Here is a 55864-nt window from a genome sequence, read left to right on the forward strand (position 1 = left end):
CAGGTTCAGCGGTTTGCCGAGCATTCCGGGGAACGCCCCGCCGAGGGACACCGGCAGGCTTTGGTCCGCCAGTTCGATGGACTCGATGTAGCCTTCGTCGATCAGGATATCTAGCGATTGCCCGGCCGCTGGCGCGCTGCTCAGGTAAGGCCGACTGGCGATGTAGCCCTTCTCCACGTACAGCGCGGTGATGGTCGCCAGCAAATGGTTGATCTGGCCGACGCCCATGCACGGCGCCAGCAGCGGTTTGATCCGGGCGTTGAGTTTGTCTTTATCGATCAGCGTCACACCGCCGATGCGCGTGCCGCTCAGGGGCCAGCAGCGTTCGTCGGGTTTGATCGATTCAGGAATGGCCGGGGTGGCAGGCGTCGGGCCGAACGCGCCGCGCTCCAGTTGGCGCTTGCGCTGTTCGAGTTGCAGCTGTTGCAGATCGCGCTGTTGCAGTTGTTGCTGGCGCAGCACTTCCTGGCCAGGGGCTGGAGTTTCGGCGGCGAGAACGCTGGGCGCACACACACTCAACAACAAGGCCGACAACAGCGGGCGAGGCAGGAAACGACTACGAGAAACAACGCAAAGCGAATACGGCACTCAACATCCTTGCAATCAACTGGCTTAATGCCACCCCATCAATACCGGTGATAGTCAGAGCCTTCCTACACAATTGCAAGACGCTTCCTACGCTGCTTACATTTCTTAAACAAATGCCCTTTTAGCGCGGATCGCCAGCGATAACGCCAGCAAGTTGCAGATCATCAGGGTTTCCCCGAGGGCCTGAGACCAGGCTGCCAACATCAATCCCGCACCGATCAGCAGGTCATAAAACCGCCCTGGCATCGTGCCGTCGTTGCCCGCTTGATTGATCGTGGCAGTCGCGGCGTGGGTTCGAACAGGCTCCAAACCCTGAGGCTCTTGCGCAATTAATCGGACATCCGAGGCAACTGACGACCGGCGATAAAAATCAATTGCCACAAAATATTACTCGCGTCATATTACGGTCGTAATAGCCATTCCGCTTCCTCAGGTATTACGCCATGACCAGCATGCCCACCGTAGAACCCGATCTCGCCGTTCCGGTCAGCGCCCCCAAACCTCCCCTGCTCAAACGCCTGCTGTTGCCGACTGCGGCTCTGGCCGCGCTGGTGTTCGCCGGGCTGTACGCCGTGCATTGGTGGGGCACCGGGCGGTTTCTTGAAGAGACCGACGATGCCTACATCGGCGGCGACGTGACGGTGATCGGGCCGAAAGTCGCCGGTTACATCGAGGAAGTGCTGGTCAGCGATAACCAGAAGGTGAAGGCCGGCGACGTGCTGATTCGCCTCGACGCCCGCGACTACCGCGCCAATCTGGCCAAGGCCGAAGGCGCCGTTGCCGCCGAGGAAGCGCTGCTGGCCAACCTCGACGCCACCGAACAACTGCAGCAAGCGGTGATCGGTCAGGCCCGCGCCGGCATTGATGCCGCCAGCGCCGAAACCGCGCGTTCGCGGGACGACAACGCGCGCTACAAACGTCTGGTGACCACCAACGCAGTCTCGGTGGAAAGCGCGCAACGGGCCGACGCCACCTTCAAGACCGCGCAAGCCTTGAGCGCCAAAGCCCAGGCCGAATTGCTGGCCGCGCAACGCCAACTCACCGTGATCGAAACCCAGAAACAACAGGCCCGCGCCGCCCTCCAGCAAGCCCGGGCCGAGCGTGATCTGGCGCAACTCAACCTCGGCTATACCGAACTGCGCGCCCCGGTCGACGGCGTGATCGGCAACCGCCGCGCGCGGGTCGGCGCCTACGCGCAGGCCGGTTCGCAGCAACTGTCGGTGGTGCCGGCCAGTGGTCTGTGGGTCGATGCCAACTTCAAGGAAGACCAACTGGCGCGGATGAAACCCGGCCAGCGCGTGAGCATCCGCGCCGATGTTTTATCTGGCCAGGAATTCCACGGTCGCCTCGACAGCCTCGCCCCGGCCACCGGTTCGCAATTCAGCGTGCTACCGCCGGAAAACGCCACCGGCAACTTCACCAAAATCGTCCAGCGCGTGCCGGTGCGGATCCTGCTCGACCCGGCCGACGGCGTGCTCGGCCACCTGCGTCCGGGACTGTCGGTGACCGCTGAAGTCGACACCCGCGCCCAACCTGAAACCACCGCCGTGGCCAGCGCGCCATGAGCACCGCCCTCACCGCCTCCGCGCAGCCATTCAATGCCGCCGAAATGGCGACGGCGACCAAAGTGTTCGCCTTCGCAACGATGTGCATCGGCATGTTCATCGCGTTGCTGGACATCCAGATTGTCTCGGCCTCGCTGCGCGATATCGGCGGCGGGTTGTCCGCCGGCACCGATGAAACGGCGTGGGTGCAGACCAGTTACCTGATCGCCGAAATCATCGTGATTCCGTTATCCGGTTGGCTTTCGCGGGTGTTCTCCACACGCTGGCTGTTCTGCGCTTCAGCGGTCGGCTTCACCCTCGCCAGCCTGCTCTGCGGCATCGCCTGGAACATCCAGAGCATGATTGCCTTTCGCGCGCTGCAAGGGTTTCTCGGCGGGTCGATGATTCCGCTGGTGTTCACCACGGCGTTCTTTTTCTTCACCGGCAAACAACGGGTCATCGCCGCCGCGACCATCGGCGCCGTGGCGTCGCTGGCGCCGACATTGGGCCCGGTGATCGGCGGCTGGATCACCGATATTTCGTCCTGGCACTGGCTGTTCTACATCAACCTGGTGCCGGGGATTTTCGTCGCCGTGGCGGTGCCGATGCTGGTCAAGATCGACCAGCCGGAACTGTCGCTGCTCAAGGGCGCGGACTATTTGAGCATGGTGTTTCTGGCGCTGTTTCTCGGCTGCCTGGAATACACGATGGAAGAAGGCCCGCGCTGGAACTGGTTCAGCGACCAGACGATCCTGACCACCGCGTGGATCAGTGGCCTCGCAGGGCTGGCCTTCATCGGCCGCACGTTGCATGTAGCCAATCCGATCGTCGACCTGCGCGCGCTCAAGGATCGCAATTTCGCCCTCGGCTGCTTCTTTTCCTTCGTCACCGGGATCGGCCTGTTCGCGACAATTTACCTGACGCCGCTGTTTCTCGGGCGAGTGCGCGGCTACGGGGCGCTGGACATTGGTCTGGCGGTTTTCTCCACCGGGGTGTTCCAGATCATGGCGATTCCGCTGTACGCCTTTCTCGCCAATCGCATCGATCTGCGCTGGATCATGATGGCGGGCCTGGCGTTGTTCGCGTTGTCGATGTGGGAATTCAGTCCGATCACCCACGATTGGGGCGCCGGAGAATTGATGCTGCCGCAAGCCTTGCGCGGGATTGCCCAGCAACTGGCGGTGCCACCGGCGGTGACATTGACTCTAGGGGGCTTGGCACCGGCGCGGCTGAAACATGCGTCAGGCCTGTTCAACCTGATGCGCAATCTGGGCGGTGCAATCGGGATTGCCGCGTGCGCGACCATTCTCAACGACCGCACCAACCTGCACTTCACCCGGTTGGCGGAGCATCTGAACAGCAGCAACGAAGCGGTGAATCAGTGGCTGGCCCAGGTCGGCGGCAACTTTGCCGCGCTGGGTCAGAGCGGCGATGTCGGCCTCACCGCCAGCCTGCGTCAGCTATGGCTGCTGACCTACCGTGAAGCGCAGACGCAAACCTACGGCGACACGTTCCTGATGATCATGGTGTGCTTCGGCATCGCCACGGCGATGGTGCCCTTGATGCGCAAGGTGCAACCACCGGCCGCGCCGAGTGCCGATGCACATTGATCGATCAGGCTTGCGGGGTTTTACGAAAGCCCACGGCCAGACGGTTCCAGCTGTTGATGGTGCTGATTGCGACGCTCAGGTCGACCATTTCTTTGGGCGAGAACTGGGCGGCGACCGCTTCGTAGTCTTCGTCCGGGGCGTGGGTCAGGCTCAGTTGGGTCAGGGTTTCGGTCCACAGCAGCGCGGCGCGTTCACGTTCGGTGAAGAACGGCGCTTCACGCCACGCGGTCACGGCGAACAACCGGCGCGGGGTTTCGCCGCCCTTGATCGCGTCGGCGGTGTGCATGTCGATGCAGAACGCGCAGCCGTTGATTTGCGAAGCGCGCAGCTTGACCAGTTCGATCAGGGTCTTTTCCAGCGGCAGTTTCGAGACGGCGGTTTCCAGGGCAATCATGGCTTTCAGGGCATCTGGGGACGCGGTGTAGAAATCGATACGAGGTTTCATGGCGACTCTCCGGGGCAAGTGAATGTGTGGCTACGTTAGTCCCGGGGCAGGGCCAGGCAAATAGCCAATCTCCCGGAAGACGGGTAGGCCACTCCTTTGGCGTCAGAAAAGAAAGTGTGGAAAGGCAATTGCCAGCGCTCGTTCCGCGCCACTAGAATGCGATCAATTCTTAATTGCACAGTTTTCGCACTCACGACCGCACCCTTGGCAACGGACGCCCGAAACGAGTATCTGCCCTTCATGTCGTCCCTTGATCAGCCGTTGAATCAGCAAGTCCAGACGCTCTACAGCGAACACCACGGGTGGCTGCAGGGCTGGCTGCAGCGCAAGTTGGGCAATCGCTGCGATGCGGCCGACCTGGCGCACGACACGTTCCTGCGCCTGCTCACCCGGCAGGTGATCAAGCCGTTGGGCAGCGAACCCCGGGCGCTACTGACGCACATTGCCAAAGGGCTGGTGATCGACCGCTGGCGGCGCCAGGACCTGGAGCGCGCGTACCTGGAAACCATTGCGCACCTGCCCGCCGCCGAAGTGCCGTCGCCGGAAACCCGCTACCTGATTCTCGAAACCCTGTGGCGCATCGAAGCGCTGCTGCGCGAACTGCCGGAACAGACCCGCGAGACCTTCCTGCTGTCGCAGATCGAAGGCCTGACCTACGCGCAGATCGCCACGCGCCTGAGCGTTTCGCTGATCACCGTCAAACGCCACATGCGTGCCGCGTTCATTGCCTGCCTGAGTGTCGCCTGATGAACTCGTCGATGATCAATCCGCAGATTCTCGGCGAAGCCGCCGACTGGCTGGTGCAACTGCATTCCGGCACCGCGACCCCGTCCGACCATCAGGCCATCGCCCAATGGCGCACCCGCAGCGCCGAGCACGCCATCGCCTGGCAACGGGCCGAAGCCCTGCTGGGGGATTTGCGCAGCGTGCCGGCCAATGTCGCGATCCAGACCTTGAAACGCGCGTCCCGCAAAGAAGGCCTGAGCCGTCGCCAGACCCTCACCCGCCTCGGCTTGCTGTTGATGGCCGGGCCGTTGGGCATCGCCTCGCAACATGTGCCGTGGCAGCAATGGACCGCCGACCAGCGCACCGCCGTCGGCGAGCAAAAGAACCTGCAATTGCCGGACGGCACTCAACTGGTGCTCAACACCGACAGCGCCGTGGACATCGCCTTCAGCCCGGTGGAGCGTCGCGTCCTGCTGCTCAACGGCGAAGTGCTGATCAACACCGCCGCAGACGCCAGCGCCCGTCCGTTCATTGTCGAAACCCCGCAGGGCGTGGCACGCGCGCTGGGCACACATTTCTGCGTGCGCACCGAAGGTTCGCGCAGCCAGGTGTCGGTGCTTGAGGGACAGGTCCAGATCACCCCGCAACTGCTCAAGCAGAGTGCGATTCTTCAGGCCGGCGAACGCCAGCGCTTCAAGCTCAACAGCTTCGACAGCGCCGAAACCTTCGACACCGCGTCCCTGGCCTGGGACAAAGGCATGCTGCTGGCCAGCAACATGCGTCTGGACGAATTGCTCGGCGAACTGAGCCGCTATCGCCGGGGCGTGCTGCGCTGTCATCCGGACGTGGCGGCGATACGCGTGTCCGGGGCGTTTTCCCTGCGCGACACCGACGCCAGCCTGCGTTTGCTCAGCGATACGTTGCCGCTGAACATCAACAGCCTGACCCGTTATTGGCTGTCGGTGGAACCCCGTGTCTGAGCCCTCGGAAAATATTTTCAATATTCGCTGATACCTTTTCGCGACTCGTCCGGTGAGTGGATAGACCTTTCAATTCCACGCCCCCGACAGGAACACCGAATGACCGCAATGCCATCGCCCCGCCCCGCCACGTTTGCGCTCAAGGCCCTGAACCTGAGCCTGGCCCTGGCCTTCAGCGCGCTGCTGCCGACCGCCGCCCACGCCGCCGACAGCGTCAGTGAAAGCGCCAGCCGCAGCGTCAACATCGGCCCCGGCCTGCTCAGCCATGTGCTGGCGCAATTTGCGGTCAGCGTCGGCGTGCCGCTGTCGTTCGATCCGGCGCAACTGGGCAATCGTCAGAGCCCGGGCCTGCAAGGCAGTTACACCGCGCAGAGCGGTTTTGCCCGGTTGCTGGAAGGCAGCGGTTTCGAGCTGATCAGCACCGGCCACAACGGTTACACCGTGGCCCCGAAAGTCGCGGCGGACGGCGCGCTGGAACTGGGCGCCACCAACGTCAGCGCCCTGCACGACGACAGCGGTGACACCTACGGCGGCGAACAGGTCGCCCGCCGCGCGCAGATCGGCATGCTCGGCAATCAGGAGGTCAACGACCTGCCCTTCAGCGTCACCAGCTACACCGCCAAGACCATGGCCGATCAGCAGGCCCAGACCGTCGGCGATGTGTTGCTCAACGACTCTTCGGTGCGCCAGTCCAACGGCTTCGGCAACTTCTCGCAGATGTTCATGATCCGCGGCCTGCCGCTGGCCTCCGATGACATTTCCTATAACGGCCTCTATGGCGTGCTGCCCCGGCAGATCATCGCTGTCGAAGCGCTGGACCGGGTGGAACTGTTCAAGGGCCCGAACGCGTTCGTCAACGGTGTGACCCCGAGCGGCAGTGGCATCGGTGGCGGGATCAACCTGCAACCCAAACGCGCGATGGACACCCCGACCCGCAGCGTCACCCTCGACTACAGCGCCGACGGCCGGGTCGGCGGGCATCTGGATCTGGGCCAGCGCTTTGGCGAGGACAACCGCTTCGGCGCGCGGGTCAACCTGATGCAGCGCGAAGGCGACACCGCGGTCGATGACGAAGACCAGCGCTCGTCGCTGTTCAGCGTCGGCCTGGACTATCGCGGCGATCGCCTGCGGGTCTCGACCGATTTCGGCTATCAGAAGCAGGTGATCAACCAAGGGCGCTCGGTGATCTATGTCGATTCGAGCCTGACCAAAGCCCCCAAAGTGCCGCACGCCAACGCCAGCTACGCCCAGAGCTGGAGCTATTCGCAACTCGAAGACACCTTCGGCATGGCCCGCGCCGAGTACGACCTGAACGATAACTGGACCGCCTACGTGTCCGGCGGCGCCAAGCACACCCGCGAGAACGGCGTGTACTCGTCGCTGACCGTCACCGACCTCAACGGCAACGCCCGTGGCGGCATGCTCTATTCGCCCCACGACGAGGACAACCAGAGCGCCATGGCCGGGCTCAACGGCCGCTTCGACACCGGCCCTGTCACGCACCAGTTGAACCTCGGCTGGGCGGGCATCTGGGGCGAGCAGCGCTCGGCGTTCGAAACCGTCGGCGCCGCCGGGCGCTACAGCACCAACCTGTACAACGTCACCGACAAGCCGCGCCCGGCGCCAACCTCGTTTGCCAGCGACATCAACGACCCGCGCGTCACCGGCAAGAACACCCTGCGCAGCGAGGCGATTTCCGACACCCTCGGTTTCGTCGATGACCGCATCCTGCTGACCCTCGGCGTACGTCGCCAGGCACTGAAAGTCGACGGCTGGAGCACCGCCACCGGCGCCCGTACTTCAAGTTATGAAGAGTCGATCACCACCCCGGTCTACGGTCTGGTGATCAAGCCGTGGGAACACGTGTCGTTCTACGCCAACCGCATCGAAGGCCTGGCCAAGGGCCCGACGCCGCCGACCACGGCGATCAACCGCGACGAAACCTTCGCCCCGGTGCGCAGCAAGCAGATCGAAGCCGGCGTGCGCCTGGACATGGGCAGTTACGGCGCCAACCTCGGCGTCTATCGCATCGAGCAACCGTCGAGCTACACCCAGGACGGAATCTTCCGGGTCGACGGCCAGCAGACCAACAAAGGCGTGGAACTCAACGTCTACGGCGAACCGCTCGACGGCCTGCGCCTGCTCAGCGGCGCAACGTTGATGAAGACTGAACTGGAAGGCAGCAGCAACGGCGTGAATGATGGCAACCGCGCCGTCGGGGTGCCGCGCTTCCAGTTCAACCTCGGCGCCGACTGGGACATTCCGGGCCTCGAAGGCGCGGCCCTCAGCGCGCGCATGTTGCGCACCGGCGGCCAGTACCTGAACGCGGCCAACACCCAGAGCATTCCGGCGTGGAACCGCTTCGACCTCGGCTCGCGTTATGCCTTCAAACTGGATGAGAAGCAGATCACCCTGCGGGCCAATCTGGAGAACGTCGCCAACGAAGCCTATTGGGCCTCGGCCAACGGCGGTTACCTGACCCAGGGCACGCCGCGCACGCTGAAGGTTTCGGCGACTGTGGACTTCTAAAAAACCGCTCGTCACTCGGCCGGCACCAAGCCTTGTGCGCGTCAGACCAATATCAGGTAGATCCCCTTTCCGGAGACAGACCATGATGACGCGCAAACTCACCTCGCTGTTGCTGATCGGCCTGCTGGCCAGCGGTTCGGCCGCCACCTTCGCGGCCAACGACGGCGCAGATGCCACGGGCACCAAATCCGGCTCCACCAGTGGTTCACAAATGCCGCCCGACAACACGCCGGGCTCGCCGTCCGGCGGCAGCGGCGCGGGTGGCGGCACCGGCACCAACGGCGGCGCCAGCGGTTCGGGTGCGGGAGCGGGTGGTGGCACCGGTTCGGCCGGCGGCGGTACGGGCGGTGCCGGCGGTGGCACTGGCGGCTGAACGAACAAGAGCAGGTCATGGTGAAGACCATGGCCTGTGTCTGAACCCGATCCGCTTTTTTGTCAGCGATCCGAGCGCAGCAATTCGCCGAAGCCGACGTCCATCGACAACACGGCCGCGCGATTGCGGCCGGCGTTCTTGGCCTGATACAGCGCCGCATCCGCGCGCTGGATGAACAGCTCGGGGCTGTCGTTGCCCAGCGGAATAAACGAATAGCAGCCCAGGCTCACCGTGAGATAACCGGTGGGCGAGCCACTGTGGGTGATGTGTTTGTCCATGACGCTGCGGCGGATCTGCCCGGCAATCGCCAGCGCGCCGTTGATGTCGGTGTCCGGCAGCAATACCGCGAACTCCTCACCACCGTAACGCACCGCCAGATCGGATTTGCGCTGGCAGCAGTTTTTCACCACCTGCGCGACCTGCGTCAGGCAATGGTCGCCGGCCACATGGCCGTAGGCATCGTTGTAGCGTTTGAAGAAGTCGATATCGAGCATGATCAGGCTGACCGGGCTCGACTGCCGCGCTCCCCGGGCAAACTCCACTTCCAACGAGCGCTCGAACAGGCGCCGGTTGGCCAGTCCGGTCAGGCTGTCGTGGGTGGCGATCTGCTCCAGCGCCCGCTGGGCCTTGCGCAGGTTTTTCTCGATCCGCTCGCCATCGCGCACCTGATGAATGAACACCCAGCCGAACAGCCCCACGCCAAGCATCACCAGCGCCACGATCACGCTGGACTGGAACGCCCGGTCATGCCAGCCCTGAAGAATCGTGTCCCGCGATGAAGAGGCGGACACCACCAGCGGATAACTTTCCAACTGCCGGTAACCGTAAAGACGCGTCACCCCGTCGACCACCGAATCGATCATCGCGGTGCCGGCGGAGGCATTGGGAAGCAGCTTCTGATAGATCTCGCCCTTGGCCAGCGAGGTGCCGATCAGGGCCTCGTCGAACGGCCGACGGGCGAGCAAGGTGCCGTCGGTCAGGCCGAGGAACATGGTGCCGTTGTCGTCCAGACTGAAGCTTTTGAAGAACTTGTCGAAGTACGACATCTTGATCCCGGCCAGCAACACGCCCTGGAAATTGCCGGCGCGGTCGTTGACCCGTTTCGAGATCGGGATGATCCACTCGCCATTTTCGCGGCTGCGGATCGCCGGGCCGATGTGCGCCACACCCGACACGTTCTGCTGGTGAAACTTGAAGTACTCGCGATCGGCCACACCATTGCCGCGCGGCAGATCCGGGAACGAGGTAATCACCCATTGCCCTTCGCGGTCGAACAGGAACATGCCGTGCAACTGCTCCAGTTGCTGCACTCGCCGCGCGAAGGTTCGCTGCAATCGTGGCTTCTGCGCCGCACCGTAGCCATCTTCCTGAACCCAGTCGACCAGGCTGGTCATCACCAGATCCGCCGCCAGAAAGGTGTCCTCGGCCTGCTGCGCCATCGCCCGGGTCAGGTTGGCCGAGGACACTTGCGCACTCGCCAGATCCTGACGCCGCGACTGTTCGATCTGCAAATACAGCAGACCGGACAGGCACAGACACACGGCAACGATGAACAACACCGCCGCCTTGCGCAGGGGCAAACGCTTGAGGGTGCCGCCGGGGGCCTGATGCGGATCGTGAATGGGGATAGGCAAAAGCGTGTCCTGGGCAGGTACGACAGGGGCAAAGGCCCGAAACCCTTGTTTTTTTGTGAGCGTAGCCCACCGGATTGTGTGGGGCAACCAAGTGCCACCGCGACAATCCCGACCCTGTTGCTATCGGCGCGCAGGCCAAATGGATGACCTGCGACACAAATTATTTTTGCCTGCCCGTTTTTGCCCGCATCAGCCCTGATTGGCCAACCGCCGCATCGCACTGCGCAGATGCGCCCGCGCACTTTCCGGATCGCCCTCGCGCATCTGCTCGTACGCCCGTTGCGCAACCGCGTGCGGCACCGGTTTCAACACCCGTTGCGTGGCCATCGCCAGCAGTTGCACCTGGGCGGCACGGTCCAGGTAATACAGGTCGTCCCAGGCCTCGGCGATGGTCGGCGCCGCGACAATCACCCCGTGATTCTTCAGGAACAGAACGTCGGCCTCGCCCATGACCCCGGCAATCCGGTCGCCTTCGCGCTCGTCAAGCGCCAGCCCGTTGTAATGCTCGTCCACCGCCGTGCGTCCGTAGAACTTCAGCGCGGTCTGGCTCAGCCACAACAGCGGCGGCCCCTCCAGCAGGCACAACGCCGTCGCGTTCGGCATGTGTGTATGGAACGCGACCTTCACCCGTGGCAGCCGCTGGTGCAGGCGTGCATGAATATAGAAAGCAGTGGCCTCCGGCTGGCCCTCACCGTCCACCACGTTGCCGTCGAAGTCGCAGACCAGCAGGTTGTGCGCCGTCACTTCGGAAAACGCATAGCCGTAGGGATTGACCAGAAACAGGTCAGCGTGCCCCGGCAACATCGCCGAAAAGTGATTGCAGATCCCCTCCTCCAGGCCGTGCAGCGCCGCCAGTTGAAAGCACGCCGCCAGCTCGTGACGGGCGGTGATGATGGCTTCGCTGTCGAGGTTCAACGAGGCGCAACGCGTGGGTCGGGCGCTGCCGGTCAGGGTGTGGGCCATGGCGAAACTCCTCTATTACCAGCCAAGGGACGAGAACAGCGGCAGCACTTCGTCTAGCGAGTTGAGGATCGCGTCGGGCCGATAGTCCGGCAGCAACTGACGACCGGTCCCGCGGTCGATCCATACGCAGCGAAAATGCATATCACGGGCCGCCGTGTGGTCGAGCATCGGGCTGGCGCAGATGTGCACCACCTGATCGCGGCTGACGCCCAATTGCTCATGAGCGTAGTCGAACAGCCGCGGCGCCGGTTTGTAGGCGCCGGCCTGTTGCGCGGTGATCACCCGGTCGATATGGCCACCGAGTTGAGCGACGTTGCCGGCGATGATGTCGTCATCGGTGTTGGAGACGATGCATAGCTTGAAACCCTTGGCCTTGAGCTGCGCGAGGGTCTCGACGACTTCGGGAAACGGCGGCATCTGCGGGATCGCGGTAGCCAGGCGCTGACTGTCTTCGCTGGCACTCGCCAGGCCCAGTTCTTCCAGGGCCAGTTGCAGGCCGAGGGTGCTCAGCTCACGAAACGAGCGGTGCGGCGGCGTCTGTTCCAGGCGATGTTCGTGGCGGTCGTAAACCTCGATCAGGCGCCCGGCGTCGATCCGGTGTTCGCCTTTCTTGCTGAGGATCCGCTCGGCCACGGCGCGCAGGCCTTCGTCCCATTGAATCAAAGTGCCGTAACAATCGAAGGTCAGCCATTGCGGGCGCGGTGTGTTGATCAACGTCATGGGGGCATTCCTCTGCAAGTGAGGACTTCAGCTTATGAACTGGGGGTGATAGTGTGAAATTAAATAAACAGCCGACCGTCAGTTGCCAAACAAATAACGAGAGCGCCGCCATGCTGGATCTGGAACTGCTGAAAACCTTCGTCTGCGTGGTCGATGAAGGCAGCTTCACCCGCGCCGCCGAGCGCGTCCACCGCACCCAGTCCACGGTCAGCCAACAGGTGCGCAAACTCGAAGACCTGGTCGGCCACGCCCTGCTGTTGCGCGACCGCACAGGGCTGAACGTCAGCGTCACCGAGCACGGCGAACTGCTGATCCACTACGCCCGCCGCCTGCTGGCCTTGTCCGCCGAGGCCAGCGAAGCCCTGGCCAGCGATCTGGATCTGGAAATCCTGCGCATCGGCATGCCGGAAGACTTCGACGCCCGACGCATGGCGCTGATCCTCGCCGGCTTCACCCGCAGCCACCCGCAAGCGCGGCTGGAAACCGTCAGCGGCATGAGCCTCGACCTGCGCCAACGCCTCGACAGCGGCGAAATCGACATCGCCCTGATCAAACGCGAACCCGACAGTGGCCCTGCCTGGGCGACCTGGCCGGAGCGACTGGTGTGGGTCAAAGGCGTGGAATTCGATTCATCCACTGGCGTGTTGCCGCTGGCGCTGTTTCCCCAAGGCTGCCTGTACCGACAACGGGCAATCCGCTTGCTCGACGTGGCGCAACGCCCATGGCGCGTGGCCTTCGGCAGCCACAGCCTGACCGGCATTCAAGCGGCGGTGGCCTCAGGGCTCGGGGTTTCGGTGCTGCCGGCTTCGGCGGTGTTACCGGAGCATCGAGTGTGCACGGACTTGCCGCCATTGCCGCCGACGGAGCTGGCGCTGGTCAGCCGCGAGGGGGTGTTGAGTGGATTGCAGCGGGGGTTGGTGGAGTTTTTGCGGGGGGAATTGGGGGTGGATGCGGGGGGATTTGCTTGAGGTTGATCGCAAAAAACAGGCGCCCTTTCAGGCGCCTGTTTTTTATACTCAGTTAGCGCGACGGCGGTACTCGAATATCCCCCGCCCGGCACTGGGTTTTCACGCCCTTGCCGCAGGCGCCGAATTGCAGGTCCTTGCCCATGCACACGCGCACTTCCGAGAGTTCCGGGCCGTTGCAGATGACGGCGATGCCGTCTGACGGGATGCCCGGATTGCTCCTGCGGAACAGGTCGGCAATTTCCTGCGCTTCGAAGTAATAAGAGCTACTGAATGGTTGCAGCTCTTCCGGGATTTTCACCGCGGCCACCGCCTTGTCCGCTTCGTCCAGATAGCCCATCGCGCCGAGGCCGCTGCAGGTGCCGTGCTTGCTCCATTCGTGATCGAGCAATTTTTTGGTCGGGAACAGCGTCAGGCCTTTGGCCGTTTCGGCGGCCGACAGGTTGGTCAGCGGCGGGCAGGACTCCGGCCAGCCGCCCTTGGCGTATTGCGGCCACAGGCCATGCAGGACAAAACCGTAGCCCTTGCCGGTGCATTGCGGATCGTCCTTGTGCGTCAGGCAAAAGGTCGGAGACCAGGACAACGTCAGCAGGTAGTAGTCGAATACCCCCGCCACCGATTCCGCCTTGCTGGCGGACGACTGGCGTGCCGAACTCAGGCCGATGCTACCGACCGTCAGCGCAATCAGCGCCATAATTGTAAAAAGCTTTTTCATGTTCCCGTTCCTTGGGACGCGTGCGTCCGTGGTTTCTGTGGTCCGACCATCACTTGGCCAGACGCTGATTGAGTCATGCCCGTGTTGCAAGCGCATGACGCAGGGCAAAACCTGCATTACTTTGAAAGGACTACGATGATGTTGAAATCACCACAGGGAACCGACATGAGTAAAGCAGACGAACTCGCCGCGAAACTCAAACAAACCCGGCACACCCATGCTGACGAAATCACCTGCGCCGAACTGGAGATCGATTGCTGGCCGGCTCAGGTCTACGCCTTGTATCACCGCATCGAGGGCTGGTTGCAACCGGTCACCGAGGTAGGACTGAAGATTCGGCGAAATCCTACCCATGTTTGCGAAAGTTCGCCCGATGGCGAGACCCACGACTACGCCATCGACCAGTTGATCATCGAAGCCAACCACCACAGCCTGACGTTCGACCCCATCGCCCGTTTCACCGAAGACGGCTCGGGACGTGTGCAAATCGTGCTGCCGGGGCGCGAAGCATCGCTGTTGCGCACGGTCGACGAACACGGCGAAAGTCATTGGTGGTTACAGACTCTCGAGACCGGACAACAGCTGGATGCGATTGCGTTGACGGAAAACAACCTGCTGCTGGTGGTCCAGGAAGGACTCGGTTTGTAGGATCCGTTACTGCCGCCGCGCCGAGCAATCGTCGACGATCATCCGGGAAACCGCTTCGATCATCTGCGGGTCCGCATGACTGACCGTGAACAGGCGAAACTCGGCGTCCGGCAACGTCGGCAAACCCAACTCTGTACCGAGCGCCGCCAGCCCCGGTGGATGGCGATTCGCGGGATGCGGCGTCATTTCAAACGAGGAATCCAGCCGATCAATTTACGCGGTGAAAGTACTGGACAGGTAAACACCCGTCATTTCTGACAGTAGACGGGAAAGTGCGTCAATCCTAAGTTGGTTCCAATGGCAGTGCTCCGGGATGAACTGCTGCCCCCTCTGGACGGATAAAAGGACTGAAACATGAGCACTCCACTTACCCCCGAAGACGCGTTGGACATCGTAAAAGAAGCAGTAGTAGAAGCACGACTACAGGGCTTTCAAGTCGCCGCTGTAGTTGTAGATCCGGATGGCGAGCCAATGGCTGCTTGGACGGACAAGGGGACTAGAACCGGCTCCCATACCATTGCGTACAAGAAGGCCTGCACCGCGACGCTGGAAGGCGTAAATACCCAGGATCTGGTTGCAGATCTTTCCACCCAAGGGGTGGCCGCATTCAATGCCTTTTATATGAAACACCTCACCAACGAAAGCAGGATTCTCGCGTTGAGTGGAGCGGACGCGATTGTAAAAGGCAGCATCAATTATGGCGGATTTGGTCTTAGCGGCGCTGGCAACCCGGTAGCTTCAAATCAGATAGTCAGAACCGTCCTGGTTAAACTAGGTTATCAGTAGACATCGTGAAAAACGCAGCATGAAGCCAGCGACACACGTTCACCTGACGCGCCACACTCAACCTGACACAACTGTAATCAGCACCTCAGCCAACTGAAAGCTCGCGCTGGTTAGCCTCCCCGTCATTGGTCAAACGGGGACTTCCAGCGCATGCCTTCCACCACCTCAAGACGCACTTTCGTCAAAGGCCTCGCCGCCAGCGGTCTGCTCGGCGGCCTCGGCCTGTGGCGCACGCCGGTCTGGGCCTTGAACAGTCCCGGCCAGGTGAACGAGTTAAGCGGCACCGACTTCGAGCTGTTCATCGGCGAAACCCCGGTCAACTTCACCGGCCGGCCGCGCACGGCCCTGACCATCAACGGCAGCCTGCCCGGCCCGCTGCTGCGCTGGCGCGAAGGCGATACCGTGACGCTGCGGGTGCGCAACCGGCTCAAGGACAGCACGTCGATCCACTGGCACGGCATTCTGCTGCCGGCCAACATGGACGGCGTGCCGGGCCTGAGTTTCAAGGGCATCGAGCCGGGTGGCGTGTACGTCTATCAGTTCAAGGTTCGCCAGCACGGCACCTATTGGTATCACAGCCATTCCGGCTTGCAGGAACAGGCCGGCGTCTACGGGCCGCTGGTGATCGACGCCCGGGAACCGGAGCCGTTCCAGTACGACCGCGAGTACGTGGTGATGCTCAGCGACTGGTCCGACGAAGACCCGGCCAGCCTGATGAAGACCCTGAAAAAACAGTCCGACTACTACAACTTCCACAAACGCACCGTCGGCGATTTCATCCACGACGTCGGCGAAAAAGGCTGGGGCGCCACCGTCGACGACCGCACGATGTGGGCGCAGATGAAGATGAATCCCACCGACATCGCCGACGTCAGCGGCGCCACGTACACTTTCCTGATGAACGGCCACTCCCCGGATAACAACTGGACCGGCCTGTTCCGCCCCGGCGAAAAACTGCGGCTGCGGCTGATCAACGGTTCGGCCATGACCTACTTCGACGTGCGCATCCCCGGCTTGAAAATGACCGTGGTCGCCGCCGACGGCCTGCACGTCAAACCGGTCAGCGTCGACGAGTTGCGCATCGCCGTGGCGGAAACCTACGACGTGATCGTCGAGCCCGCCGCCGACGCCTACACCCTGTTCGCCCAGGCCATGGACCGCACCGGTTACGCCCGTGGCACCCTCGCCGCCCGCGCCGGGTTGTCAGCCCCGGTGCCGGCGCTGGACCCGCGACCGCTGGTGACCATGGACGACATGGGCATGGGCGGTATGGATCACAGTTCCATGGACATGAGCGCCATGGATCACAGTTCCATGGACATGAGCGCCATGGATCACTCGAGCATGAACATGGGCCCGATGCAGTCGCACCCCGACAGCGAAAAAGACAATCCGCTGGTGGACATGCAAGCCATGACCACCGCCGCGAAGCTCGACGACCCCGGCCTCGGTCTGCGCAACAACGGTCGCCGCGTGCTGACCTACGCCGACCTGCGCAGCCCCTTCGAAGACCCGGACGGCCGCGACCCGAGCCGCACCATCGAGCTGCACCTCACCGGCCACATGGAGAAATTCGCCTGGTCGTTCAACGGCATCAAGTTCTCCGACGCCGAGCCGCTGCTGTTGAAGTACGGCGAGCGGATCCGCCTTGTGCTGGTCAACGACACGATGATGACCCACCCCATCCACCTGCACGGCATGTGGAGCGATCTGGAAGACGAAAACGGTAATTTCCAGGTACGCAAACACACCATCGACATGCCGCCCGGCACCCGCCGCAGCTACCGCGTGACCGCCGATGCGCTGGGTCGTTGGGCCTATCACTGTCACCTGCTTTATCACATGGAAATGGGCATGTTCCGCGAAGTGCGGGTGGAAGAATGAGGACGCCGACCATGACTCGATTTGCCGCGTTTTCGTTGTCACTTCTGTCGATGGCTCCGGCATTCGCCGCCAGCGACATGCAGGGCATGGACCACAGCCAGATGGCCGATCTGCAAAGCATGGATGACGGCATGATGCAGCCCGCCGCGCCGACCGAAAGTCGCACGCCTATTCCGGCGCTGACCGACGCCGACCGCACCGTCGTGTTCACCAGCCACGCCGGGCATCAGGTCCACGACAGCGCCATCAACACTTACTTCCTCGCCGACAAACTCGAATGGCAGGACGCCGACGACGCCAGCACCCTGGCCTGGGATTTGTCCGGCTGGATCGGCGGCGACATCGATCGGCTGTGGCTGCGCTCCGAGGGCGAACGCAGCAACGGCAAGACCGAAGATGCGGAAATCCAGGCGCTGTGGGGTCACGCGATTTCGCCGTGGTGGGACGTGGTCAGCGGCGTGCGCCAAGACTTCAAACCCGGCGCTCCGCAAACCTGGGCCGCGTTCGGCCTGCAGGGCATGGCGCTGTACAACTTCGAAGCCGAAGCCACGGCGTTCATCGGCGAAAACGGCCAGAGCGCGGTGCGGCTGGAGGGCGACTACGACATCCTGCTGACCAATCGCCTGATCCTGCAGCCGACCGCCGAACTCAACGTCTACGGCAAAAACGACCCGCAACGCGGGATCGGCTCGGGCCTCGCGAACACCGAAGCAGGGCTGCGTCTGCGCTATGAAATCCGCCGCGAATTTGCGCCCTACATCGGCGTGACCTGGAACCGCACCTACGGCCACACCGCCGATTACGCACGGGAAGAAGGCGAGGACCGCAGCGAAGCGCGACTCGTCCTCGGCGTGCGGCTGTGGTTCTGAATCCCACCAAAAAACAACCCAGAGGTCTTGCATGCGCACATTGAAAATCTCCCTCGTCCTCGCCAGCGGTTTGCTCCTGAGCACCCTGGCCCAGGCCCATCCGAAACTGCTGTCGTCGATCCCGGCCGAAGGTGCCGACGGCGCTGCGCCCGGCAAGATCGAACTGCGTTTTTCGGAGGATCTGTTGACCCAGTTCTCCGGCGCCAAACTGGTCATGACCGAAATGCCCGGCATGGCCCACTCGCCCATGCCGATGAAAGCCAAAGTCAGCGCCGGCAGCGACCCGAAAACCATGCTCGTCACCCCGCTCTCGCCTCTGCCGGCCGGCACCTACAAGGTCGAATGGCGCGCGGTGTCGTCGGACACGCACCCGATCACCGGCAACGTCACGTTCAAAGTGAAGTGAGCGATGGCTGAACTGATCAACATCCTCCTGCGTCTGGCGTTGTATGTAGATTTGCTGCTGTTGTTCGGGCTCGCGTTGTTTGGCCTGTACAGCGTTGACGCGGTGCTGCGGTTTCGGCCGATGCTGCGCGGGATGGCGTTGATCGGGGCACTGCTCTCAGTAGCGGGACTGGTGCTGATGACCCGCGCCATGAGTGGCGAAACGGAATTCGCGGCACTGTGGCCGCATCTGCAAATGATGGTGCTGGAAACCGACGTCGGGCTGGCGTGGGCGCTGCGTATGATTGCGCTGATCGTCGTGATGATCTCGCCGCGTTTGTGGCCGGCATCGATGGCCGGCGCCGTCGCCCTCGCCTCCCTGGCCTGGAGCGGACACGGCGCGATGGATAACGCCTGGCATCTGCTCAGCGACATCCTGCACCTGCTCGCGGCGGGTGCGTGGCTGGGCGCCATGCTCACGTTGATTTTGATGTCGCGGCTCGACGCACTGTGCAGCGAGGCGCGCATTCGTTCGCTGGCGGATTCCGTCAAACGCTTCGAAGGCGTCGGCACGGCGATTGTGCTCATCCTCTCGGTCACCGGCGTGGCGAATTACCTATTCATCGTCGGCCCGACACTGGGCGAAATCCTGCTCGGCACCTACGGGATTCTGCTGGCGATCAAGGTTGCGTTGTTCGGGGGCATGCTGGTGCTGGCCGCGTTGAACCGCTTCCACCTCGGGCCGCTGCTCGAACACTCGTTGCGCGCCGGCCAGCATCAAGTGGCGGCAAACGCCTTGCGCCGCAGCGTGGCATTGGAGCTGGTGATTGCGCTGTTGATCGTGGGACTGGTGGCGTGGCTGGGCACGTTGAGCCCGGAGCCGGGATGACACCCGGCAAACGCATTCACTACACTGGCCCGCACTCCCACTGCACAAGCCCGATCTCCATGACAATTCGAAAAAGCACGATGATCTTCTGCGGCCTGCTGGCCATGGCCGGCGGCGCCCAGGCACAAGAACTGGCTTCGCACCTCGACACCATCCAGCAACAAGGCCAGTTGCGCGTCTGCACCACCGGCGACTACAAACCCTACACCTTCAAACGCCCGGACGGCGGATTCGAAGGCATCGACATCGCCATGGCGCAATCCCTGGCCGACAGCCTCGGCGTCAAGGTCGAATGGGTACAGACCACCTGGAAAACCCTGATGCCGGACATGCAGGCCAGCAAATGCGACATCGGCGTCGGCGGCATCTCGGTGACCCTCGAACGCCAGAAAAAATCCTTCTTCAGCAACACCCTCGACGTCGACGGCAAGATCCCGCTGGTGCGCTGCGCCGACCAGTCCAAATACCAGACCATCGAGCAGATCAACCAACCGAACGTGCGCCTGGTCGAACCCGCCGGCGGCACCAACGAAGCCTTCGTCCACGCCTTCCTGCCCAAGGCGCAACTGGCGTTGCACGACAACGTGACGATCTTCGAACAGCTGCTCGACAACAAGGCCGACGTGATGATCACCGACGCCTCCGAAGCCCTCTACCAACAGAAACTCAAACCCGGCCTGTGCGCCGTCAACCCGAGCCAGTTCATGCAATACGGCGAAAAAGCCTACCTGCTGCCGCACGACGACATCAGCTGGAAACTCTACGTCGACCAGTGGCTGCACCTGAGCAAAGTCACCGGCAAATACCAGAAAGTCCTGAGCGAATGGATCGCCGTACCCGCGGCCCAGTAAACCTCAGTCGTCATGCATCAGGCCGGAGCTGTACTGGTTGAAACTGTTACCGATATTGCTCCCGCCGAACTTCAACGTATTCACGTTCCGCGCCTCCGGCGACTGACAGTCGCTGGAGAAACAACTGGTGGTCGTCAGGCCACCGGAGCCGGAGCAGGCGCTTAAAACCGAGACGGTTGCGACGATCAACAGCGCTTTGAGTGGATTGTTCATGGTGTGTGGCGCTCGGGTGGGATCGGGATCTTGTAGAGGGATCGTAGGCCGGCGCGGGTGGTGGGACGATGAAACTTGCGGGGGTTTCAGCGTGGGTTCAGGTTGAACCCACGCCTGACGATCAACCCTCCGCGACAGAGGGGTGCCCGAATCTACTTCGGCTCGACGTTATCCAGCGCCTGATTCACCGCCAAAGACCCCAACATCACCAACTGCGCAATGCCGATGGCGGTTTTGCGGTGGGCGGGTTCCAGGGTGGCGGCGAAGTTGTTGAGCATTTCGGAGGCTGAACCGAGGGATTCGCTGGCGTTGGCGAGTAGGGATTCGGTGTCGTAGGCCGGGTTGGCGAAGTACATCGGGTCATGTTGGGTGTGGCTGCCCATGATCCGTTGCTGTGGGGTGAGGTAATGATCGAGGGCGCGCTCGGCGGCTTCGTTCAGGGTTCGTGAATCGGGGAATTTGTAGGGGGAAACCGGATCGGTTTCTGGTGGGTTGGGTGTTGGTTTGAACATGGATGAAACTCCTAACACTTTTAGTGAAGGCTTCACCCTTTCGCTACCAAACGAAGGGTGGCGGCCATGAACAGGTTGGTAGACCGGGTGTTAGGAGCCGGCGCGCCCGAAGACGCCCTGTACATGACCACCATAGACCCCGACCGAGCACGACCGGAGACGATGACGCTGTACATCTAACACACGGGCTACCAAACCCGATCACTGGTTTTCAGTGACCCGAGAACGATAAAAGCCACGGGGTAGACGCACAAGCCGGCGGATTCTGTCTTAGGTGTAGGGGGTGGCGCAAGGTTGTGTAGGGCCGAAGTAGTGTCAGAGAGCTTCGTTTAAACACACTCAGATTTTGCTGTTTAGATAGACGACCAACACCGGGCACGTCGCCGTCAGTCACCCACCAAAGCAACTCTGATACAGTCGGTGCCAGCTAATCCGTTGACAGGGAGTCAAACATGGCAAAGCCCGCTGCACGCATCACCGATCCCACCAGTTGCCCCATCCCCGGACACGGTCCCAAAGCCATTGCCTCTGGATCCCCCGACGTGTTCTTCGACGGACTTGCCGCCGCCCGAAAAGACGACACCTGCACCTGCGGCAGCGCACTGGCCTCCGCGGTGTCCAGCACCGTATTCATTAACGGCAAGAATGCCGCGCTGGTTGGCACAGTCGGTTCAGATGGAGACGTTGTGATCGGAGGATCGGGAACGGTGATTATTGGTGATTCACATACGCCTGCGCCGTTTACGCCACCTACCCCGTTGATCATTCATCCTGGATGGATCAGCTTCACCATTCCTGGCTCTGAGTCCTACTTGGGCATGAACTGCATTGCTCACTTCGAAGATGGTTCGACCCAATCCGGAAATTTTGATATCACCAACACTGTGAAATTTCTCAACATCCGTGGAAAAGTCTGCCAAAAGCTAGAGTTCGGCTCTCAAGAAGAACCACCAACTGGCTCAATTTTCGACACGCTATTCAATGCATCATTGAAATAAGGATTGTTTCATGACTGAGCCATTGCTCGTAACGGGAAGCTACGTTGTCCAGAAAGCACACGAGCTTGAAAATTCGCCATTGGACATGGCGATTGCGGGTATGGAGGGAGCCGCCACTAGATTTTCTTTAGATGCCATATCAGATGCAAAAGTACGCAGCAACTACATGAGCAACATCAAGCGCATGTCAGTGGAAACAAAAGCCGAAGTCGCCGCAGGAAGGCTGAGTGCCCAAGAAGGAGCAGCATTTTGCCAGGAAATGCGAAATAGAATCTTGGTCGAGCATCGAAAGTTCACCTCGGCACAAGGTGTGGCTTTCGCTGAGCGGAAGAAAAGACTTCCTCCGACATTGCAAGATACGCTGGACAAATACGCATTAAAAACGGCAAACGTCGAATACAACAAATTGACTCCAGAACAAAAGAGCAAAGTCTATTACGAGATTCTGGACTCAGCGGGCCGTGATAACGCACCAGTAAGCAAGGGAACTCAAAAATTAAGAATAATGGGAAAGGTCGGCCTATTGGTCACTGCGACTTTCGCCGTATATGAAATCATGAACGCAGACAACAAAGTAAAGGAAACGGCCCGACAAGGCATTATCATCGGCGGAGGTGCTGCTGGCGGGGGATTGGCAGGCTTGGGCGTCTCCGCATTTTGCGGTCCTGGCGCCCTTGCTTGCGCTGTGGCAATCGTTCTCGCGGGAAGTATTGTGGGAGGAATTGCTGGCAGCGCAGTAGCCGACACCTTTGATGAAGAACTGGAGGAATTTTCCAAATGGGAAGTTCTATGACAAAACAACAAAGAGCGGATGTGCGCTGGGCGTTGTCGGATGCCTTTGTTGATAACGAAGTCGACTATGCTGCGATTGCGCTAAGGACAAGAGAATTCGATCGAGATGAAGTGAAGCGCATACTCTTTGATGAGGTGGCACCTGTTTGCCACTCAAACCTTGAAAGTACACTTCCAACCATATGGCTTTGTTTCAACAGGCAGGAATTGGAAGATGACATTGAAAAAATGCTGGGAGCAAAAAAGAACAGCTGGTTCAAAAGAAAAGCCAACACCTTATTAGTGACATGGCTGAAGAACAGATACAAATACATCTGGACAGAAATAGAAAAGCAGTATCAAAACATAAGCTAATAACAAAGCGTCGCGACTGGAGCGGTTGCATCACCCTTTTTTTCTTGAGCTATACTCGTAAGCGAACACACAACCAAGTAAAAACATAATTATCTTAAGGACTGATACATGAAGGGAAAAACCATCGCAACTTTTCTTGCATGCTTGCTACTCGCCGGTTGTTCTGACCCAAAGCAAACCAAACTGCCCGCCGATATCAGTAAATGGTCAGAGGACAAAGGGCTAATGGAAGCTGTCGGCAAACTCGATGAAAACGATAGAAAACTGTTTGGTGGCTATGCTGCCCGGCAAGTGGTGGCCAGCACATTTGGCGGTAGCAAAGTTGTAGCAGACTCAACACTGGGTGATGCTCTGAAAACACAACAGGCCTGGATCGAAGCCAAAGCTGCCGAAGCGGAAAAACAAAAAGCCTTGGCCGAGCAAGTAAAACAGCAACAGCTTGTGGCACTGAAAGAAATGAACGGAACGCTTACAGCGTCCCTTCTCAAACTTAAACTGAATCCCGCCGACTATAAAAACAAGCAATACAGTGAATATTTTTCAATTGAAATTGCTCTACACAACAATACAACTGAGGCCCTATCTGGCGTAAAGGGAACAATCGTACTCAGCGACATGTTCGGCGACCCTATAAAAAGAATTGGCCTCACCAACGACATCCAAATCGACCCAGGTCAAACGTACATCTATAGCGGGACAATGGATTACAACCAATTTCAGGCTGCCGATAAGAAGCTGGCTGTTTCCGATACTGAGAAAATGAAATTTGAATGGGTACCTGACACTTATATTTTCACCAGTGGAAAAAAGCAAACCATACCAAACTGACACTAACAGAAAAAAGGGGCAGATTAACAGCAACTTAAAAACTCATAACAAGATTAATCACCCCCGTTATTGCTCCTTGTTCAAGCCGACCAATATAACTTAACAAACACAGGCTAGAAATATAAATGTTAAACACCGGAATATTCATATTCTCCTTTTTTGCCTATGGTTTAATAACCTATCTTTTCAAGCTAGCTATTTATAGATATTCAGAATTTAAAAAACCACCTCTCCCTGCCTGGAAAGAGGGACAAGAATTAGCACTAATCTTTAGTCCTGACTTGTGGTGGGCCTTCAGATTCAAAAATTGCATATACGACCCTGAGCCTGAAAAAATAAAAACACATTGCAAGAAATTCGTACAACGCAACAATGCATTCAACTTTTACTTTAGCTTTTCCTTCGGCTTACTAACACTAATTATTGGCAGCTCTTTTCCCATATCGTATTTCGGACAGCTACTAATATGTCTTTCGATTATCCGATTCATCTCTAGAAGCTACGAAATTACTTATGCCTTTACAAAAGATGCATTTCAAGATCCAGAAATAGCATCAGCTACAAACCTTAGCAGTAAAGAACGAATCAAGCTTGCGATGAAAAGCTATATCGAAATCTATTTTTACTCAGCACCGGCATATTTAATACTTACCAAAGGCTTCGACCCATGGGCCGCCATTAGCCTTTCACTCAACGTAGGGACTCTAACAAACGTAGGTCTTGCATTCTCTGACGTATGCAAAGGATTCGGAACAAACATTATATTTCTTCAAGTATTCACGACATTAAGTCTTGTAATTTTCAGCCTTGCGATGTATCTGGCTCGCACTGAAAAAAATCAAAATTAAATCCCTTTTAGCTTTATAAAAATCATAAAAGCAGGACCCAAAAAATGGAAAAAACAGTTAGACCAATCCGCGACGATTACGTGGCATGATGCGGAAAAAAGACCGCGAAGCGAGCAATTTAAAAGGCCAAAACATGGTGACTGATTTATTTCCACATAGCCTTTAAAAGAAACAAACTCGCCCCTTCTCCCTCTTTCTGAAAAGTTTTAATATAGAGTTATACATTGGGATGTTTTTTGGATGAAGAATAATGAGAACGACCAAGCACTTTGACTACATTGTTAATCGAATCGAATCAGCCAAAAAAAATGCGGACAGTTTAGCATCTGGAATCGGGCATCATGGAATAGCAGGAGAAATACGCGAAATTGCAGCGAAAGAGTGTATAGAACCATTTCTCACACAAAGCTATCAATGTGGAACGGGAAAAGTTATCGATTCACTTCAAAGTCTGAGCGATCAGCTTGACTTAATTGTCTACCATAGAAAAGTTGCCCCACCCATTTTGGTGGGTAGAGATCTTGGACTGTATCCGGTGGAATGTGTTCGTTATGTCTTTGAGATAAAGTCGACACTTAATGCGCGCGAGATAAAAGATGCAAATAAAAAATTTAGATCCGTAAGTAAACTTCTATCATTCCCTAAAACGGGGCAGGATAGCTCAGTCAAGGGTGGTCCTCTTCCGACAACGGTTCTACTGGCTTTTAGCACTGACATTACTAGCTCAGAGATAGAACGCTATAAAAAACATACCGCCGATGAACACCCACCCTGTACAGTCCTTTGCGTTTTAGGTAAAGGTTACTGGTTTTATGACGCAGCGACGAAAAGTTGGTACGGCCTCGAATCAAACAATAACTACCCTCCCTTCTTTGAATTCAGCATGTTTATTACGGGACTTATGAATACTCTATCAGGCGAGGAGACATCCATTAGGCCATTCAATCCCGGATCTTATATAAACGTGGACGACATCATCTTATCAGCACTAAAACCCTCTCAATAAAAGCCCGAGGCATATTTCTTGCTGCTTTAAATATGGGTCGACCTTGAAAAACGGCATACCAAAAAAAAAAAAACGGATTTATTCCAGGCATGGATGCATCACATCGAAAATAAATCCGTTTCCTTTTTCCTCTTCGCTCATAAAACACTTACCCCCACACCAGGAACACACTTAATCTTTTCGATCAGCAGAATCTTGCACACACTTCTCAACGTAGAACTCATACCACCGAGTAGCACGAAATATTGCAAACACCGCACTGAATATTTGGACCATGGAATACATATATATAAAATAACCAACAAACCAGGCGATTCTATTCAAGACAAAAACCATGCTGTAATATATATCAGGCATACCATCTACTTGAAAAAAAGCCGACTTCACTGTTAAAGCGACTATTACAGCAACCGCTTGAGTTAGAATAAAATGAACAAAAGCAGAAACCAATGCCATGAAAGGAGAAACATCAGACTTCCCTTTTCCAGCAAGCATTTTGCTGAAGCCCGAATCCATCCCTAAAAAAACTGCGAGACCAGCCAGAGTAAAACCTAAAATAGTGGGAACACTGGCTATTACTACATCCCACCACCCCGAATGGTACCAAGCCCCGAAATTTATAACTGTTAGCGCTAACGCTACATATAAATAAGTAGAGCTGAAAAGTGCTGTGCAGCCACCATAAGCTGCCCAGTACTTCCCCCAAATAGACTTAACACCTATATAATCCGCCCTCAGCCTCTTCAACATGATTACCTAGTAATCTCGCGATGAATTTCAACCACCTTATCATAGAAAGCGTCAAACTCTGAAGTAAGATTTGGATTGTACTTCGCTGTTTCGTGCAAAGGCATATCTTTCGTCGACAGATATTTTTTCAACCCGTCATCACTTTTGCCTTCAACATATACAAATCCATTATCATTCGCCACGCTTGCCAGCGCCTTAACATATGGATCTGGGCGTAACCCCTCACTACTCGCCTCCATGAACTCAATTTTCTCTGTTCGAGCATTCACTCTGTTAAGCCTCTCAAGAATTTCTGCCTCTACGTCTTCTAGATCATCTGGATTTGGCCGATCGATCTCCATCTTCAAAATTGAGATGCGCTTCAGAGAAAAGAGTTCTTCAAGGCCATTAGGGTCGGGCTGAACCGTCACTTTTAACGAGCCAAATTTAGCAAATGCATCGCGAGAAAAAACGGTCTCAAAAAAACGTTTTACAAGACCTGGCGATAAACTTTGACCAGTCTTCGAACTTACAAAATAAAATCGATGGCCTTTAGGAAAAAACACGTACTGGAATTTTTTAAAATGCGGCTTCAGGTTATCCGGTATATTAATTTCCGCCACTTCATCCTCAGTAGCCTCGTCCATATTTTCTGTATTGAACCATGCATCAGTCGCATCCAGCTTCAGAAATTTATAAATATCACCACGCACACCCTTTATTGGATTTTTTGGATCGAGATATCTACAAGATCCTAGCAATACGGCATTATCGCCGTGAACCTGGGCTTCATACTTAAATCGTGCCATTTTCTGCAACATTGTTATATACATCTGCGGAGAATGCGGCTGCAAAACCAAATTAAGCGCGCCAATATGTATAGCAGAACTTCTAACCCTAGCCATAAATTACCTTTATTTGATACTAAAAAGTTGGGGAAGATTTATTTACCTCCTTCCAGAGAAAATTAATCCGCCCTCCCTCATCACCTCAGCTTGCTACTAAGCAACCAACCAACTTACTAAAACGACTCAACCGGCTTCTTCGCCTCAGCCAAAATCTTATTCGCCTCTAACCGCGGAAACGTAAACCGAATAATCATCCCCGAATCCGCACCTTGCCCCGCCATCACCAACTCAGCTGACCGAGTATTCTCCGGCGCAGCAGCCAACGCACTAACAGCATTGGTTTGCCCTTTAGCGTTCAACCCTTCAAGAAACGTATAAGTCAGATTCCCCGACGCCAGACCAACCTGCTCAAAATTGGATATCTTCGTCGTCAGCTCTTCAGTGCTTCTCGACTTTCTCGCGGTATCAAACATATCCAGGATGGATTTCTCATCGCTCATGGAGACCAGCGTGAATGATTTGGAAAGCCCCGCGATGGCTTTGACATACAGGTTCTGATCAAACGGGCTGATGAGTGAAACCATCATCAGCTTGTCACCGGAAAATATCAGCGCGACGGTGAATTTCTCTTCCAGGAAATCCACATCGTCGATGCACCTCGCGGTTCCGCCGACGTCTTCGGAGCAATCGTAATAACCGGCCGCTTCGGTGAATTTTGCGAGTGGAGTTTGGTAGACGTAGTTTTTGAACAGCTTTTCTTCGGCGAAAGCCCCTTGGGCGGAGGCAAGCAGGGCGCCGGCGACGAGAACAGATGACGCGAGTTTTTTCAGCATGGGATCCCTTCCTCACTCTTATTGATAGCCCGATGCTATCAGTCCATTTCATGGCTGTCTTGCTTAATCCCACACTTGATGAGGTTGTATTTCCGCCGGATATCACTGAGCCCGCCCGGTCATTCCTGATAAACTCCCCCACCTCCCAGCCACACCGATTCCGTACCCCCAATGCCCCCAATCACCGCCACACCCGCACCACTCTCCCGCCGTTTCTCCGTCGCGCCGATGATGGATTGGACTGACCGCCATTGCCGGTACTTCCTACGCATCCTGTCGAAAAACGCCCTGCTCTACACCGAAATGGTCACCACCGGCGCTCTGCTGAACGGCGATCACGAACGTTTCCTCCGTCATAACGAAGCCGAGCACCCGCTGGCGTTGCAGTTGGGCGGTAGTGTCCCGCTGGACCTGGCCGCTTGCGCGCGTATGGCGCAGGAGCACGGTTACGACGAGGTGAATCTGAACGTTGGCTGCCCGAGTGATCGGGTGCAGAACAATATGATCGGGGCGTGCCTAATGGGGCATCCGCAGTTGGTGGCGGATTGTGTGAAGGCGATGCGTGATGCGGTGTCGATTCCGGTGACGGTGAAGCATCGGATCGGGATCAATGGGCGGGACAGTTATGAGGAGCTGTGCGATTTCGTTGGCACGGTGCGGGATGCCGGGTGCACCAGTTTTACGGTGCATGCGCGGATTGCGATTCTGGAGGGGTTGTCGCCGAAGGAGAACCGTGACATTCCGCCGTTGCGTTATGACGTGGCGGCGCGGTTGAAGGCGGATTTTCCGGAGCTGGAGCTCATTCTGAACGGCGGGATCAAGACGATGGAGGCCTGCCATGAACATTTGCAGACCTTTGACGGCGTGATGCTGGGGCGCGAGGCGTATCACAATCCTTATCTGCTGGCCGAGGTGGATCAGCAGTTGTTCGGCGGTACCGCGCCGGTGATCAGTCGGGCCGAGGCGCTGGCGCAGTTACGGCCTTATATAGCCGAGCATTTGCTGGCCGGCGGCGCGATGCATCACATCACCCGGCATGTGCTGGGCCTGGGCACCGGTTTCCCGGGGGCGCGCAAGTTTCGTCAGTTGTTGTCGGTGGATATCCACAAGGCCAAGGATCCGCTGGCGTTGCTGGATCAGGCGGCGGAGTTGCTGGCCGGGCGTTGAGACCCGGCCTGCGCGGCTGAGGGTCAGGCGGCTGCGGCCGCCGTCCAGTTCACCCAGCCAAATTGCCAGGTGGCGAGGATCAGCAAGCCGAAGGCGATGCGGTACCAGGCGAAGGTGGCGTAGCTGTGGTTCGCAATGAACTTCAGCAGGCCGCGCACGGCGATCATCGCGAAGATGAACGCTACGACGAAGCCCAGGGCGAAGACCGGCAGGTCGCCACTCTGGAACAGTTCGCGGTACTTGTAGCCGGAATACACTGCAGCGCCGACCATGGTCGGCATCGCCAGGAAGAACGAGAACTCCGTGGCGGCCTTGCGTGACAGGCCGAACAGCAAGCCGCCGATGATGGTGGAACCGGAGCGCGACGTGCCCGGAATCATCGCCAGGCACTGTACGCAACCGATCTTCAGCGCGTCAGCCCACTTCATGTCGTCCACATGGTCGACACTCACTACATGATCCCGCTGCTCGGCCCACAACATCACGATGCCGCCCACCACCAATGCAACCGCTACGGTGATAGGGTTGAACAGGTATTCATGAATCGTGTCGGCGAATAACACGCCGAGAATGACAGCCGGGAAAAAGGCGATCAGCAGATTGCGGGTAAAACGCTGGGCATTGCTTTGGGTCGGCAGGCCTTTGACGATCTCGAAGATCTTCGGGCGAAACTCCCAGACCACGGCCAGAATGGCGCCCAGTTGAATAATGATATTGAACGCCATCGCGCGTTCGCCGCCGAACTCCAGCAAGTCGGCAACAATAATCTGGTGGCCCGTACTGGAAATGGGCAGGAACTCGGTCAGGCCTTCTACCGCCCCAAGAATCAGCACCTTGAACAAGGTCAGTAAATCCATTAATCCTCCGTCGGCACGCTCTTTGAGGGCGCGCCGTTAAGTGCATTCAGGCATTGAGTATCTGAAGTAAAACAATTGGCAGATGCACACCCATTGCCCGACTCGGGGACGGAGAATATGTCTTATCAAAAGCCACACTCAAGGCATGTTAATAAACGTCCGTGTGTGAACTTGTCAGTGTTATAGCTAAAAATCACATCGCCCCTTAAAATGTGATCCACCTCACACTCCCTGTACTGGCGTGCAAATGTGTAGTGGCCAAGGGACATAAAAACAGGTCGCCACAATTACAAAATAGTGGCACCATTGCACATTGCCATCATCTAACGAGCCCTCTTTCGTTAGTTCAGAGCCCCGAGAAAAGCAACTAAAAGCTTGAAAAGCTTAATTATTGTTAGAAAACTCGGGAGCCACGTCTAAAATCCGCGCAAATGTTACCAATTGTCAGTCACAGATGAGAACCGGTGCTTTAACATCCCGATGTCAGCACCTTTTCGAGTCAATGCATGATGCTCACAGGTAACTTAGCGACTAGAAGCCCGCGCCGCACAAGCGACGAACCAGGTGTTCTCACTCTGGGTCGTACCCGTGGCGTGGCTGAACACTTTAGCGCGCTAATCGCGAAGCATGTGCAGACTGATCTGGCCATTGAGGTCGACTCTTACGCTAGTTCATATCAGCAAAATGAATATCACGGCTTGTATCGGGCCATATTCATTGTCATCGACAGCCCTCAGGCGCTTGAAGACAACCTGGCACGGGTGGAAAGCCTGCGCAGTGACAACTTGAAGCCGATCATTTGTGCGGTCATCACCGGGCGCGGTGCGTTCAACAAGATCAAGTATTTCCTGGCCGGTGCCGACTTCTGTATCAAACTCAATACCTTGTCCGATGAAAGCGGCGAGCTGCTGGGCGAGTTCTTCAACAGTGAAGAATGGCAGCGTGATATCAGCCTGGTGCTGGACCCCACCCGCATCTGCCTCTCGGACACCAGCAAGAAACTCGATATCTCCTTTGCCGAAATGAAGATCCTGCAAGCCTTCGCACAGACCGGCAATCACATTCTCAGCCATGATGAAATCGCCAGCATCATGGGGCTAAACACCCATTTCTACGATCCTCGGGCGCTGGAAAAATCCATCAGCCGCTTGCGTGGGAAAATCAAGGACGTGTACGGTACGAACGCCATACAGAGCATTCGCGGGTATGGCTATCGTCTGATGAGGGGGTTGATCTCGACCGCCTGATTCAGGGAATCACTCTTTTGCAGCTTACGAGGGAACGTCTGATGCAACGCACTAAAAATCCGATGTCTCACTGTTTTAACTGCGTCACATATCTAATAAAAAGCTGTCAATTGCATGAGCGCTGCAACACTTAAACATAACAATAAACCATTACTCTAAAAGCAGACCGAGTGGAACTTATCGAGGGCCATCATTGGGCCCAGACCCTGCCTGTCGATTATTTCCGAGGAAAACATTGCTCGCCTGCCCATTATTTTTTCGCCAAATTTGGTGTGTACTTTAGGAGAGAGACATGGAAACCAGCACAACCCTCCCAAGAAAATACTTTGTTGTCGTGACTAATAGCTCGGCGTCGCAACGTGAACTTGAGAACATCCTCTCCAGCGAGCGTTTCAATTCGTTTGGCACGTCCCAGGCACAAATGTTTATTGAAGGTGTTGCTTCGCCCTCTTCCACTCCGATGCTGATGGAGTTCACTTACCCACGCGGCACAAGGAAGCATGTCGCACGCAGCATCGAACATGATACCCAGCGCATATTGGCCACTCTTGAATCGGAATGGCTGGCAGCACAATCGGCGCATTCGTTCCACAGTTCCACGGCCATGTCCGAAGACCCCACTGACACTTCCCGAACGATCGAGTCCGACGCGCCCTGCACTGAAGCCTGGCATCTGGACAATGATCAGGGTGCATTGACGAAAGAGGGTGTCGAAATCAGTCTCACCGGGCTCGAAACCGCACTGGTCCGCAAAATGCTCCACCATGAAGAGCGTGTTGTCAGTCGGGACGATCTGATCCTCAGCATCGGCCGCGAACCGGAGCAATACCGGGGACTGGAAATGTGCCTGAGCCGTCTTCAAGACAAATTCAAGAACGCCAGCAACGGTGAACGATTGTTTCGCGCCGTACGCAATCGCGGTTATTGCCTGATCCAGGAAGTTGTTGCCTAAACAACATCCCCACTACAAGACAAACAGATACAAGTGCGATTACAAAAATAAAAAAGCACTCTGTTTGGTTTCATTCCTCCCTGGTTATACCCGCCTCCTGACCCCACCTACGATAGCAAACACAAGATTGATTATTCACCCCCTGCCTTTCGACCTTTTCTAACGTTTGAATATTGGAAATTTAAATAAGTTGGCATTGTGCCATCTTGTTAGAACTCGTCAGACAGCATCCCCGACAATAACTTAGTCTATTGACTGACGACAGTTCCGCATACCGGCGTTGTTACCTCAGGACACTGGCTCAAACAACAATAACAAGTCTGCTTAACAACTCGGTTTTCTACTGTCGAAACCTGAATGGACGTCTTTTGGGGATATCGTATGGATCTTTCTCTTCGTATCAATCGAAACACCGGCCTCAAGGGACTTACCTTTTGGGGCCAATGGGCGCTGGCACAGACTTTCATTGTTTCACTGTTGTTCATACTGGCCGAACAGCACACCGGCACCGTCGAGTTCTACTATCGGATGTGCACGATCCTGGCGGTACTGGCCTCGGTGCCGGCTTATACCTTCAGCGGCGCGTATCGCAAGCGAGACAATTACCTGACCGGGCTGGGCCGACTGTTCGTGGGCTGGTTCATGACCATGGCCGGGCTGGCGTTCATCGCCTTCATCTGCAAGGCCGATGCGCTGTTCTCCCGCCAGGTCATCCTTGAGTGGGCGGTGTACGGTTTCCTCGGTCAGGCGCTGCTGTACGCACCGCTGCATGCGTTCTCGAAGTTCTACCAGCGTTCGCGCAAAAGCGAACACAAGACCCTGATCGTCGGCACCGGCGAACTGGCTCTGGGCCTGGCGAAGAAGTTGAGCCAGCACGAAAACCTGCCGCTGGTCGGCCTGGTCAGCAACGGCGACAAGCCGTCCCTGGAAGCGGAAGCCCCGCGCGTCGTCGGCGCTCAGGACGAACTGCTCGAGCTGATCCAGACCCACGACATCCGCCGCTTGTACATCACCCTGCCGCTGTCGGAAGCCGCCAACATCGAAGCCATGTACGTCGATCTGCTGGATGCCAACGTTGACGTGGTCTGGGTGCCGGACCTGAACAGCCTGACGCTGCTCAACCACTCGGTGAAAGTCGTGGACGGTCTGCCGGCGATCTACCTCAACGAAAGCCCGCTGACCAGCCGCCCGACTGCTGCACTGAGCAAAAGTCTGGTAGAGAAAGCCGTCGCCCTGCTGGCGATCATTCTGTTGAGCCCGGTGCTGCTGGCCGTGGCGCTGGCGGTGAAGCTCACCTCGCCTGGCCCGGTGTTCTTCAAGCAGGATCGCCACGGCTGGAACGGCAAGGTGATCAAGGTCTGGAAATTCCGCTCGATGCGCGTGCACGATGACCGTGACGTCAAACAGGCCAGCCGCAACGATTCGCGCATCACTCCAGTCGGTCGCTTTATCCGCCGCACTTCGCTGGACGAGCTGCCGCAACTGTTCAACGTGCTGCAAGGGCACATGGCACTGGTCGGCCCACGTCCGCACGCCGTGGCGCACAACAACTACTACTCGGGCAAGATCCTCGCCTACATGGCCCGTCACCGAATCAAACCGGGCATCACTGGCCTGGCGCAGATCAGCGGTTGCCGGGGCGAGACAGACACCCTCGACAAGATGGAAAAGCGTGTTGAGATCGATCTGAAGTACATCAACAACTGGTCGCTGTGGCTGGATGTGAAGATCCTGGTGAAGACGCCGTTCACCCTGTTGTCGAAGGATATTTACTGAGACGCAGCGCTTGAGAAGGCAAAACCGCAAGGGGACGAAAGTCCCCTTTTTTGTGGGCGGGATTTGGGGGTTGGCGGGGGCTCTGCGGACAAGGTGTGTCGGATGTTTTGATGTCGGCTGAGCAGACGCTTTCGCGGGCAAGCCCGCTCCCACAGGGATTAGGGGAATGCTGAAGATTGCGGTATCAACCAATAACCTGTGGGAGCGGGCTTGGTCCGGGCGGCGATCCGACGAAAGCGCCGGTTCATTCAACATCAGGTTTGAACCTGGAACACACCGACTCCACAGCAATCATGGCTGCATCAAGATCCCCCTTCACCACAAACCAAAACGGGAGCCAACAGGCTCCCGCTTCAACTCCCCTTCCCCCGAACCTACTCAGTAATCTTCCCGAAGTTCCGGTAAAACATGTCCCCTTCCCGACTGTCCGTCATCGAATGCAGCTGGAAGCTGCGATTGAGCCGCGCGCCACCGTCACGGGTCAGCGGCGCCCACACCAGGTTGGCGCGGCGCATGGTCGACATGCTCATCATTTCGTCGAACGGAATCGACAGGTACAGCCCCTTGTCGAAACTACCCTCGCCATACTCGGCGCTGCCGGCGGTGGTGATGGTCGCCCAGGCGCCAAAGCGCACGCCGTTGAAGAACTCGCGAGAGATATCCACCGTGCCGCCAAAGTCGCCCGCCAGATAACGCCCGACGCTGACCGCGGCCAGCGTGTCGAACGGCAAGTCGGTGTAGCCGGTGACGTGGCCGGTCCAGACCGAGTAATCACGCAGGCCGAAACCCTGATCGAATTCACGCTGACGCACGTAGTTCAGGTCCGCACCGATCGACCAGCGCTTGCCGGTCGGACGAAACAGCACCTCGCCCCCGACCCCGGCAAACATCGACTCCAGATAACCGCCGTAGACCATGCCGTACAAATCCTTGTCCAGTTGTTCGGCGTGACTGACCTGGAACAGCGGCATGGTGGTGTCCGACGTGGTCAGGTACTGACGCAAGTCGGTGCGCACACGCGGCAGGCCACTGGGTGCGTCGTAGGTGAATTTGTCGAAGTTGTTGATCAGGTTCTGACTAAGCAAACCGTTCCACCAGGTGTTGCGGTTGAAGCGGTACTCGGCGTCCAGATCGGCAGTGAACTGATAGAGCAAACCATCGGGGCCGCCGACGTTCTGTTTGAAGCCCAGACCGACGCCGTAATTGAAGTGCTGCGGCGCCTCGGTGTAGAGGGTTTTCTCGTTGCGCGGCATCGCCGGATTGATCTCGGTGGTGCGGTGCAGCGACTCCAGCGGCTCCTCGTTGTTGAGCACTTCGCGGAAGGTCTGCCGGGGTACGCTGGTTTCTTCCAGCGGCAGGTCGTAGCGCTTGTTGACCACGGTGAACCAGTCGATGTCGTCGTTGACGCTGTTGTCGAGAATCCGGCTCGCGCGGCCGACGGCCTTGGGCGAATGGAAGTAGCGCTGCTGCTCGCCGTACACGATCAGTTCGGAATCGCGCTGGGTGATGCGCTCGACTTTGTAGCCGGCGTTCTGCTGCAAGCGGCGCGACACGTCGGCCCAGTTGACCTCCTCCATCGTCGTGCTCGGCGCCTTCGCCGGCAGCGGTTCGGCCGGTGGGTCGAAGGTCTTGGCCGGGGCTTTGCGACTGACGAAGTTTGTGTGGAACGTGACGCCGAACATCGCCGTGTTGCCCCGCTCCCACGCGGCACTCAGGTCGAGGGAATCGGTCACCTTGAACACCGCGCCGAGGTTGATCGGCGAGTCCTGCTTGATGATGTTGTCCTTCGGCTCGTGCTTGTAGTCGTTGCCCTCGTATTCGAGTTTCAGGCTGAGGCGATCCCAGGGTGTCTGGTAACTCACGCCGCCGAAAAACGCAGGCTTGCCGCGAAAGTACGACCCGGCGTTGACGTCACCGGTGCCTTCCAGGTCCGGGCGGGTCTTGAAGCGATCACTGGCCCAGCCCAGCGGGTTGTCGAAGTCGCCGCGATTACCGATGTAACCCCAGGCGATGCCGGCGCTGAAATCGAAATTGTCATAGCGCTTGTTGGCCACGAAGAATTCACTGGCAAACAAACCGGTACCACCGATGTCTCGAAAGCCCAGCGCCACTTCCGGTGCCCAGTGGCTTTCCTGCCACAGCCGGACCTTGGCGTCGACCGCCTTGTCCTTATAGCTCTGGCTGCCGCTCAGCGCTTCGGAACCGTACGGACGGTTGGTGATGGCGGTGTAGCGAAACGAACCTTCCAGCCAGTCGAGCGGCTGCAACGAAACGCTGTATCGGCTGTACGGTTCGGTGCGGTTGGCATTGACGCTCAACTCACCGGCGGGCGACATGCGCGCGGTCGGGGTCTGCAACAGACCGACACCGCCGAAGTCATTCTGGGTAATGCGTGGCTCGGCATGCACCAGGCCACACGGCAATAACAACACAGCTGCAAAACGCAAATTCAACGAACCACCTCAGCCAACTGCGTGGCAATCAATTCGGCCAACTGCTGATTCAGTTCAGGGACAGGCGGATCCAGATCATCGTTTTTCACCGGCACCAGAATCTTGCTGCCGGCCACGGGCATCTGCCCGCTCTCGCGGTTCCAGTGGGCGATGCCGACCCGCCGCGATTCGCCGCTGGGCTGGATCAGCCACAGGTAATCGGCATCGGCGTCGGCCTCCAGCAACGTGCAGCCCTGCAGGTATTCGCGGGCCTCCTGCAACGGCTGATAAGGCAGGCGGCACGGTTCGGCGACCGCGCCCAGCACTTCGACTTCGTCGACCCGTTTCGGGTAGATCAGTTGATCGCCATCGTCGAGACGGATGTTTCGGGCGAAGCCGACTTCCACCGCCACCGGATCGAGATCGGCGATCTGCCGCCCGGTCACCGGCATCTGCCGGACCTGCTCGGCCAGTCGCTGTGCCAGCGCCGCACGACTCGGCTTGTCGAACAGCATCGCCATTCGATGCAGCACATCCAGATCGAACAGCACGCCGACCTTGAGTCGCGTCTGTTCTTCCAGCAGCGACTGACGCAACAGGACGCCCGCCAGCCAATAGCCTTCGGCATTCGGTACGGCCTCGCCGATCACGTCGCGCAAACGCCCGCCCGCCGGCAATTCGATCGGGCCCGGGTTGGCGACATCACCGCTGACGATGACCGCTGCCTCGCTGATCCCGGTGAGTAACATCAAACACGCCGACAGCGCTCTGAGCCGCTTCACGGGATATGCCTGCGGTCAGGGGTCAGTTGCACGATCCTGACCCGCAACTGCGAGGTCAGTTGCTGTTCACTCTGCACAATGAAACCGTCCACCGGATCGACCCAGTAACGATTGGTCGCGCGCAGGCCGATGGCCGGCGCGTCAATCTGCTCATCGACACGCAGCACGGTGTATTCCTTGTCGAGAATCTCGAGGGTTTCGAGGGCGCGGCGGGAGAAGCGGCTGTTGAGGATGATCCCGACTTCCTGGCCCTTGTAGAGGTCGATCCAGCGTCGACTGGTGTAACCGTCGGTGATTCGGTGCAGGCCCTGTTTGAACGGCGAGTCATCGGACAGACGCGTGCCGTCCAGATCACCCTCCGCGCCCAGACCGATGCTGCGCATCGCCAGGCCGTCGCGCATCAGCAGCACCTGCTTGCCGGAGGCGACCCAGAACTGCAGGTCCTCGCGCTCGCGCACCAGCGCCAGTACCCCGGAACCGGACGGCGTGGTCAGTTTGAGCTGGGGATACTTGACCCCGGCCACCTGCTCCGCCGACACGTCCAGCTCATCCGGCCCGATGACCGACGCCTTGAGGTTGTTCAACGAAGCGCTCATCAGCGGATTGCAGCCACTCAACAAAACGGCCGCCATCAGGCACACGCCCACTTTCAACGTTTTCACAGTCGGCGGCCTTATTTGCTGTTGTTACTGTATTCGCTCCAGTTCTTCGCAGCGGAAGCCCCCGTTCCGACGATCGATGCCGACGGCACCAACTGGCTGATCAGGCGATTCCAGCGAGTCACGTTGGCAGGCCCGACGTAGACCACGTCCTGGGGCCGCACTTCGAAGTGCGAGGCGAGCGCCATGGCGGTCGGCGATTCGGCTTCCAGCTGATAGATTTTCGCCGGCTCGACATCGAGGTTTTCCACCCCGCGAATCACGTACACGGCGTTGCCGTTGGAGGTGGTCTGGCTCAAGCCGCCGACCGACCCGAGCACGTCGGACAGGTTCATGGTGGCGGTCTTGAAACTCAGCGCACGGGGCTGGTTGACCTCCCCCATCACGTAGATGCGCTTGTTGTCGTTGTACGGCAGATACAGCTGATCGCCACCCTTGAGGTAGACGTTCTGCAATTCGGAATCCTGCTGATTCAGCGCGTCGAGATTGAGCGGATAGACCCGCCCGTTGCGAGTCAGCATCAGCCCCGACAAGTCGGCATTGTTGGTATCGACACCCGCCGAACCGAGGGCTTCGACCACGCTCAGCGGGTTGGTCGAAATCGCCTGGGGTCCGGCCTTGGCCACGGCGCCCGAAACCACGACTTTCTGGCTGGCGAAGCGCAGCACCGCGACATCCACTTGCGGCTCGGCAATGAACGCCGAGAGGCGTTGCTCGATGTCCGAGCGCAGTTGCTGGATGGTTTTGCCGGCAGCCTGGACTTCCTTGATGTACGGGTAATACAACGTGCCGTCGGAGCGCACCAGACGGCCGTTGGCATCGATCTGCTGTTGCGCACCCGAAGGGGCGGTCAGCTCGGGGTGATCCCAGACCGTGATGTACAGCACATCGTTGCTGCCGATGCGATATTCGACCGGGGTCGCCAACAACTCCGCCGGCACCGACTCACGCTTGTACGTGGCGCGGTTCATGGCGATGAGCTTGGGGGTGATCTGAATGAGTTCGACCCGGCTGCTTTCGCTGGCGCCCTGGCGCGTGATGCTACTGGTGCTCAGGTACTGGCCGGGGGAAAACATGCAACCTTGCAAAGCGATACTTGCCAACAATAAAAGAGAAAAACGACGGGTCATAATGGCACTACGCTATTCAAGGGCGAATCCAAAAACAAAGTCACCCGACTTTCGTCGGGCGACCTTGTACTGCACCAACAGATACTTCAGTTAGTTGTGCGTGCCGGTTGTACCCGTGGTACCGGTGGTACCCGTTGTACCGCCGTTGGCACTTCCACCACTGTTGGACGCCGCTACAGCACTGGCGACCATGGCAGTACTGGCAGCAGGCGCTGTAGAAGCCGCGACACTGCCAGATACATTGGTCACTGCTGTAAGCGGCGCTTCAGCTGCGGAGGCCCAGTTGCTCAACATCGTCAACAGGGCGATCGCCATCACTTTCTTCATATCAACTCCTTTCTAACATCGCACCTGAACATCGAGTGTTCGTTAGAGGTGGTAGAGTTCAAGTCGCAAAAAGCGCGAACAAGATCCGTTGTTCTTTCACAGTCTTACCCAACTGATAAAAGTCGAACGGCAGGTTTATATCTACGGACTTGCAAAAGGCATTGCCAGTCTAATTTCCCGACGATATCTAACAACCTGACTGAAACTAACATTGCACTAAAGCGCCATCATCCCTGATAACCCCGGGGATGATTCGATTGCCAGCGCCAGGTGTCGGTGACCATGTCCTGCAAGTTGCGTGTGGCTTTCCAGCCGAGTTCCTTCGCTGCCTTGGAGGCGTCGGCCCAGCTCTCGGCAATGTCCCCGGAACGCCGCGGCATTACCCGGAACGGCACGGGCTGCCCGCAGGCCTGCTCGAAGGCGCGCAGCACCTGCAACACGCTGTAGCCGTCGCCGGTGCCGAGGTTCCAGGTATGAATGCCGGTGCGGTCGGCGATCGATTGCAGGGCTTTCAGATGCCCGTCCGCCAGATCGACCACATGGATGTAATCGCGCACGCCGGTGCCGTCGACCGTCGGGTAATCGTCGCCGAAGATCGACAATTCCTTCAGGCTGCCAACCGCCACCTGGCTGATGTAAGGCACCAGATTGTTGGGGATGCCGTTGGGGTCTTCGCCCATCTGGCCGCTGTGGTGCGCGCCGATCGGGTTGAAGTAGCGCAGCAGCGCAATGCTCCAGCGCGGTTCGGACTGACACAGGTCGCGCAGCACGTTCTCGACGATCAGCTTGGACTGGCCGTAGGGATTGGTCGGATTGCCGGTCGGGAAATCCTCACGGATCGGCATCTGCGCCGGTTCGCCGTAGACCGTAGCGGACGAGCTGAACACCAGCCGGAACACCCCCGCCGCCGCCATCGCCTGGCACAGCGCGATGCTGCCGCTGACGTTGGTTTCGTAGTACTCGAGCGGCTTGCGCACGCTCTCGCCCACGGCCTTGAGCCCGGCGAAATGCAGCACGGCATCGATGGCGTGCTGCTGGAAGATCCGGTCCAGCAGGGCCCGGTCACAGACATCCCCGCGAATCATCAGCGCACTTTTGCCGCAAATGGCTTCCACCGCGTGCAATGCCGCGTCGCTGCTGTTGCAAAGATTATCCAGAACTACAACTTCATAACCCGCTTCAAGTAGTGCAAGTGTGGTGTGCGAGCCGATATAGCCGGCGCCACCCGTTACCAGAATCTTCATAGCGCGGTCCATAAGTGGGAAAAGTGCCAACTCGCGTGTCAAGCGCTGTTTGTTTAATGTGTGTCTTGATTCACACAAACAGCGCGACAACAACCAGAAACAAAAACAGTTCAATCACTGGCTATAAATATTTTTACAAGCCAAACTGTATTGCCTGGTACTTATTAGCACTCCCGCGCATTCATCACTATCAACGGATGCCGACTAAAAATAACCAATAACTGTCAAACCGACATCTCATAACATTGTCGTGTTTTACACTCATTGCTATTTGCCACTCATCTCCCGAGTCAGGTATTAAAGTACAGCTTCAACAACTTGCAACCTTTCGTTATTGCAATAAACGATGGCAGTGCGCCATGAATGACCAGGAAACTTTTATGATCCGTAAATGTTTGTTCCCCGCTGCCGGTTATGGCACGCGTTTCTTGCCGGCCACCAAAGCCATGCCCAAGGAAATGCTGCCGATCGTCAACAAGCCGTTGATCGAATACGCCGTTGAAGAAGCACGGGACGCCGGCCTGCAACACATGGCCATCGTCACCGGACGGGGCAAGCGCGCACTGGAAGACCACTTCGACATCAGCTACGAACTCGAACACCAGATTCGTGGCACCGAGAAAGAGAAATTCCTGGCCGGCACTCGCGAGCTGATCGACACCTGCACCTTCTCCTACACCCGTCAGGTGGAAATGAAAGGCCTGGGCCACGCGATTCTCAGCGGCCGCCCGTTGATCGGCGACGAGCCCTTCGCCGTGGTGCTGGCGGACGACCTGTGCCTGAACCTGGAAGGCGACGGCGTGCTCACGCAGATGATCGAGCTCTACAAGAAGTTCCGCTGCTCGATCGTCGCCATCCAGGAAGTCCCGCGCGACCAGACCCACAAGTACGGCGTGATCGCCGGCGAGGCGATTTCCGACGGCATCTACCGGGTCAACCACATGGTGGAAAAACCGGCCCCGCAAGACGCACCGTCGAACCTGGCGATCATCGGCCGCTACATCCTCACGCCGGACATCTTCGACCTGATCGCCGACACCGAACCGGGCAAAGGCGGCGAAATCCAGATCACCGACGCCCTGATGAAACAGGCGCAGAACGGCTGCGTGCTGGCCTACAAATTCAAGGGGCTGCGCTTCGACTGCGGCGACGCCGAGGGTTACCTGCAGGCGACCAACTTCTGCTACGACAACGTTTACCTGAAGGGCCGCTGAGCGGCCCCCACTGATTCATTGCAGCACGCACATCCAACGAGGCAACCATGAACATTGCACAACATTCCGCAGAGATTGAACGTGAGGTGGACAACCTCGGGGTGATGAGCTGGTTATCCCGCCATCAGCCATTGCCCAGCGCCAATGGCCCGTGGCTGGGCACCCTGCTGCTGGTCGACCGCATCGGCGTGTTTCCCTCGTCCGGGGACATACGCCGACCGATGCGCGATCCCTATCCCCTGCTCGCCCACCTGAAACGGATCTACGGCGAACAGGCGCTGGAAGTCGATGACCGCGACGGCCTGAAAGTGATTTTCAGCGACTGGCGTTTTCGCGTGCGGATCTGCTGCAACGACCCGGCGATCATCGTCAACGTGGAAACCCGTTGCGTGACGCAGTTGATGCCGCAGAAAACCGCAGAGCTGCTGAGCCATCTGGATCTGTTCGACAACTGACGGCTACTTCGAAGTCTCGCCACAGCTGTCCTGTGGCGAGACTTTTTGCTGTCCGCCCACGACCCAACGATAGAAGTAATCGGCAATCACCCGCCCACCCGTGGCTGGCACCGGATGGATCTTGTCCGGCCCGATCATGGCCGCCGCGTAGCGTTTGACGTCGGTGCCGAACGCGCATTGCAGATTGGCGTAACCCAGCTGCTGCTCACGGGCCCAGGGCTCGATGACCTGCGCATAAGCCGACATCGGATACGCGCTGGAGCGGGTGGTGTCCTGACGCAGAATCAGGTTGATGCTCGCCGCCGGCTGAATCTCGCGGAGCATGCCGACCAGACCCTGAACGTTATGCAGATACTGCTTGGGCTTCACGCCGAAACCCTGATCGTTGCCACCGAGCATGATCAGGTAAATGTCTGCGGGGATCTTCGACACCACGGCTTTCCACTGCGCCTGCCAGCGGGCATCGTCGTGATAGAAATCAGCGGATGCAGCGCCGGATGCTGCCAGTTTCGACACCCGAACCCCATTCTGATCGTTGCTCAGCCACAGGCCGAACAGGGTCGGCGCGCCCTTCAGCACTTCCAGTCGGAAAGCCCAGTCGGTCGCGGCCGACGTGCCGGGCAGCGGGACTTCCTGAACGCCCTCGCCTGCAAGTTTCAACGGTTGCCAGTCGGCGGAAGGTGACCAGCGATAACGCAGCTCACTGGACTCACCGTCGCCGAGGTAGAGCAGTTTCGCCTGAGTGACGGCGGTGTTGATGGCCGGCGTCGGGCTGGCCTCGACTTGCAGCCAGGCGCCGGGACGACCGGTCACCGTGCGGCTGTCGGGGCTGGCCTGACCGAGGCCGGACACCTGCCAGTCGCCGCCAAAGTATTTCTCGCTGCTGCGGGTGTACTTGAAATGCGTGCCGCCCAGCGCTGCGCCGTGGTTGAACCCGACATAACCCGGCCCGGCAAACCCGACCTCCCCGGCCACCCGTTGCACCAGTTTGTTCAGGTAGAAATCCTGCCCGGCGCTGTAGCTGTCGCCGATCACCGAGATCGACAACACCTTGCCGGCCTTGCCTTCACGCCACTGGCCAAACCGCTCGCGAGCGTCGCCGATTTGCACCACCGACGCCGCCACTGGCGGCACATCATCAACAGCCAGCATGAATCGCTTCCTTCATCGAATCTGCGCCACTGGGGCAATGGTCGCCGCCGGTTTCTTTTTCGTCGCGGCACGTTCGCCGAGGAACAGCACGGAGGTGAAGTTGAATCGACTGAAAATCATCGACAACACCACCGGACCGAGCAAGCCACACATCACTCCGCAGAACACCAGCACGCTTTCGTCTTTCACGCCGAGGCGGCCGAGGATCGAGCGCGACGTGGCGGCGAACAACACATGAAACAGGAAAATCGCATAGGAGTAACCGCCAAGCCAGGTCAGCGCCTTCGAGCGCATGTCACTCGACAGCAACGCGAGGCAGGACACGCAGCCCACCGTCAGGCCGATCAGGCTGCGGCGGTCGACGATCAGCTCGCGGTCCACCGACGCCACGTACAGCAGCGTCAGCGAGATCAGCACAAACACCAGCGGGCCGATCACCTTGAACGTCTGCTTCAGCTCGCTGACTTTCTCCTGGCCGATCATGCCCGCCACGAAGAACGGCAGCAGATAAATCGCCCCGTTGATGCCGAATGCGTCCAGCGAAAACGGCGGCAACAGGAACACCGCCGCCGCGAACGCGAACAGCAGATACAGGCGCGTCGGCGTGCGCAGCAACCCGCGCCATTCCAGCAGACCGACGAACATGAAAATGATGAACACCGCCTGCAGGAACCAGAAGTGGTTGATCGGCACATAGAACGACAACAGCGCATCGATGACGCTGACGTCCTTGTTCACGCCCGGCCCGACCGCCTGCAATACCGAGAACGGCACACCGACGCAAAACAGCGGCACGATCAGGCGCCGCACCTTGCCGCTGAAGAACGCGGAAAAGTCATTGCCGCGAATCTTGTAGATGGAATAGATGTAGCCGGAGATGAAGGTGAACAGCGGCATGCGCACGTACACCATCGAATCGGCGATCACCCGGAATGGCGAGCCGATGTCGATTTTCAAACCCCCGCCCAGCGGCCCGATCACGTGATAGAGCACCAGCAACAGGCACGCCAGGCCACGCAGGGTTTCGATCTCCAGGGACTTTTTCTTGCTCGACATAAAGCACCCGCCTCAATTCAGAATTCTTGATTCAACCTTCACCGGTTTGTTTGCCCGCAACATCAGACCCAGGCCCACGAACAACACCGGCACCACCATCGAAAAGTGCCGGGCGAACGAGCCGAAGTCCGGTTCGAACAAGCCTTGAACCAGCAGGAACGCCAGCGGAATCGCGATCAGTTCCTTGGGTTTGGTCTGGATCGGCGCGCCCTTGTAATCGGTCGAGGTGATGACCTTGAACAGCAGCAGCGCGGTCATGATCATCAACGCCACGAAAATCACCTGGCCCGGCCCGGATAGCAGGATCAGCTCTACGGGGAACGACAACCGGAAGAAAATGATCATCGAGTCCAGGGCCTGCGAGACGAAGTCGCTGCCGCTGAGCCACGAGACGATCAGCGATTTGGAGCCCTCCTCGCCCGCCGTGCGCAGTTCGTTGTTGCTGGCGCGAATCGACGACACCGGAAAGCCCAGCGCCAGTTGGATCGCCATCGCAACCGCGAGATAGAACAGGAACAGCATCAGGAAGAAGGTGGTGCGCGAGACGTATTTCTTCATCACGCAGACGCCGACCCACGACAGCGAAAACAGAATCCAGTAAGGCCGGATCAGCACGCCGTAGATCACCGCCGAGAGGAAAAATCCGCCGCGATATTTGCGCGTCAGCGAGCTGAACAGAATGCTCAACACAGCCACCGACACGATGATTTCCTTGGTCAGGTTTTCCAGAAAAAACGAACGCACGATGCCCCACAGGCACAGGGTTCCGAAGATGGTCAGCGGCATGCGCCGGAACACCACCACGGGAATCGCCGTGAGGAAAAAGTTGCAGAACATCCCGTAGGCCCAGGCGTTGGTCAGGTTGATCCCGGTGGGCCGCAACAGGAACGCCGAACACTCGTAGGAGGAGCGATCCGGCGAGAACGGGTTCCAGAAATTGCAGTTATCGGCCCGGGCGTAGGACGACCATAAGGTCATCGCATCCGGGCCCGGATCGCGGGGAATCAGCAGCGGCATCGCCACCGATAGAAACAGCCCGGTGAACAGGATCAGGAACGACAGCGAGGAATCGAGACGGCGGCCGCGAAACTCGATGCACGGCAGTTTCAGGCCCATGACACGACAGCCTTTTTCGCCCGCGTGGCACGAGTCAGCAGCGCAATCACCCCGAGCTGCACGATGATCGCGAAGACGTTGCCCCAGGCCGCGCCGTAGATCGAATAATGCTTGATCAGCAGGTAACTGACCGGCACTGAAACCAACAGACAAATGGCCGCGCTGGCGAGGGACACCCGACTGTTTTTCGAAGCGATCAACCCGCCCCAGACGATGTCGCCAATGGCACGCAGAGCGAAGGAGAAAATCAGTACGCCGAGGATGCCGTTGTCCGGACGCGGAACGCTGGTGGCGACGTAATCGAGCACCACGTTGAAGAACAGATAAATCCCCACCGCGACCGCCGCCGACACCACCAGCGAACGTGCGACCCATTTGTTCACGAACAACTGCCGGACTGTGAACGGTTGCTGATCGGCCTGATAACGCTTGGCGAGCAGCGGAATGCCGACCACCGCCACCACCGCGTAAGACAACGCCTGCAAGGTATTGGCCGCCGACCACGCATACACGTATTTACCGAGGCTGGCGTAAGGTTCGAGGTCGATGATCAGAAAGCGCTCGGCGTACTGACTCAGGGCGATCAGACCCGTGCCGAGATAAAACGGCAACCCGGCTTTCCACACTGCGGCGGTGGCCAGCGTCCCCTCTTCCCGCCCGCGATGAACATTCACCACGATCAGGTAACCGGCGACGATCACCAGCACGTTGGCGATGACCCACAGCCACAGCACGCTGGCAATTCCGGACACCCAGCCGAGCGCCATTCCGCCCACGGCCAGCAGCGCCCAGAGCCCGGTCTTGATGAAGAACAGCAACGCACCCGCCGTGGCTTTCTGCGCCGAAAACACGAACGAGTTGATCTCGAACGACAGGTGTTCGGTGAGCAGCACCAGCGTCACGCAAGCGATCAGCGCGGTGGTCGCTTCCACCGACTGGAACAGCGAATAGATCACCACCGTCAGCACCGACAACGCCAGGCCCACGGCCAGGTACAGCAGCAGCACCTTGTCCACCACTCGGCGCGAACTGCCGCCCACGCTGATCAGCCGGTTGATCTCGGAACTGAAACCGACGCTGTAGAACTTCGACGCGATCAACGACGCCGCGACCACCACGCCGTAAAAACCCAGCGCCTCGTAACCGAGGTAATGGGTGATGGCGAGCACCAGCAAGAACTTCGCGCCCAGTGCCCCGCCCCGCAGCAACAGCCGGAATATCATCGAATGACGCCCTTGATGATGTCGTCCATGGCCACGGTTTTCGCCTCGATCTCGCGGCAGGTGTCGGTCAGGCGTTTGCCGAAATTCGATAGCGCGTCAGGCGCGTAAACCGTGTCGATGATGGTGTCGACATTGATGTCGCCGCCGTTGATGACCCAGTCCTCGACGCCCATGTCCTGATAGGCGCCGAAGCCTTTGCGTTCGTAGCTGATGTGGTACGCCGGCACACCCGAAAGCAGCGATTCGATCGCGCCGTGCAGGCGTACGGAAATCACCAGGTCCGGTTGGTATTTGGCCAGCGTGGCCTTCAATGGCAGCAGGTCTTCAGTGATGCCCAGTTCGCGATAGAACGCGCCGTCATCATTACCGCGCACGGCGCTCTGTACGGCGCAGACCACTTTGCTTTTGTTCTTCAAGCGCTGCAGCAGCACTTTCAGGTTGGCCACGTAGGCGAGCTTCTTTTCCTTGCTCCACGCCGGCGGCTTGCGCAGCACCACGCACACCGTGGCCGGCGTCGAGGCGCAGCCGGTGAACTTGGGTTGCTGAAGGATCTTGCCGGCCAGGGCCTGCACCGCGAGGTCCGGTGCGCGGTAGACATTCTCGCAAGCATCGAACAGCGCCGAGGAACGGTTATCGCGCACGAACACCGCATCGGCGCTGGCGTAGTGGCCGACGATCTTGTCGCTGTCGCCGTGGAACGGCCCGATGCTTTGCGGCAGGTACACCGACGGCACTTTGCTGAGGATCGCAGTTTCCAGCTGTTTGGCGTGGCCGAGTTTCAGCTTGATGTGCTCGAAGGCACTTTTCGAGCGCATGTAGCCGCCGCCGACGCCGACGATCAGATCGGTTTTTTTCAACAGATCCGCCAGCCCCGCGTAGGACTGATTGAGGAACACCGCTTCTTTGACCCGGCCCAGACCCTTGGCCGCCATCACCGGCGCGTCGAAACGCGGGTGCGGCAGGTACTTGAAGGAGTCCGGATCGGACGCCACGACACTGATCGCGGTGTCTTCGCCAAAGTTGCGCTGCACCAGCGCAATGGCCAGATCGACCAGCAGACCATCGCCGGAGTTGGAGGCACTGTAGCCATGCAAAATCGTTACGTTCATGAGCGGAGTTCTACTTAATAAGAGGGAGCGGAATACACGTCGTAGGTCTGGCGGATCATCAACGCGGCGCTGAAACGCTCGCGGACGATGCGCCGACCTTCGATGCCGAGGGCCGACAACGCAGGCTTCTGGATTTTCTTCAGGCGCTCGGCCAAGGCCTGATGATCACCGGCGGGGAACACGTAACCGGACACACCATGAGTGACCAGTTCGGGCAACGACGTGCAGTCGCTGGCGATCACCGGCAGGCCCAGCGCCATCCCTTCCAGCGGCACCATGGCAAAGCCTTCCCAGCGGCTCGGGACGATCAACGCATCGGCTTTCTGATACAGCGCGTGCACTTCGGTTGGCGTCACCCAAGGCAGATATTCCACGCCATCCAGCGGCGGACATTCGACGACGTCCTCGTTCACCGCACTGCCCACCACCGTCAGTTTCAGGTCGCTGCGCTGTGCTTCGCTGTAGGCCTTGAGCAACACGTCGAAGCCTTTCTGGTAGTCGAGGCGGCCGACGAACAGCAAATGAATCGGTGCCGGGTCGTTGACCTTGCGTTCGTCATTCTTGTGATCGATGCCGTTGTAGATCAGCGTCATGCGCTGGCGCTCGATGCCAAACTTCGCGGCCTTGTCCAGCTCGAACTGGCTGACGCAGATGATCTTGTCCGTGACCTTTTGCAGCACCCGCTCGATCCACGCATAGACCTTCTGTTTGATCGGCGAGCTTTCCATCAGGAACGAAAACGCATGGGGGCAGTAGACGATTTTCGGCTTGCGCCATGGCCGCAGGAGCACGCACACGCAACGGCCGATCACCCCGGAAAAGGTGCTGTGCAAATGCACCACGTCGGGTTTTTCCTTGAGCAGGACCCGCGCCAGTTGCCAGGCAAAACGCAGCAGCGACGGCACATTCCGCCCGCTTCGGGCGAAGGTGCGGATCTGCTGTGCATCGATGCCGTGCAGTTCTTTCTTCTGGTCGAGCGGGACCAGATACACCAGCTCATAGCGCCCGTCTTCCGGAGCCGCCGAAATCGTGCGGATGACCGTCGCCACCCCGCCTTTGATCGTTTCCGCCACGTGCAGTATTTTTTTCACAACCCACCCACTTTCATGCCTGTAAGGACCGTCGCTGAGATTCAGGACTGGTCGGACGCGTATTCGTAGTTGTAATAGCTGCCGTTGCCGTAATAGCTGGCCGCGCGCTTCTCGACGCCGTTGAACACCGCGCCCTTCAACTCGATACCGTTCTGGGCGAAACGACGGATCGTCATTTCGATTTCCTTGGCCGGGTTCACCCCGAACCGCGCAACGATCAGACTGATGCCGGCTTCGCGACCGACAATCGCCGCATCGGTCACGGCCAGCAGCGGTGGCGTGTCGATGATCACCACGTCATAGCGCTCGCTGAGTTGCGCCAGCAGTTCGCGGAAATTGGCGTGCATCAACAGCTCGGAAGGGTTCGGTGGAACCTGGCCACGGCTGATGAAGTGCAGGTTGTCGACCTCGACCTTGTTGATCGCCTGATCGAGGGTGCAGCGCTTGACCAGCAGATCCGACAAACCGTTGGTGATCGGCGTGTTCAGGGTCTTGTGCAGATGCCCCTTGCGCATGTCGGCGTCGATCAGCACCACACGCTGCCCGCTCTGCGCCATGACCGCCGCGAGGTTGGAAGAGACGAAGGTCTTGCCGACCTGCGGGCTCGGACCGGAAATCATGATGCGGTTGTTGGTCGAATCCAGCGCCGCGAAGTGCAGGCAGGTGCGCAGGCTGCGAATCGATTCGATGGACAGGTCCGTCGGGTTGCGCAGGGCCAGCAGATACGCCGGTGTGTCTGCCGCGAGTTTGGCCCGGACTTTTTTGCTGTCCTCTTCCTGTTGCAGGGCGCTGTAGGGAATCGACGCGTAGACCGGCAAGCCGAGTTGCTCAATGGCTTCCGGCCCTTCCAGGCCCTTGCTCAGGGATTTGCGCAACAGCACCAGCGCCACGCCGACGAAGGCACCGAGGAAAGTGGCGATCAACACGATCAGGGCTTTTTTCGGTTTGACCGGACTGGTCAGGTCGACGTCCGCCGTATCCACCAGGCGCACGTTACCCACGGCACCGGCGCGGATGATGTCCAGCTCCTGGGATTTGTTCAGCAACTGGGTGTAGATCTGCGAGGCGACTTCGACATCGCGGGTCAGGTTGAGCAACTCCTGCTGCGTGGCCGGCAGGTCCTGAACCTTGCCTTCCAGCGAGCGCTGTTGCTGGGTCAATTCACCGATCTGCGTCATCAGCGCGCGATAGGCCGGGTGCTGCTTGGTGAACTTGCGGTCCATCTCCGCCTGTTGCAGTTTCAGCTCGGAAATCCGCGTTTCGAGCGCGACGGACTGGCCGAGCACCGATTGGGTTTCCAGCGAGATGTTCACGGTCTTGCCATGGGTCTGGTAGGCGTTCAGCGCATCGCTGGCCTTGGCCAGATCACGCTTGACCTGCGGCAACTGACTTTGCAGGAAGGCCAGGCTCTGCGCCGCTTCGGCCGAGGTGCGGCGCACGTTCTGATCCACGTACAGCGAGGCGATCTTGTTGAGGATCTTCACCGCTTCGGCGGCATCGCTGCTGGCCAGGGCCAGACGGATGATCCCCGATTCCTTGCCTTGCTCGGAGATGTCCAGCGCGTCCTGATAACCCTGAATGGTCACGATCCGCGGGTAACGCACCACTTCGAAACGCGTCCCGGGGTTGGCCAACAGTTGCGCGACCTGCCCTTCTACGCCGTCCTGCGCGAAGGCTTCGCCCGCCACGCCGTCGACAAGCAGGTTGTCGTTGTCGTCGAGCAGTTGAAAGCGATGTTGCTCGCCGGCGATCAGGGTGAGTTTCTTGCCCAGCAGTTCCTTGGGCAGATTGAGCTTGGCAAACTCCAGGCGTTCACCGCCCCAGGCGTAGCTGCTCAGGCCGAAACGCGGTGGCGCGACGCTGAGTTCGGTCTCGCCGCGATAGCGCCGGGAAAGAAAGCCGCCGATCAGCGGAAAGGTGTTGGGGGTGACGTCGATATCCAGACGCAGATCGTCGACCGTCTTGCCGATCACCGCGCGGGATTTGATGATGCCGATTTCGGTCACCGACGGCGATTGCCCGCCGAGCATGCTGTTGAGGTCGGAAAAACCGAGCATGTCGTTCTTTTTCGGCTCGACCTGCACCAGCGCGTTGGCCAGATACACCGGCGTGGCCAAAATCGCGTAGGCCACACCGGTCATCATGAACGCGCCGGTGAACGCACCGATCAACCATTTCTGATCGATCAGGCTGCCGAAGATGCCGAGAAGATCAATACTGTCTTGATCGTTGTCGCGGGTGCCGATAACTGACGGTAACTGCATAAGTCTTTCTTACCATTCACTGAACTGAAGAATATTCATCAACGCGCCAGGCGTTGCGCCCATGAGCTAACAGCATCTTCAATCAATGCATGGGCATGAATAAAAGCGGCTTGCCCCTGACGATACGGGTCCTGTATTTCTCGTTCGCTCTGCCACTTGCCCAGCAGAAACACTTTGCCCCTGGCGTGAGAGGCAATCTTCAGTACTTGATTAACATGTTGTTTTTCCATGACCAGAATCAGGTCTGATTCATTGACGATGTCCGCTGTCAGTTGCCGCGCCGTGAACCCTTCGGCACTGTGGCCGTGGTCTTCCAGCACCCGGCGCGCGGTCGACTCCATGCCTTCGCCGACCCGTGCAGACAGGCCTGCGGAGGTCACGCTGATCGCCGAGGGTGTCAGTGCATTGCGCAACAGAAGTTCCGCTGTCGGACTTCGGCAGATATTGCCTACGCAAACGACAAGAATCTTTTTGAACAAGGTTTACTTTCCCGTGTAATGTCAATCGGCCAACATGCCTTGCACATTCGAATGAACCCGCAAGACCTTCCTTCACTCGGAAATAGATTCACCCGTTAATACCGGTGCATTAAGTACCACGGCCTCTAAAAGTCCCCCAACCAGAATTACCGGACTAAAAATAACTGTGATTTTCGGGCGAAAGTTTTCCGACAAAAAATAACATTCGTGCACTTCGCGCCCTCTTCGTCATCGAAATACAGGCAACGAGATAACTATTGGCTAGATGTCATTCTCATCAGGAGAGCAGACATGAAATCAGCACATCTCAAACATCTTGGTGCCGCCGCCCTGTTGATGCTCAGTGCTACCGCGCAGGTTCACGCCAGCGCGTTGTTCCCGTCACTGCCCGCCAGAACCATCGGCGTACAAGTCAAGATCCAGAACTTCACCCCGGCCGACGCCGAGCAGATCAAAGCGGCCGGATTCAGCTTCGTGCGCTTCGGCGTCTGGAGCGACAGCCTCGGCGCCAAGGCCTATCAGAAACAGATCAGCGATGCGTTCGCGGCGGCGCGATCTGCCGGCTTGCCGGTCTTGATGACCGTGCGCGCCACCAAACCGTTGACCGGCGACCTGACAACCGCCGGCGAAGCGTTCGCCAACGCGGTGACGGGACTTGAGCAAGCCTGGAGCACGCAACTGGTGGGGATCGAAATCTGGAACGAGCCGGATCTCGACACCTACTGGCCCACTGGAGACTTCAAAAACACCTTCGTGCCGTTCATGACGGCCATGTGCAAGACGCTGCAAGGCAAGCCGCAATCGACGCCCCTGGTCGGATTCGGTTTCGCCCGCCTGCCGACGGCTGGCTCCGCCTCGACCGTGGCACTCAACAGCATCCTCGGCACTTATCCGCAGTGCCTGGATGCCATTTCCTACCACCCCTACGGCATGACCGCGACGCAGATCAGCAACGCGCAAACCTTCATCCAGCAAAACTTCCATCTGCCGGGGGTCATCAGTGAATGGGGCATCTCGGCGCTGGCCTCCAACGGCGGGCCGGACGGGCAAGCGAGTAAAATCTCTGCGTTCATCGCCGATGTTAAAAAACTCAACATCCCGCTGACGTCGATTTACGAATGGAAGAACAGCGAGTCGGGCAGTAACGACCGGGAGAAGAACTTCGGCTTGCTGACCTCCGACGGGCAGTCGAAACCGGCACAAACCGCGGCCTCGACCCAGCTCAACGCCGAATAGGCGCTGCGCAACGGGTCGGTTGCTTTGAACCTGTGGTCCTTTTTGGCATCGTATTGATCGATAACGCGCCCCGCCTTTCAAACAGCCGTTTTCAGGTTGTTGCCAGCGGGGCGCTCGATACGCCGACATGCCCTTGAGTGGCTGCCGACGCTCGGGTAATGTCACCAGACCCATAGGACAGAGCACGCTCATGACTTCCAAGCTGGAACAACTCAAACAGTTCACCACCGTCGTGGCCGACACCGGCGACTTCGAAGCGATTGCCCGGGTCAAACCGGTCGACGCCACCACCAACCCTTCCCTGCTGCTCAAGGCCGCAGCCATTCCGGCCTACGCCGAACTGCTGAACGCCAGCGTGCGCGACTGCAAGGGCGATGTCGGCCTGGCAAGCGACCGTTTCGGCGTCGCGGTCGGTCAGGAAATCCTCAAGGTCATTCCGGGCCGCATTTCCACCGAAGTGGATGCGCGCCTGTCGTTCGACAAGGACGCGATGCTCAAGCGTGCCCATCGCCTGATCGAGCTGTACGACAAGGCCGGCGTTGGCCGTGACCGCGTGCTGATCAAGATCGCTTCGACCTGGGAAGGCATCCGCGCCGCCGAGATCCTGGAAAAGGAAGGCATCCAGACCAACCTGACCCTGCTGTTCTCCTTCGCTCAGGCCGCGGCCTGCGCCGATGCCGGCGTGTTCCTGATCTCGCCGTTCGTGGGCCGCATCTACGACTGGTACAAGAAGGCCAACGGCAACGACTACACCGGCGCCGACGATCCGGGCGTGCAGTCCGTGACGCGCATCTACAACTACTACAAGGCCAATGACTACAAAACCGTGGTCATGGGCGCGAGCTTCCGTAACCTCAACCAGATCGAGCAACTGGCCGGCTGCGACCGCCTGACCATCAGCCCGGACCTGATCGAGAAACTGGCAGCCGACACCGGCAAGCTGGAACGCAAACTCGCTCCGGGCCATGCCGGCGAAGCGCGCCTGAGCCTCAACGAAGCGCAATTTCGCTGGTTGTCCAACGAAGACGCGATGGCCACCGAGAAACTGGCCGAAGGCATCCGCCAGTTTGCCCGCGACCAGGAAAAACTCGAGGCGCTGCTGCAAGCCAAGCTGTAATCGGCCAAGCGCAGACGCAAAAAGGGCGAACCCTCACAGGTTCGCCCTTTTTTGTGCCTCGCGGATTGATCGATCAATGCCGTTCGAGGGCATTCACCAGGTCATGGAACGCTTCGCGGTTGGAGTCGTTCAGGCCCATGAGGATCTTGTGCGCTTCGAGCACCTTGATCCGCACCACCTCTTCCGACTGATCCTGATCCGGCAGGTCGTCGAGGCATTCCGGGCACGGCACGGGATGGTTGACGATATTGAACACCTGCTCGAAACCCATCGACTGCAACAGACGGGTGATGTCCTCGTGGGTGGTGACCACGGTCGGCAGCAGGCCGACCTTCTGCCGCGACAGGATCGACAGTTTGGCCAGCAGGCCCAACGTGGTGCTGTCGATGCTGCGGGTTTCGGTCAAATCGATCACGATCGCGTTGAAATTCAGCGCGGTGAAGATTTTTTCAATAGTCGCATCCAACGCCGAACACAGGGTCAGGCGAACTTCACCGACGAACTTCAGGACGAAGGTGCCGTCCTGCTCGGCGAACTGGATTCTACCGGTACTCATTAAAGATTCCTGCTCAACACCAACAGGGCGATATCATCCGGCATCTCCCCTAGCGTGGCCAATCCAAAAACCTGCCGCAGACCATCCAGGCTGCCGCCCGCCGACTTGACCCGTTCGGGCAAGGCGGCTTCTTTTTCTTTGAGCGTGGGTTCTGGCAAAAGATCCAGAATGCCATCAGACATCAGCGTCAGGCTGAACGTCGGTGGCAGCTCGAGCACGTGGTCTTCGTAGGTGGCTTCGTTGAAAAGCCCCACGGGCAGACCGCGCCCCTCGAGGTAGCGAACACTGTCAGGCGTGTACAACACAGGCAACGGCAGATGGCCGCCGATGCTATAGGTCAACAAACCGGTCTCCTCGTCGATGACTCCACCGACCATTGTGACGTGTTTACCCAGCTTACAACTGATCAGCCCCCGGTTGATATGACCGAGGACTTCCGAAGGCTTGAATTCCGGCAGTGTGCCGTTGCGCTTGGATTCGAACAGCAAGCGCGTGGTCATGAACTTCAGCAGCACGGTGACGAACGCTGAAGAAGCGCCATGACCCGAGACATCCGCCAGGTAGAACGCCACCCGGCGCTCGTCGACCCGGAAGTAGTCAACAAAATCACCCGACAGGTACAGCGACGGGATGATCTGGTGCGCAAACCTGAACTCGTCGATGGTCCACGGACTTTCCGGCAGCATGTTCATCTGCACCTGGCGACCGGCGTTCTGGTCTTCCTGGAGCAGGTTCAGGCTGGCTTCGAGTTCGCGGTTGGCCTTTTCCAGTTTCTCGCGGTAGCGCTGGTTTTCCAGCAGCAGACGCGCACGATCCAGGGCCCGGCGCACGGAATGCTCGAGCACGGCCAGATCTTCGAGAGGCTTGATCAGGTAATCCGCCGCGCCCAGGCGCAGGGCCTCGACCGCGTCGTTCATCACGCCGGCGCCCGAGACCACGATCACCGGTGTCTGCGGTGACCGCTCAGTGACCTGACGGATGAGTTCGAGACCGCCCATCTGCGGCATGCGCAGATCGCAGATGACCAAGTCGGGCGTGTCTTGCTCGAATACCTGAAGACCCTGCTGGCCGTTACTGGCCTGCAAGACGCTGAAACCACTGTCTTCCAAATAGGCCGCGAGGCTCGCGCGCACTACTTCGTCATCATCGATTATCAGCA

The 55864-nt window shown here is 58.5% G+C and carries 58 protein-coding genes (2 of these 58 only partly in view); 28 read left to right on the forward strand and 30 right to left on the reverse strand.

Features of this window, described 5'->3' with window-relative positions:
- Both AC1RT4_RS15850 and AC1RT4_RS15855 read right to left on the reverse strand, forming a co-directional pair.
- A protein-coding gene (locus AC1RT4_RS15850; protein WP_493086190.1) for a ShlB/FhaC/HecB family hemolysin secretion/activation protein crosses the window boundary here: on the reverse strand, positions 1–588 show its 5' portion. The gene continues 1140 nt to the left of window position 1, outside the view; only the first 588 of its 1728 coding nucleotides appear in the window; the start codon lies at positions 586–588; the stop codon falls past the left edge of the window.
- Positions 589–693: 105 nt separating this feature from the next.
- Positions 694–969: a hypothetical protein gene (locus tag AC1RT4_RS15855; RefSeq protein WP_493086192.1), complete on the reverse strand. Its 276-nt coding sequence runs from the start codon at positions 967–969 to the stop codon at positions 694–696.
- 62 nt (positions 970–1031) lie between these two features.
- Between AC1RT4_RS15855 and AC1RT4_RS15860 the strand changes: the two genes are divergently transcribed.
- Together AC1RT4_RS15860 and AC1RT4_RS15865 are read left to right on the forward strand one after the other, a co-directional pair.
- Positions 1032–2153 (forward strand): HlyD family secretion protein, encoded by a 1122-nt coding sequence (locus AC1RT4_RS15860; RefSeq protein WP_493086194.1) that lies wholly within the window; start codon positions 1032–1034, stop codon positions 2151–2153.
- Entirely contained in the window at positions 2150–3742 is a 1593-nt protein-coding gene (locus tag AC1RT4_RS15865; RefSeq protein WP_493086196.1) for a DHA2 family efflux MFS transporter permease subunit, read from the forward strand. Before AC1RT4_RS15860 ends, AC1RT4_RS15865 begins: the two co-directional genes overlap by 4 nt.
- A 4-nt stretch (positions 3743–3746) precedes the next feature.
- On the opposite strand, the gene AC1RT4_RS15870 is transcribed toward AC1RT4_RS15865, so the two are convergent.
- Complete coding sequence (locus AC1RT4_RS15870) at positions 3747–4187, reverse strand: carboxymuconolactone decarboxylase family protein (protein ID WP_074689185.1); 441 nt, start codon at positions 4185–4187, stop codon at positions 3747–3749.
- 240 nt (positions 4188–4427) lie between these two features.
- Between AC1RT4_RS15870 and AC1RT4_RS15875 the strand changes: the two genes are divergently transcribed.
- The 4 genes from AC1RT4_RS15875 (at position 4428) to AC1RT4_RS15890 (ending at position 8795) form a co-directional block, all read left to right on the forward strand.
- Positions 4428–4934: a sigma-70 family RNA polymerase sigma factor gene (locus AC1RT4_RS15875; protein ID WP_474731564.1), complete on the forward strand. Its 507-nt coding sequence runs from the start codon at positions 4428–4430 to the stop codon at positions 4932–4934.
- The gene (locus AC1RT4_RS15880) at positions 4934–5893 is read left to right on the forward strand and encodes a FecR domain-containing protein (protein WP_493086198.1); all 960 of its coding nucleotides are present in this window, start codon (positions 4934–4936) and stop codon (positions 5891–5893) included. The genes AC1RT4_RS15875 and AC1RT4_RS15880 overlap by 1 nt, the downstream gene beginning before the upstream one ends.
- A gap of 99 nt (positions 5894–5992) precedes the next feature.
- The gene (locus AC1RT4_RS15885; protein WP_493086200.1) at positions 5993–8422 is read left to right on the forward strand and encodes a TonB-dependent siderophore receptor; all 2430 of its coding nucleotides are present in this window, start codon (positions 5993–5995) and stop codon (positions 8420–8422) included.
- An 82-nt stretch (positions 8423–8504) separates the two neighbouring features.
- Positions 8505–8795: a hypothetical protein gene (locus tag AC1RT4_RS15890; RefSeq protein ID WP_493086202.1), complete on the forward strand. Its 291-nt coding sequence runs from the start codon at positions 8505–8507 to the stop codon at positions 8793–8795.
- 62 nt (positions 8796–8857) lie between these two features.
- Here the strand turns inward: AC1RT4_RS15890 and AC1RT4_RS15895 are convergent, their stop codons facing one another.
- From AC1RT4_RS15895 to AC1RT4_RS15905, 3 genes are all read right to left on the reverse strand, one after another.
- Positions 8858–10429 carry a sensor domain-containing diguanylate cyclase gene (locus AC1RT4_RS15895; RefSeq protein ID WP_273900688.1) on the reverse strand — a complete coding sequence of 524 codons (1572 nt, stop codon included), beginning with the start codon at positions 10427–10429 and terminating at the stop codon, positions 8858–8860.
- 189 nt (positions 10430–10618) lie between these two features.
- A complete protein-coding gene (locus AC1RT4_RS15900) occupies positions 10619–11392 on the reverse strand; it encodes an aldolase (RefSeq protein WP_493086205.1) in 774 nt (257 codons plus the stop codon).
- A gap of 15 nt (positions 11393–11407) precedes the next feature.
- Complete coding sequence (locus tag AC1RT4_RS15905; protein WP_493086207.1) at positions 11408–12112, reverse strand: haloacid dehalogenase type II; 705 nt, start codon at positions 12110–12112, stop codon at positions 11408–11410.
- Positions 12113–12222: 110 nt separating this feature from the next.
- On the opposite strand from AC1RT4_RS15905, the gene AC1RT4_RS15910 reads away from it, so the two are divergent.
- Complete coding sequence (locus tag AC1RT4_RS15910; RefSeq protein ID WP_007955878.1) at positions 12223–13080, forward strand: LysR substrate-binding domain-containing protein; 858 nt, start codon at positions 12223–12225, stop codon at positions 13078–13080.
- A gap of 52 nt (positions 13081–13132) precedes the next feature.
- Here the strand turns inward: AC1RT4_RS15910 and AC1RT4_RS15915 are convergent, their stop codons facing one another.
- Entirely contained in the window at positions 13133–13792 is a 660-nt protein-coding gene (locus tag AC1RT4_RS15915) for a ribonuclease T2 (protein ID WP_085608249.1), read from the reverse strand.
- A gap of 165 nt (positions 13793–13957) precedes the next feature.
- Here AC1RT4_RS15915 and AC1RT4_RS15920 point away from each other — a divergent pair, with 165 nt between their 5' ends.
- A complete protein-coding gene (locus AC1RT4_RS15920; protein ID WP_085608248.1) occupies positions 13958–14440 on the forward strand; it encodes a hypothetical protein in 483 nt (160 codons plus the stop codon).
- Positions 14441–14446: 6 nt separating this feature from the next.
- On the opposite strand, the gene AC1RT4_RS15925 is transcribed toward AC1RT4_RS15920, so the two are convergent.
- Positions 14447–14626 carry a hypothetical protein gene (locus AC1RT4_RS15925; protein ID WP_493086210.1) on the reverse strand — a complete coding sequence of 60 codons (180 nt, stop codon included), beginning with the start codon at positions 14624–14626 and terminating at the stop codon, positions 14447–14449.
- A 168-nt stretch (positions 14627–14794) separates the two neighbouring features.
- Here AC1RT4_RS15925 and AC1RT4_RS15930 point away from each other — a divergent pair, with 168 nt between their 5' ends.
- The 6 genes from AC1RT4_RS15930 to AC1RT4_RS15955 all read left to right on the forward strand — a co-directional run bounded on the left by AC1RT4_RS15930 (position 14795) and on the right by AC1RT4_RS15955 (position 20103).
- Complete coding sequence (locus tag AC1RT4_RS15930; protein ID WP_493086212.1) at positions 14795–15226, forward strand: GlcG/HbpS family heme-binding protein; 432 nt, start codon at positions 14795–14797, stop codon at positions 15224–15226.
- A gap of 150 nt (positions 15227–15376) precedes the next feature.
- Positions 15377–17110: a copper resistance system multicopper oxidase gene (locus AC1RT4_RS15935; RefSeq protein WP_493086214.1), complete on the forward strand. Its 1734-nt coding sequence runs from the start codon at positions 15377–15379 to the stop codon at positions 17108–17110.
- Positions 17111–17160: 50 nt separating this feature from the next.
- Positions 17161–17979: a copper resistance protein B gene (locus AC1RT4_RS15940; protein ID WP_493086371.1), complete on the forward strand. Its 819-nt coding sequence runs from the start codon at positions 17161–17163 to the stop codon at positions 17977–17979.
- Between the two features lie 31 nt (positions 17980–18010).
- Complete coding sequence (copC, locus tag AC1RT4_RS15945) at positions 18011–18385, forward strand: copper homeostasis periplasmic binding protein CopC (RefSeq protein WP_493086216.1); 375 nt, start codon at positions 18011–18013, stop codon at positions 18383–18385.
- Positions 18386–18388: 3 nt separating this feature from the next.
- Positions 18389–19252, forward strand: a complete 864-nt coding sequence (gene copD, locus AC1RT4_RS15950) for a copper homeostasis membrane protein CopD (protein ID WP_493086218.1) — start codon at positions 18389–18391, stop codon at positions 19250–19252.
- 59 nt (positions 19253–19311) lie between these two features.
- Entirely contained in the window at positions 19312–20103 is a 792-nt protein-coding gene (locus tag AC1RT4_RS15955; RefSeq protein ID WP_493086220.1) for a transporter substrate-binding domain-containing protein, read from the forward strand.
- Between the two features lie 3 nt (positions 20104–20106).
- On the opposite strand, the gene AC1RT4_RS15960 is transcribed toward AC1RT4_RS15955, so the two are convergent.
- Positions 20107–20316 (reverse strand): hypothetical protein, encoded by a 210-nt coding sequence (locus tag AC1RT4_RS15960; protein WP_064380963.1) that lies wholly within the window; start codon positions 20314–20316, stop codon positions 20107–20109.
- A gap of 152 nt (positions 20317–20468) precedes the next feature.
- Entirely contained in the window at positions 20469–20828 is a 360-nt protein-coding gene (locus AC1RT4_RS15965; RefSeq protein WP_007955862.1) for a DUF6124 family protein, read from the reverse strand.
- Positions 20829–21280: 452 nt separating this feature from the next.
- On the opposite strand from AC1RT4_RS15965, the gene AC1RT4_RS15970 reads away from it, so the two are divergent.
- From AC1RT4_RS15970 to AC1RT4_RS15995, 6 genes are all read left to right on the forward strand, one after another.
- On the forward strand, positions 21281–21826 hold the full coding sequence (locus AC1RT4_RS15970) for a PAAR domain-containing protein (protein ID WP_493086223.1): 546 nt from the start codon (positions 21281–21283) through the stop codon (positions 21824–21826).
- Between the two features lie 10 nt (positions 21827–21836).
- The gene (locus tag AC1RT4_RS15975) at positions 21837–22619 is read left to right on the forward strand and encodes a hypothetical protein (protein WP_085705145.1); all 783 of its coding nucleotides are present in this window, start codon (positions 21837–21839) and stop codon (positions 22617–22619) included.
- The gene (locus AC1RT4_RS15980) at positions 22616–22972 is read left to right on the forward strand and encodes a DUF7079 family protein (protein WP_493086230.1); all 357 of its coding nucleotides are present in this window, start codon (positions 22616–22618) and stop codon (positions 22970–22972) included. The genes AC1RT4_RS15975 and AC1RT4_RS15980 overlap by 4 nt, the downstream gene beginning before the upstream one ends.
- A 108-nt stretch (positions 22973–23080) precedes the next feature.
- Positions 23081–23800, forward strand: coding sequence for a hypothetical protein (locus tag AC1RT4_RS15985; RefSeq protein ID WP_493086233.1), 720 nt, complete (start codon positions 23081–23083; stop codon positions 23798–23800).
- A gap of 125 nt (positions 23801–23925) precedes the next feature.
- Positions 23926–24648 (forward strand): hypothetical protein, encoded by a 723-nt coding sequence (locus tag AC1RT4_RS15990; protein WP_493086235.1) that lies wholly within the window; start codon positions 23926–23928, stop codon positions 24646–24648.
- 250 nt (positions 24649–24898) lie between these two features.
- Positions 24899–25654, forward strand: a complete 756-nt coding sequence (locus tag AC1RT4_RS15995) for a DUF6602 domain-containing protein (RefSeq protein ID WP_159085224.1) — start codon at positions 24899–24901, stop codon at positions 25652–25654.
- A gap of 171 nt (positions 25655–25825) precedes the next feature.
- Here AC1RT4_RS15995 and AC1RT4_RS16000 read toward each other — a convergent pair whose 3' ends face one another.
- The 3 genes from AC1RT4_RS16000 to AC1RT4_RS16010 form a co-directional block, all read right to left on the reverse strand.
- Positions 25826–26404 carry a hypothetical protein gene (locus tag AC1RT4_RS16000; RefSeq protein ID WP_493086237.1) on the reverse strand — a complete coding sequence of 193 codons (579 nt, stop codon included), beginning with the start codon at positions 26402–26404 and terminating at the stop codon, positions 25826–25828.
- A 2-nt stretch (positions 26405–26406) separates the two neighbouring features.
- Positions 26407–27288 (reverse strand): DUF4747 family protein, encoded by an 882-nt coding sequence (locus AC1RT4_RS16005; protein WP_493086239.1) that lies wholly within the window; start codon positions 27286–27288, stop codon positions 26407–26409.
- Positions 27289–27404: 116 nt separating this feature from the next.
- Positions 27405–28064, reverse strand: coding sequence for a hypothetical protein (locus AC1RT4_RS16010; RefSeq protein WP_493086241.1), 660 nt, complete (start codon positions 28062–28064; stop codon positions 27405–27407).
- 171 nt (positions 28065–28235) lie between these two features.
- On the opposite strand from AC1RT4_RS16010, the gene dusA reads away from it, so the two are divergent.
- Positions 28236–29231, forward strand: a complete 996-nt coding sequence (gene dusA / locus AC1RT4_RS16015) for a tRNA dihydrouridine(20/20a) synthase DusA (protein WP_493086243.1) — start codon at positions 28236–28238, stop codon at positions 29229–29231.
- Between the two features lie 23 nt (positions 29232–29254).
- On the opposite strand, the gene AC1RT4_RS16020 is transcribed toward dusA, so the two are convergent.
- Positions 29255–30088 (reverse strand): undecaprenyl-diphosphate phosphatase, encoded by an 834-nt coding sequence (locus AC1RT4_RS16020; RefSeq protein ID WP_074689217.1) that lies wholly within the window; start codon positions 30086–30088, stop codon positions 29255–29257.
- 506 nt (positions 30089–30594) lie between these two features.
- Here AC1RT4_RS16020 and AC1RT4_RS16025 point away from each other — a divergent pair.
- From AC1RT4_RS16025 to AC1RT4_RS16035, 3 genes are all read left to right on the forward strand, one after another.
- On the forward strand, positions 30595–31335 hold the full coding sequence (locus AC1RT4_RS16025; protein ID WP_492620565.1) for a winged helix-turn-helix domain-containing protein: 741 nt from the start codon (positions 30595–30597) through the stop codon (positions 31333–31335).
- A 292-nt stretch (positions 31336–31627) separates the two neighbouring features.
- A complete protein-coding gene (locus AC1RT4_RS16030) occupies positions 31628–32287 on the forward strand; it encodes a winged helix-turn-helix domain-containing protein (protein WP_115078627.1) in 660 nt (219 codons plus the stop codon).
- Between the two features lie 381 nt (positions 32288–32668).
- A complete protein-coding gene (locus tag AC1RT4_RS16035) occupies positions 32669–34063 on the forward strand; it encodes an undecaprenyl-phosphate glucose phosphotransferase (RefSeq protein WP_493086246.1) in 1395 nt (464 codons plus the stop codon).
- A gap of 374 nt (positions 34064–34437) precedes the next feature.
- Here AC1RT4_RS16035 and AC1RT4_RS16040 read toward each other — a convergent pair whose 3' ends face one another.
- The 6 genes from AC1RT4_RS16040 to galE form a co-directional block, all read right to left on the reverse strand.
- Positions 34438–36516 (reverse strand): YjbH domain-containing protein, encoded by a 2079-nt coding sequence (locus AC1RT4_RS16040; protein WP_262160514.1) that lies wholly within the window; start codon positions 36514–36516, stop codon positions 34438–34440.
- Positions 36513–37244 (reverse strand): capsule biosynthesis GfcC family protein, encoded by a 732-nt coding sequence (locus AC1RT4_RS16045; protein ID WP_493086373.1) that lies wholly within the window; start codon positions 37242–37244, stop codon positions 36513–36515. Before AC1RT4_RS16045 ends, AC1RT4_RS16040 begins: the two co-directional genes overlap by 4 nt.
- 29 nt (positions 37245–37273) lie before the next feature.
- Positions 37274–37939: a YjbF family lipoprotein gene (locus tag AC1RT4_RS16050; protein ID WP_273900289.1), complete on the reverse strand. Its 666-nt coding sequence runs from the start codon at positions 37937–37939 to the stop codon at positions 37274–37276.
- Between the two features lie 11 nt (positions 37940–37950).
- Positions 37951–39066 (reverse strand): polysaccharide biosynthesis/export family protein, encoded by a 1116-nt coding sequence (locus AC1RT4_RS16055; protein WP_493086249.1) that lies wholly within the window; start codon positions 39064–39066, stop codon positions 37951–37953.
- Positions 39067–39156: 90 nt separating this feature from the next.
- Positions 39157–39393, reverse strand: a complete 237-nt coding sequence (locus AC1RT4_RS16060) for a hypothetical protein (RefSeq protein WP_003226528.1) — start codon at positions 39391–39393, stop codon at positions 39157–39159.
- Positions 39394–39620: 227 nt separating this feature from the next.
- A complete protein-coding gene (galE, locus tag AC1RT4_RS16065) occupies positions 39621–40637 on the reverse strand; it encodes a UDP-glucose 4-epimerase GalE (RefSeq protein ID WP_493086252.1) in 1017 nt (338 codons plus the stop codon).
- Positions 40638–41017: 380 nt separating this feature from the next.
- Between galE and galU the strand changes: the two genes are divergently transcribed.
- Both galU and AC1RT4_RS16075 read left to right on the forward strand, forming a co-directional pair.
- A complete protein-coding gene (gene galU, locus AC1RT4_RS16070) occupies positions 41018–41851 on the forward strand; it encodes a UTP--glucose-1-phosphate uridylyltransferase GalU (protein WP_134827553.1) in 834 nt (277 codons plus the stop codon).
- A gap of 47 nt (positions 41852–41898) precedes the next feature.
- Entirely contained in the window at positions 41899–42306 is a 408-nt protein-coding gene (locus AC1RT4_RS16075) for a phosphohexomutase domain-containing protein (RefSeq protein ID WP_085608230.1), read from the forward strand.
- A gap of 3 nt (positions 42307–42309) precedes the next feature.
- Here AC1RT4_RS16075 and AC1RT4_RS16080 read toward each other — a convergent pair whose 3' ends face one another.
- Genes AC1RT4_RS16080 through AC1RT4_RS16115 form a run of 8 tightly spaced genes read right to left on the reverse strand, consistent with a single transcriptional unit; the run spans position 42310 to position 51796 of the window.
- On the reverse strand, positions 42310–43458 hold the full coding sequence (locus AC1RT4_RS16080; protein WP_493086255.1) for an SGNH/GDSL hydrolase family protein: 1149 nt from the start codon (positions 43456–43458) through the stop codon (positions 42310–42312).
- A gap of 12 nt (positions 43459–43470) precedes the next feature.
- Positions 43471–44514, reverse strand: a complete 1044-nt coding sequence (locus tag AC1RT4_RS16085) for an acyltransferase family protein (protein WP_493086257.1) — start codon at positions 44512–44514, stop codon at positions 43471–43473.
- Positions 44515–44526: 12 nt separating this feature from the next.
- Positions 44527–45630, reverse strand: a complete 1104-nt coding sequence (locus tag AC1RT4_RS16090) for a hypothetical protein (RefSeq protein ID WP_007951624.1) — start codon at positions 45628–45630, stop codon at positions 44527–44529.
- Positions 45621–46853 (reverse strand): MATE family efflux transporter, encoded by a 1233-nt coding sequence (locus AC1RT4_RS16095; RefSeq protein WP_493086259.1) that lies wholly within the window; start codon positions 46851–46853, stop codon positions 45621–45623. The genes AC1RT4_RS16090 and AC1RT4_RS16095 overlap by 10 nt, the downstream gene beginning before the upstream one ends.
- Positions 46850–47962, reverse strand: coding sequence for a polysaccharide pyruvyl transferase family protein (locus AC1RT4_RS16100; protein WP_493086261.1), 1113 nt, complete (start codon positions 47960–47962; stop codon positions 46850–46852). Before AC1RT4_RS16100 ends, AC1RT4_RS16095 begins: the two co-directional genes overlap by 4 nt.
- A 14-nt stretch (positions 47963–47976) precedes the next feature.
- The gene (locus AC1RT4_RS16105) at positions 47977–49053 is read right to left on the reverse strand and encodes a glycosyltransferase (RefSeq protein ID WP_493086263.1); all 1077 of its coding nucleotides are present in this window, start codon (positions 49051–49053) and stop codon (positions 47977–47979) included.
- A 41-nt stretch (positions 49054–49094) separates the two neighbouring features.
- Positions 49095–51317 carry a polysaccharide biosynthesis tyrosine autokinase gene (locus tag AC1RT4_RS16110; protein ID WP_493086265.1) on the reverse strand — a complete coding sequence of 741 codons (2223 nt, stop codon included), beginning with the start codon at positions 51315–51317 and terminating at the stop codon, positions 49095–49097.
- A 38-nt stretch (positions 51318–51355) separates the two neighbouring features.
- Complete coding sequence (locus AC1RT4_RS16115) at positions 51356–51796, reverse strand: low molecular weight protein-tyrosine-phosphatase (RefSeq protein ID WP_179694273.1); 441 nt, start codon at positions 51794–51796, stop codon at positions 51356–51358.
- 291 nt (positions 51797–52087) lie between these two features.
- Between AC1RT4_RS16115 and AC1RT4_RS16120 the strand changes: the two genes are divergently transcribed.
- Positions 52088–53032 carry a glycosyl hydrolase family 5 gene (locus AC1RT4_RS16120; protein ID WP_493086267.1) on the forward strand — a complete coding sequence of 315 codons (945 nt, stop codon included), beginning with the start codon at positions 52088–52090 and terminating at the stop codon, positions 53030–53032.
- Between the two features lie 190 nt (positions 53033–53222).
- Positions 53223–54149: a transaldolase gene (gene tal / locus AC1RT4_RS16125; protein WP_007951616.1), complete on the forward strand. Its 927-nt coding sequence runs from the start codon at positions 53223–53225 to the stop codon at positions 54147–54149.
- A gap of 73 nt (positions 54150–54222) precedes the next feature.
- Here the strand turns inward: tal and rssC are convergent, their stop codons facing one another.
- Complete coding sequence (rssC, locus tag AC1RT4_RS16130; protein ID WP_003226553.1) at positions 54223–54705, reverse strand: anti-sigma factor antagonist RssC; 483 nt, start codon at positions 54703–54705, stop codon at positions 54223–54225.
- Positions 54705–55864: the 3' portion of a two-component system response regulator RssB gene (gene rssB / locus AC1RT4_RS16135; protein ID WP_493086270.1), read on the reverse strand. The gene runs 22 nt beyond the window's last position; only the last 1160 of its 1182 coding nucleotides appear in the window; its start codon lies beyond the right edge, outside the window; its stop codon occupies positions 54705–54707. Before rssB ends, rssC begins: the two co-directional genes overlap by 1 nt.

Source organism: Pseudomonas sp. GW821-FHT11D10 (genome assembly GCF_058808435.1).

Coding starts and splice junctions, on each gene's coding strand:
- AC1RT4_RS16110 (WP_493086265.1), bottom strand. CDS start 51,317: ATGCAGTTACCGTCAGTTATCGGCACCCGCGACAACGATCAAGACAGT.
- AC1RT4_RS16120 (WP_493086267.1), top strand. CDS start 52,088: ATGAAATCAGCACATCTCAAACATCTTGGTGCCGCCGCCCTGTTGATG.
- AC1RT4_RS15915 (WP_085608249.1), bottom strand. CDS start 13,792: ATGAAAAAGCTTTTTACAATTATGGCGCTGATTGCGCTGACGGTCGGT.
- AC1RT4_RS15905 (WP_493086207.1), bottom strand. CDS start 12,112: ATGACGTTGATCAACACACCGCGCCCGCAATGGCTGACCTTCGATTGT.
- AC1RT4_RS15925 (WP_493086210.1), bottom strand. CDS start 14,626: ATGACGCCGCATCCCGCGAATCGCCATCCACCGGGGCTGGCGGCGCTC.
- galE (WP_493086252.1), bottom strand. CDS start 40,637: ATGAAGATTCTGGTAACGGGTGGCGCCGGCTATATCGGCTCGCACACC.
- AC1RT4_RS15910 (WP_007955878.1), top strand. CDS start 12,223: ATGCTGGATCTGGAACTGCTGAAAACCTTCGTCTGCGTGGTCGATGAA.
- AC1RT4_RS15970 (WP_493086223.1), top strand. CDS start 21,281: ATGGCAAAGCCCGCTGCACGCATCACCGATCCCACCAGTTGCCCCATC.
- AC1RT4_RS15955 (WP_493086220.1), top strand. CDS start 19,312: ATGACAATTCGAAAAAGCACGATGATCTTCTGCGGCCTGCTGGCCATG.
- AC1RT4_RS16100 (WP_493086261.1), bottom strand. CDS start 47,962: ATGAACGTAACGATTTTGCATGGCTACAGTGCCTCCAACTCCGGCGAT.
- AC1RT4_RS15920 (WP_085608248.1), top strand. CDS start 13,958: ATGAGTAAAGCAGACGAACTCGCCGCGAAACTCAAACAAACCCGGCAC.
- rssC (WP_003226553.1), bottom strand. CDS start 54,705: ATGAGTACCGGTAGAATCCAGTTCGCCGAGCAGGACGGCACCTTCGTC.
- AC1RT4_RS16020 (WP_074689217.1), bottom strand. CDS start 30,088: ATGGATTTACTGACCTTGTTCAAGGTGCTGATTCTTGGGGCGGTAGAA.
- tal (WP_007951616.1), top strand. CDS start 53,223: ATGACTTCCAAGCTGGAACAACTCAAACAGTTCACCACCGTCGTGGCC.
- AC1RT4_RS16005 (WP_493086239.1), bottom strand. CDS start 27,288: ATGGCTAGGGTTAGAAGTTCTGCTATACATATTGGCGCGCTTAATTTG.
- AC1RT4_RS15980 (WP_493086230.1), top strand. CDS start 22,616: ATGACAAAACAACAAAGAGCGGATGTGCGCTGGGCGTTGTCGGATGCC.
- AC1RT4_RS15865 (WP_493086196.1), top strand. CDS start 2,150: ATGAGCACCGCCCTCACCGCCTCCGCGCAGCCATTCAATGCCGCCGAA.
- AC1RT4_RS15995 (WP_159085224.1), top strand. CDS start 24,899: ATGAGAACGACCAAGCACTTTGACTACATTGTTAATCGAATCGAATCA.
- AC1RT4_RS16080 (WP_493086255.1), bottom strand. CDS start 43,458: ATGCTGGCTGTTGATGATGTGCCGCCAGTGGCGGCGTCGGTGGTGCAA.
- AC1RT4_RS15975 (WP_085705145.1), top strand. CDS start 21,837: ATGACTGAGCCATTGCTCGTAACGGGAAGCTACGTTGTCCAGAAAGCA.
- AC1RT4_RS15900 (WP_493086205.1), bottom strand. CDS start 11,392: ATGGCCCACACCCTGACCGGCAGCGCCCGACCCACGCGTTGCGCCTCG.
- AC1RT4_RS15890 (WP_493086202.1), top strand. CDS start 8,505: ATGATGACGCGCAAACTCACCTCGCTGTTGCTGATCGGCCTGCTGGCC.
- AC1RT4_RS16060 (WP_003226528.1), bottom strand. CDS start 39,393: ATGAAGAAAGTGATGGCGATCGCCCTGTTGACGATGTTGAGCAACTGG.
- AC1RT4_RS15875 (WP_474731564.1), top strand. CDS start 4,428: ATGTCGTCCCTTGATCAGCCGTTGAATCAGCAAGTCCAGACGCTCTAC.
- AC1RT4_RS16085 (WP_493086257.1), bottom strand. CDS start 44,514: ATGTCGAGCAAGAAAAAGTCCCTGGAGATCGAAACCCTGCGTGGCCTG.
- dusA (WP_493086243.1), top strand. CDS start 28,236: ATGCCCCCAATCACCGCCACACCCGCACCACTCTCCCGCCGTTTCTCC.
- AC1RT4_RS15990 (WP_493086235.1), top strand. CDS start 23,926: ATGTTAAACACCGGAATATTCATATTCTCCTTTTTTGCCTATGGTTTA.
- AC1RT4_RS15860 (WP_493086194.1), top strand. CDS start 1,032: ATGACCAGCATGCCCACCGTAGAACCCGATCTCGCCGTTCCGGTCAGC.
- AC1RT4_RS16075 (WP_085608230.1), top strand. CDS start 41,899: ATGAACATTGCACAACATTCCGCAGAGATTGAACGTGAGGTGGACAAC.
- AC1RT4_RS16030 (WP_115078627.1), top strand. CDS start 31,628: ATGGAAACCAGCACAACCCTCCCAAGAAAATACTTTGTTGTCGTGACT.
- AC1RT4_RS16035 (WP_493086246.1), top strand. CDS start 32,669: ATGGATCTTTCTCTTCGTATCAATCGAAACACCGGCCTCAAGGGACTT.
- AC1RT4_RS15880 (WP_493086198.1), top strand. CDS start 4,934: ATGAACTCGTCGATGATCAATCCGCAGATTCTCGGCGAAGCCGCCGAC.
- galU (WP_134827553.1), top strand. CDS start 41,018: ATGATCCGTAAATGTTTGTTCCCCGCTGCCGGTTATGGCACGCGTTTC.
- AC1RT4_RS15870 (WP_074689185.1), bottom strand. CDS start 4,187: ATGAAACCTCGTATCGATTTCTACACCGCGTCCCCAGATGCCCTGAAA.
- AC1RT4_RS15935 (WP_493086214.1), top strand. CDS start 15,377: ATGCCTTCCACCACCTCAAGACGCACTTTCGTCAAAGGCCTCGCCGCC.
- AC1RT4_RS16090 (WP_007951624.1), bottom strand. CDS start 45,630: ATGGGCCTGAAACTGCCGTGCATCGAGTTTCGCGGCCGCCGTCTCGAT.
- AC1RT4_RS16055 (WP_493086249.1), bottom strand. CDS start 39,066: ATGACCCGTCGTTTTTCTCTTTTATTGTTGGCAAGTATCGCTTTGCAA.
- AC1RT4_RS16045 (WP_493086373.1), bottom strand. CDS start 37,244: ATGTTACTCACCGGGATCAGCGAGGCAGCGGTCATCGTCAGCGGTGAT.
- AC1RT4_RS16095 (WP_493086259.1), bottom strand. CDS start 46,853: ATGATATTCCGGCTGTTGCTGCGGGGCGGGGCACTGGGCGCGAAGTTC.
- AC1RT4_RS16000 (WP_493086237.1), bottom strand. CDS start 26,404: ATGTTGAAGAGGCTGAGGGCGGATTATATAGGTGTTAAGTCTATTTGG.
- AC1RT4_RS15965 (WP_007955862.1), bottom strand. CDS start 20,828: ATGTTCAAACCAACACCCAACCCACCAGAAACCGATCCGGTTTCCCCC.
- AC1RT4_RS15940 (WP_493086371.1), top strand. CDS start 17,161: ATGGCTCCGGCATTCGCCGCCAGCGACATGCAGGGCATGGACCACAGC.
- AC1RT4_RS15930 (WP_493086212.1), top strand. CDS start 14,795: ATGAGCACTCCACTTACCCCCGAAGACGCGTTGGACATCGTAAAAGAA.
- AC1RT4_RS15985 (WP_493086233.1), top strand. CDS start 23,081: ATGAAGGGAAAAACCATCGCAACTTTTCTTGCATGCTTGCTACTCGCC.
- AC1RT4_RS15885 (WP_493086200.1), top strand. CDS start 5,993: ATGACCGCAATGCCATCGCCCCGCCCCGCCACGTTTGCGCTCAAGGCC.
- copC (WP_493086216.1), top strand. CDS start 18,011: ATGCGCACATTGAAAATCTCCCTCGTCCTCGCCAGCGGTTTGCTCCTG.
- AC1RT4_RS15960 (WP_064380963.1), bottom strand. CDS start 20,316: ATGAACAATCCACTCAAAGCGCTGTTGATCGTCGCAACCGTCTCGGTT.
- copD (WP_493086218.1), top strand. CDS start 18,389: ATGGCTGAACTGATCAACATCCTCCTGCGTCTGGCGTTGTATGTAGAT.
- AC1RT4_RS16010 (WP_493086241.1), bottom strand. CDS start 28,064: ATGCTGAAAAAACTCGCGTCATCTGTTCTCGTCGCCGGCGCCCTGCTT.
- AC1RT4_RS16025 (WP_492620565.1), top strand. CDS start 30,595: ATGATGCTCACAGGTAACTTAGCGACTAGAAGCCCGCGCCGCACAAGC.